The organism is Burkholderia sp. BCC1988 (genome assembly GCF_905339895.1).
Taxonomy (GTDB): domain Bacteria; phylum Pseudomonadota; class Gammaproteobacteria; order Burkholderiales; family Burkholderiaceae; genus Burkholderia.
This window is the reverse complement of record NZ_CAJPHA010000039.1, coordinates 1-42,391: the sequence shown is the minus strand read 5'-3', so window position 1 is coordinate 42,391 and position 42,391 is coordinate 1. Positions and strand designations below refer to the sequence as shown.

The 42,391-nt window shown below is 67.0% G+C and carries 32 protein-coding genes, 1 pseudogene and 1 riboswitch; of the genes and pseudogenes, 18 read left to right on the top strand and 15 right to left on the bottom strand.

Features of this window, described 5'->3' with window-relative positions; translation table 11 throughout:
• Positions 1 to 61: 61 nt before the first annotated feature.
• The 5 genes from pgi to U4012_RS34435 all read left to right on the top strand — a co-directional run bounded on the left by pgi (position 62) and on the right by U4012_RS34435 (position 6,623).
• Positions 62 to 1,660, top strand: a complete 1,599-nt coding sequence (pgi, locus tag U4012_RS34455; protein WP_321804236.1) for a glucose-6-phosphate isomerase — start codon at positions 62 to 64, stop codon at positions 1,658 to 1,660.
• Between the two features lie 16 nt (positions 1,661 to 1,676).
• Positions 1,677 to 2,609, top strand: coding sequence for a carbohydrate kinase (locus tag U4012_RS34450; RefSeq protein WP_321804234.1), 933 nt, complete (start codon positions 1,677 to 1,679; stop codon positions 2,607 to 2,609).
• Entirely contained in the window at positions 2,606 to 4,078 is a 1,473-nt protein-coding gene (gene zwf, locus U4012_RS34445) for a glucose-6-phosphate dehydrogenase (RefSeq protein ID WP_124571993.1), read from the top strand. The genes U4012_RS34450 and zwf overlap by 4 nt, the downstream gene beginning before the upstream one ends.
• 62 nt (positions 4,079 to 4,140) lie before the next feature.
• A complete protein-coding gene (locus tag U4012_RS34440; protein ID WP_321804231.1) occupies positions 4,141 to 5,172 on the top strand; it encodes a hypothetical protein in 1,032 nt (343 codons plus the stop codon).
• 347 nt (positions 5,173 to 5,519) lie between these two features.
• Positions 5,520 to 6,623 carry a porin gene (locus tag U4012_RS34435; RefSeq protein WP_044848738.1) on the top strand — a complete coding sequence of 368 codons (1,104 nt, stop codon included), beginning with the start codon at positions 5,520 to 5,522 and terminating at the stop codon, positions 6,621 to 6,623.
• A 489-nt stretch (positions 6,624 to 7,112) separates the two neighbouring features.
• On the opposite strand, the gene U4012_RS34430 is transcribed toward U4012_RS34435, so the two are convergent.
• Complete coding sequence (locus tag U4012_RS34430; protein WP_321804230.1) at positions 7,113 to 8,267, bottom strand: PDDEXK nuclease domain-containing protein; 1,155 nt, start codon at positions 8,265 to 8,267, stop codon at positions 7,113 to 7,115.
• Positions 8,264 to 8,542 (bottom strand): HU family DNA-binding protein, encoded by a 279-nt coding sequence (locus tag U4012_RS34425; protein ID WP_321804228.1) that lies wholly within the window; start codon positions 8,540 to 8,542, stop codon positions 8,264 to 8,266. The genes U4012_RS34430 and U4012_RS34425 overlap by 4 nt, the downstream gene beginning before the upstream one ends.
• Before the next feature lie 764 nt (positions 8,543 to 9,306).
• Here U4012_RS34425 and msrB point away from each other — a divergent pair.
• From msrB to U4012_RS34405, 4 genes are all read left to right on the top strand, one after another.
• Positions 9,307 to 9,837 (top strand): peptide-methionine (R)-S-oxide reductase MsrB, encoded by a 531-nt coding sequence (msrB, locus tag U4012_RS34420; RefSeq protein ID WP_124523624.1) that lies wholly within the window; start codon positions 9,307 to 9,309, stop codon positions 9,835 to 9,837.
• 37 nt (positions 9,838 to 9,874) lie between these two features.
• Entirely contained in the window at positions 9,875 to 11,746 is a 1,872-nt protein-coding gene (locus tag U4012_RS34415) for a cytochrome c biogenesis protein DipZ (RefSeq protein WP_321804225.1), read from the top strand.
• A gap of 92 nt (positions 11,747 to 11,838) precedes the next feature.
• Positions 11,839 to 12,582, top strand: a complete 744-nt coding sequence (gene msrA, locus U4012_RS34410) for a peptide-methionine (S)-S-oxide reductase MsrA (protein ID WP_044847214.1) — start codon at positions 11,839 to 11,841, stop codon at positions 12,580 to 12,582.
• Between the two features lie 221 nt (positions 12,583 to 12,803).
• On the top strand, positions 12,804 to 13,925 hold the full coding sequence (locus tag U4012_RS34405; protein WP_321804222.1) for an aromatic ring-hydroxylating dioxygenase subunit alpha: 1,122 nt from the start codon (positions 12,804 to 12,806) through the stop codon (positions 13,923 to 13,925).
• A gap of 76 nt (positions 13,926 to 14,001) precedes the next feature.
• Here U4012_RS34405 and hydA read toward each other — a convergent pair whose 3' ends face one another.
• The 5 genes from hydA to U4012_RS34380 form a co-directional block, all read right to left on the bottom strand.
• On the bottom strand, positions 14,002 to 15,459 hold the full coding sequence (hydA, locus tag U4012_RS34400; protein ID WP_321804220.1) for a dihydropyrimidinase: 1,458 nt from the start codon (positions 15,457 to 15,459) through the stop codon (positions 14,002 to 14,004).
• A gap of 46 nt (positions 15,460 to 15,505) precedes the next feature.
• On the bottom strand, positions 15,506 to 17,014 hold the full coding sequence (locus U4012_RS34395; protein WP_044847211.1) for an NCS1 family nucleobase:cation symporter-1: 1,509 nt from the start codon (positions 17,012 to 17,014) through the stop codon (positions 15,506 to 15,508).
• Between the two features lie 99 nt (positions 17,015 to 17,113).
• Positions 17,114 to 18,421: an NAD-dependent dihydropyrimidine dehydrogenase subunit PreA gene (gene preA / locus U4012_RS34390; RefSeq protein ID WP_321804217.1), complete on the bottom strand. Its 1,308-nt coding sequence runs from the start codon at positions 18,419 to 18,421 to the stop codon at positions 17,114 to 17,116.
• A 73-nt stretch (positions 18,422 to 18,494) separates the two neighbouring features.
• Positions 18,495 to 19,832 (bottom strand): NAD(P)-dependent oxidoreductase, encoded by a 1,338-nt coding sequence (locus U4012_RS34385; RefSeq protein ID WP_321804215.1) that lies wholly within the window; start codon positions 19,830 to 19,832, stop codon positions 18,495 to 18,497.
• 129 nt (positions 19,833 to 19,961) lie between these two features.
• Complete coding sequence (locus U4012_RS34380; protein WP_044847208.1) at positions 19,962 to 21,242, bottom strand: Zn-dependent hydrolase; 1,281 nt, start codon at positions 21,240 to 21,242, stop codon at positions 19,962 to 19,964.
• A 362-nt stretch (positions 21,243 to 21,604) separates the two neighbouring features.
• Between U4012_RS34380 and U4012_RS34375 the strand changes: the two genes are divergently transcribed.
• The gene (locus U4012_RS34375) at positions 21,605 to 22,303 is read left to right on the top strand and encodes a TetR/AcrR family transcriptional regulator (RefSeq protein WP_124488508.1); all 699 of its coding nucleotides are present in this window, start codon (positions 21,605 to 21,607) and stop codon (positions 22,301 to 22,303) included.
• 35 nt (positions 22,304 to 22,338) lie between these two features.
• On the opposite strand, the gene betA is transcribed toward U4012_RS34375, so the two are convergent.
• From betA to U4012_RS34350, 5 genes are all read right to left on the bottom strand, one after another.
• Positions 22,339 to 24,024, bottom strand: coding sequence for a choline dehydrogenase (gene betA / locus U4012_RS34370; RefSeq protein ID WP_321804213.1), 1,686 nt, complete (start codon positions 24,022 to 24,024; stop codon positions 22,339 to 22,341).
• A gap of 40 nt (positions 24,025 to 24,064) precedes the next feature.
• Positions 24,065 to 25,570: a purine-cytosine permease family protein gene (locus U4012_RS34365; RefSeq protein ID WP_221622576.1), complete on the bottom strand. Its 1,506-nt coding sequence runs from the start codon at positions 25,568 to 25,570 to the stop codon at positions 24,065 to 24,067.
• Positions 25,571 to 25,728: 158 nt separating this feature from the next.
• On the bottom strand, positions 25,729 to 27,237 hold the full coding sequence (locus tag U4012_RS34360; RefSeq protein WP_321804211.1) for an aldehyde dehydrogenase family protein: 1,509 nt from the start codon (positions 27,235 to 27,237) through the stop codon (positions 25,729 to 25,731).
• Positions 27,238 to 27,350: 113 nt separating this feature from the next.
• Positions 27,351 to 28,328: an agmatinase gene (gene speB / locus U4012_RS34355; protein ID WP_321804209.1), complete on the bottom strand. Its 978-nt coding sequence runs from the start codon at positions 28,326 to 28,328 to the stop codon at positions 27,351 to 27,353.
• Positions 28,309 to 28,437 carry a hypothetical protein gene (locus U4012_RS34350; protein ID WP_260427325.1) on the bottom strand — a complete coding sequence of 43 codons (129 nt, stop codon included), beginning with the start codon at positions 28,435 to 28,437 and terminating at the stop codon, positions 28,309 to 28,311. The genes speB and U4012_RS34350 overlap by 20 nt, the downstream gene beginning before the upstream one ends.
• A 50-nt stretch (positions 28,438 to 28,487) precedes the next feature.
• Between U4012_RS34350 and U4012_RS34345 the strand changes: the two genes are divergently transcribed.
• The 6 genes and pseudogenes from U4012_RS34345 to lipA all read left to right on the top strand — a co-directional run bounded on the left by U4012_RS34345 (position 28,488) and on the right by lipA (position 36,778).
• The gene (locus U4012_RS34345; RefSeq protein ID WP_059534474.1) at positions 28,488 to 29,411 is read left to right on the top strand and encodes a LysR family transcriptional regulator; all 924 of its coding nucleotides are present in this window, start codon (positions 28,488 to 28,490) and stop codon (positions 29,409 to 29,411) included.
• 192 nt (positions 29,412 to 29,603) lie between these two features.
• Positions 29,604 to 29,690, top strand: a riboswitch (glycine riboswitch).
• Positions 29,691 to 29,811: 121 nt separating this feature from the next.
• Positions 29,812 to 30,294, top strand: coding sequence for a glycine cleavage system protein GcvH (gene gcvH, locus U4012_RS34340; protein ID WP_321804205.1), 483 nt, complete (start codon positions 29,812 to 29,814; stop codon positions 30,292 to 30,294).
• An 11-nt stretch (positions 30,295 to 30,305) separates the two neighbouring features.
• Positions 30,306 to 33,170, top strand: a complete 2,865-nt coding sequence (gcvP, locus tag U4012_RS34335) for an aminomethyl-transferring glycine dehydrogenase (protein ID WP_321804203.1) — start codon at positions 30,306 to 30,308, stop codon at positions 33,168 to 33,170.
• Between the two features lie 93 nt (positions 33,171 to 33,263).
• A pseudogene (glyA, locus tag U4012_RS34330) lies at positions 33,264 to 34,519 on the top strand (serine hydroxymethyltransferase).
• A 162-nt stretch (positions 34,520 to 34,681) separates the two neighbouring features.
• Positions 34,682 to 35,800, top strand: coding sequence for a glycine cleavage system aminomethyltransferase GcvT (gcvT, locus tag U4012_RS34325; RefSeq protein ID WP_321804201.1), 1,119 nt, complete (start codon positions 34,682 to 34,684; stop codon positions 35,798 to 35,800).
• Between the two features lie 3 nt (positions 35,801 to 35,803).
• Entirely contained in the window at positions 35,804 to 36,778 is a 975-nt protein-coding gene (gene lipA / locus U4012_RS34320) for a lipoyl synthase (protein ID WP_415750427.1), read from the top strand.
• 88 nt (positions 36,779 to 36,866) lie between these two features.
• Here the strand turns inward: lipA and U4012_RS34315 are convergent, their stop codons facing one another.
• Genes U4012_RS34315 through U4012_RS34305 form a run of 3 tightly spaced genes read right to left on the bottom strand, consistent with a single transcriptional unit; the run spans position 36,867 to position 40,547 of the window.
• Complete coding sequence (locus U4012_RS34315) at positions 36,867 to 38,057, bottom strand: acetyl-CoA C-acetyltransferase (protein ID WP_124523171.1); 1,191 nt, start codon at positions 38,055 to 38,057, stop codon at positions 36,867 to 36,869.
• Between the two features lie 18 nt (positions 38,058 to 38,075).
• Positions 38,076 to 38,843: a 3-hydroxyacyl-CoA dehydrogenase gene (locus tag U4012_RS34310; RefSeq protein WP_124894117.1), complete on the bottom strand. Its 768-nt coding sequence runs from the start codon at positions 38,841 to 38,843 to the stop codon at positions 38,076 to 38,078.
• A 27-nt stretch (positions 38,844 to 38,870) separates the two neighbouring features.
• Positions 38,871 to 40,547, bottom strand: a complete 1,677-nt coding sequence (locus U4012_RS34305) for an acyl-CoA synthetase (RefSeq protein ID WP_321804199.1) — start codon at positions 40,545 to 40,547, stop codon at positions 38,871 to 38,873.
• A 136-nt stretch (positions 40,548 to 40,683) separates the two neighbouring features.
• On the opposite strand from U4012_RS34305, the gene U4012_RS34300 reads away from it, so the two are divergent.
• Together U4012_RS34300 and U4012_RS34295 are read left to right on the top strand one after the other, a co-directional pair.
• Positions 40,684 to 41,688 (top strand): AraC family transcriptional regulator, encoded by a 1,005-nt coding sequence (locus U4012_RS34300; protein WP_321804197.1) that lies wholly within the window; start codon positions 40,684 to 40,686, stop codon positions 41,686 to 41,688.
• 230 nt (positions 41,689 to 41,918) lie between these two features.
• Positions 41,919 to 42,290 (top strand): nuclear transport factor 2 family protein, encoded by a 372-nt coding sequence (locus U4012_RS34295; protein WP_321804195.1) that lies wholly within the window; start codon positions 41,919 to 41,921, stop codon positions 42,288 to 42,290.
• Positions 42,291 to 42,391: the final 101 nt, after the last annotated feature.

Here is a 42,391-nt window from a genome sequence, read left to right as displayed (position 1 = left end):
AGCTTACAAAGGCTGGAGCTCGCACTGACCCGTCCCAACGCATCCCAGGCCTGACACGACCATGACCTCACTGACCCAAACGCGCGCGTGGCGCGCGCTCGCCAGCCATCGGGACGCGTTGTCCGGCGTCTCGATTCGCGCACGATTCGACCGCGACCCGGCACGCGCATCGCGCTTCAGCCTCGAGGCGGCCGGGCTTTTCGTCGATTACTCGAAGAACCCCATCGACGACGAAACCATCGCCCTGCTGGTCGCCCTCGCCCAGGAGGCGGGCGTCGATGCGTATCGCAACGCGATGTTCGCCGGCGAGCGCATCAACCGCACGGAGAACCGCGCGGTGCTGCACGTCGCGCTGCGCGACCGTTCGGGTACGCCGCGTATCGTCGACGACGTCGACGTGTCGCGGCAGGTCAGCGACGTGCTGGCCCGGATGCGGCGCTTCTCCCACGCGGTTCGCTCGGGTGAATGGCGCGGCCACACGGGCCGCGAGATCACCGACGTCGTCAACATCGGCATCGGCGGCTCGGACCTGGGACCGAAGATGGTGTGCGAGGCGCTCAAGCCTTACGCGCACGAACGGTTGACGATGCATTTCGTGTCGAACGTGGACGCAGCCGACATCGCCGAAGTGCTCAAGCGCGTGAACCCGGAGACGACGCTGTTCATCGTGTCGTCGAAAACGTTCACGACCCGCGAAACGCTCCTGAACGCCCATACCGCCCGCGCCTGGCTGCTCGACAGCGGCGCGCCGGACGCGGCGATCGCCCGCCACTTCGTCGCCGTTTCCACGAATGCCACGGCCGTTGCGGAATTCGGCATCGATACCGACAACATGTTCGCGTTCTGGGACTGGGTGGGCGGACGCTACTCGTTGTGGTCCGCCATCGGGTTGCCGATCGCGATCATGGCCGGCATGGACGCGTTCGAGCAGCTGCTCGACGGCGCGCACGCGATGGACCGTCACTTCGCGCAAGCACCGCTGGCCTGCAACCTGCCCGTCCTGCTCGCCCTGATCGGCATCTGGCATCAGAACTTCCTCGGTACGACGAGCCAGTTGATCGCGCCATACGACAACTATCTGCACCGGTTGCCCGCGTACCTGCAGCAGCTCGACATGGAAAGCAACGGCAAATCGGTGACGCTCGGCGGCGAGCGCGTCGATTACGCGACCGGCCCGGTCATCTGGGGCGAGCCCGGTACGAACGGACAACACGCGTTCTTCCAGCTCCTGCACCAGGGTACCGCGATCATTCCGACCGACTTCATCGTGTGCATGCGGCCGCATCACGCGTTCGATCATCACCATGCCGTCCTCGTCGCGAACTGTTTCGCGCAGTCGGAGGCCTTGATGAACGGATCGCACTCGACGACCGAACCGCATCGCAATTTCGAAGGCGACCGGCCCACGAACACGATCTGCCTGGACACGCTCGATCCGGCATCCCTCGGCGCGCTGATCGCGCTGTACGAACACAAGGTATTCGTGCAAGGCGTGGTATGGCGGATCAATTCGTTCGATCAATGGGGCGTCGAACTCGGCAAAAAGCTCGCGGTTGCGATCGAAGGCGAGTTACTCACCCCCGCGCAGATTCACTCGCACGACGGCTCGACCAACCAACTGATCAACCGCTTCAAGACGCGGCGCCACGCTGCGGCCTGATCTCCCGAATCCCATGATGAAGCTACCGCGACTGGTCATCTTCGGCGAAGCCCTGACCGATTTCATTCGAGACGACACGAACCGCTGGCACAGCGTTGCCGGCGGCGCATGCTGGAACGTCGCGCGCGTCGGCGCGCGCCTCGGCACGCCGACCGGCTTTGCCGGTGCCGTGAGCGCCGACATATTCGGCGACGAGCTCATGCGAAAGAGCGCCGAAGCCGGCCTCGACATGCGCTTCACGCAGCAGGTCGACCGCCCGCCGCTGCTTGCGATGGTGGTCGAGACGCGGCCGCCGAAATATTTCTTCATCGGCGAGAATAGCGCCGACCTCGCGTTCGATCCCGCCGCGTTGCCTTCGGACTGGCTCGACGCCGCCGACATCATTCATTTCGGCTGTCTCGGCCTGGTGCGCGAGCCCCTCGCCTCGCGTCTGATCGACATTGCGCTCGCGGCGCGCGCCGCCGGCAAGCGGATTTCGTTCGATCCCAACTTTCGCGCGCCGATGGCCGCCCCGTCGTACCGCGACACCTTGCGCACGATGATCGGTCTCTCGGACTACATCAAGGTGTCCGACGAGGATCTCGCCGGTCTGTTCCCGGAATTCGACGAGGCAGCCGCACTCGCGCAAATCCGTGCGTGGGCGCCGCAGGCTGCGGTGCTCGTCACGCGCGGCGCGGCCGGCATGGAACTCTTCGCCGGTGATGAAACGCTGGTTCAGGCGGGCTTCAAGGTCACGGTCGCCGACACGGTCGGCTGCGGCGACGCGTGCGTCGGCAGCTGGATGGCGAGCCTGCTGACGCGCCCGGACGCCCCCGCGACGGAACATCTTCGGTTCGCCGCCGCCTGTGCGGCGCTCGTCGCGTCGCACGCCGGCGCCTATGCGCCGACGGCGGCCGAAGTACATGCGCTGATCGAATCGGCCAACGCAGCCACGAGCGAAACTCCATGAATGCGCACCTCCCGTTCTCCGATACCCAGGCTCCGTTCGAATTCGTGCTGTTCGGCGGCACCGGCGATCTCGCGATGCGCAAGATCCTGCCGGCGCTCTACTCCGCTCATCGCGATGGCCTGCTCGCCCCCGCGGGACGCATCATCGCGGTTGCGCAAAACGAACTCGATACGGCCGGCTACCTCGACTGGGTCGACGTGTCGGTGCGACCGCATCTGACGCAGGCCCGGTTCGACGAAAGCGCGTGGCGCGGCTTCCGCGAGCGGCTCTCGTACGTGGCGCTCGACGCAAGCCAGGCCGGCACGTTCTCGCGTCTGGCCGACGCGCTCTCGCCGGCGTCGTCGCGCCAGATCTTCTATCTGGCGACCGGGCCATCGCTGTTCGTGCCGATTTGCCGCGCGCTCGCGCAGGCAGGGCTCGCCCCGCCGACCTCGCGAATCGTGCTCGAAAAACCGTTGGGCTACGATCTCGCGTCGTCGACGGCGATCAACGATGCGGTCGGCCAGATTTTTTCCGAAGAGCAGATCTACCGGATCGATCATTACCTCGGCAAGGAAGCCGTGCAGAACCTGTTCGCGCTGCGGTTCGCCAACGTGATGTTCGAGCCTCTGTGGCGCCGTGAATGGATCGACAACATTCAGATCACGGTTGCCGAGGAACTCGGCGTCGGCGGGCGCGGCGGGTTTTACGACCAGACCGGCGCGCTGCGCGACATGGTGCAGAACCATCTGCTGCAGTTGCTTGCGATCGTCGCCATGGAACCGCCTCAGTCGATGGAAGCCGACGCCGTGCGCGACGAGAAGCTGCGCGTGCTGCGCGCGCTCAAGCCGCTCACCGAGGAAGCCTTGCATCAGAGCGTCGTGCGCGGACAGTATCGCGCGGGGGTGGTCCGCGGAGAGTCGGTACCGGGTTACCTCGACGAATCCGGGATCCGGGCCGACAGTCCGACCGAGACGTTCGTCGCGCTCAAGGCCGAGGTCGAAAACTGGCGCTGGGCCGGCGTGCCGTTCTTTCTGCGCACCGGCAAGCGGCTGGCGCGACGCGTGGCTGAAATCGTCGTCACGTTCAAGCGCCCGCCGCATTCGACGCTTGGTCCGACGGCGCTGCTGGCAGGCTCGAACCGGTTGACGATCCAGCTGCAACCGGACGAATCGATTCGCCTGAGCACGCTCGCGAAGCGGCCGGGGCTCGGCATGACCTTGCAAGGCGTCTACCTCGATCTCGCGTTCGACCGCTTCTTTCGGCAAGACCGGATGGAGGCGTATCAGCGCCTGTTGCTCGACGTGATCGCCGGCCGGCTCGCGCTGTTCGTGCGTCGCGACGAGCAGGAAGCCGCATGGCGCTGGGTCGCGCCGATTCTCGACCTGAAAGCGGCGCCCAAACCCTATTCGGCCGGAAACTGGGGGCCTGCGCAGGCCAGCGCGTTGCTGGCGAGATACGGCACCTGCTGGAGCGAGGAAGAGAACTGATCCGCTCCGGCATGCCTCTTCCTATCGTGGAAGCGTTTTCTCCGACTACACCTGACGAAGCAATGGATACAGTCTGGCATCTCAAATGGGCGCACGGCGCGTTCGATCTCCATGCAGCAGGAGGTATGCTCGGCGGCGTTGCATTACAGCAAGGCGGCCGCACGATCCGTCCGTTTTACGAAGCGCCGTGGCTCGGCCAGGCCGAGCCGCAACCCGCGGGGCTGCTGGGCGTCATGCGAAGCGAATTCCCGTGCGTGCCATTCGGTGTTCCCTACTCTCCCGACCTACTGCCCCCCGGCTGGCGGAAGGCCGCCGCAACGCCGATCGTCCCGGATGACGTCGCACTCGACACCAGCGACGACCTTCAGCATGGCTACGGCTGTACCGGCGTGTGGTCACTCGTGAGGCAAACCGCGCACGAGATCGAAATTGAGATCGAATACCCCGAGACCTCGTCGATCGCACGACTGACTCGCATCGTGCGCGCCGATCCGGCTTGCGCTGCCTTCGACATCGTTCTCCGTATCGAAGCACGCAAGTCGGCTCGCTGCCCCATCGGTCTGCATCCGAATCTCGCGCTGCCGACGCTCACCGGCGCATTCCGAATCGAGCCCGGCACGTACCGTTTCGGCATGGTGCACCCGGCAGGTCCGGAACCGCGCGTATCGAGCGCGCTGGCCGGCGCGACGTTCGAATCACTCGAGCGCGTACCGCTCGGCGAGGGCGGCTTCGGTGCATTCGACCAGCTGCCGCTCGCGCAGCCCACGGAAGAAATCCTGCAGCTCTGCGGAATCGACGGTTCCGTCACGATGACCGACGCCGTCGCCGGCGCACGCTATCGCCTGACCTGGGATGCCGATGCGCTGCCGTCGCTGCTGTTGTGGATCAGCAACCGCGGACGTGCGTATGCGCCGTGGAACGGCCGCAACCTCTGCGTCGGCATCGAGCCGGTCGCGAGCGCATTCGAGCTTGGCCGTGCGGCATCGCTCGCGCCCAATCCGATCAATTCCCGCGGGGTCCGGACGGCACTTGCATTGAATCCTGACACGCCAACTGAAATCGCCTACCGATTCGAGGTGCTCGCTGCACGTTAGGCGTGCATCGTGGATCGGACCGATCGCGCTGCGGATCGTCGGCAAGGAGCGCCGGGCAAGCCCGGCTTCATGAGCGTCAGACCGTCCGGCATTTCATATATGAATAGTTGTACTACGTGACTCGCCCGTAGTTTCGTCCCACATCTATACCGACCAAGGAGACCTTTTCGTCCAGTTTGCCTGGCTGGACATGCCGCAAGCGAAGAACATTTCACTTTCCCTGTTGATACGCGATCCGTTTTTCACGACAGATAATTTCGCTTTCCTTAATTTATTCAATAAAAGAACTGACCGGGTCTGTTGTGCCGCAGTCACACGTTTTCTTTCTGACAGGTTTGGAGCCAATTATGAAAAAAGCAATACTCGCCGCCACGTTGATGTCCGCAGGCATCGTCGCCCACGCACAAAGCAGTGTCACGCTCTACGGCCGCCTCGACGCGGGCATCGAGTACCTGAGCGGCATTGCCAACGGCAACGGCGGCACGACGAGCCGCTGGCGTGCCGAAAGCGGCGACTGGGGCACCAGCCTGTGGGGCTTGAAGGGCTCCGAGGATCTCGGCGGTGGAAACAAGGCGGTCTTCCACCTCGAAGGCTCGTTCAATGCGATGAACGGCAGCCTCGGCGGCACCGGGTCCATCTGGGATCGCTGGGCAACGGTCGGTTTTTCCAACGACGCTTACGGCACGCTGCTGCTCGGCCGCGAGCTCTCGATTTCGAACGGATTGTGGGACTTCGATCCGCTCGGCCAGACGTCCTGGTCGTCCGGTTCGCTCGTGCGCGGGCGCAACTGGAACAAGACGAGCAACAACATTTCGTACCAGTCGCCGAGCTTCTACGGTTTCGACGTGTACGGCCAGTATTCGCTGTCGAACGCCACCAGCTGGAATGGTAACGGCACGACCGCACAAGGTCGTGCCGACGGCCTGCAACTGACCTACACGAATCCGTACTTCCAGGTGCGCGGCATCTACGACGAGGCGCGCGACGTCAACGGCAAGTTCTCGGACGTGTTCAACTATTCCCGGGAGTACTTCGCGGGCGTGAACGTATTCCTCGGCCAGTTCAAGCTGCAGGCGGCCTATCAGGCCTCGCACGCGAACGGCGCGCCGACCGCCAACAACGGGATTACGTCGACGCAGCAAGTCTGGGGCGGCGTCACGTGGCAGGCGACGCCGGCTGCGGCCTTGACCGGTGCCGTCTATCACGTCAACGCGAACCATGGCGGCGGCAACGCCAACATCTATACGGTTGGCGGCACGTACAACATCTCGAAGCGCACGCTCTTCGACATGCAGATTGCTACCGTTCGCAACAGCAAGAACGCGAACTTCGGTCTGGAGTCGAACGCGGCGGGTGCCGGCGGCCCGATCGCCGGCGGCGGCTACAACGACAATCCGACACCCGGGCATAGCCAGACGGGCGTCTATGCGGGCATCCAGCATTTGTTCTGATTCGATCTCGCTCACGGGTTGGAAGCGCCATGCCATGCCGCTTCTGGCGCCGCGTCCGGGTGCGATGCGCCGTCAGGCCATCGCACCGCACGCATCGACAGAATGCCGGGCCTGGAATCGATCCGAATGCGCGCCGGGCCAGCCGCCCGGACGCATGACGCCCCCCGCCGTGGTGACGCGGAATTCAGCCAGGCAAGCGAAACGGAATTCACGGGCAGGCCGGGAATGGCATGACGAGGGAAAGCACGTTCATGACGACGTGGCCGACAGATCGCCCGGCTTGCCGCACACGCCGCTCAGCGAGCACAAATGGCCGAGCCAGAGCACGAGCGAGTAGTTGCGGCTTCATCAGCGGCCGTCGGTGCACAGAGTGTTTCCGCATAGATCGATTGCCCGCGCCAGCGACATCAAATTTTACCGAACGGCCGCCCTTCATCGGATTCGCTCAATCGACGCATGCCCCAGCATCTCGGAACTTCGGACGGAAAGTCACGTCTTGCGGCCCCGGCGCTCCAGTTCGATCCTGGTACGTTCCAATTCTCGCGCGAACGTGGCCTCATCCGGGAGGACCGTCTGATACTCCGCCGCGAGTATCTTGTTCGGTAAGTTGTCGAGTGCATAATGCGCCTCGGCCGCGCCTTTTTCAGCACAAAGAATCAAGCCAACCGGGGGGTTTTCGCCGGGCTTCATCCAATGTTCACGCGCGTAGTTGAGGTAGAGATGCATCTGCCCCGCGTCCGCATAGCTGAAGCGCCCGACCTTCAAATCGATAATGAGCAGGCATCGCAAGCGCCGGTGAAAAAACACGAGATCGACTCGAAACCAGGTGTCATCGATCCGTAGACGCCGCTGCCGACCTATGAACGCAAAGTCATCGCCGAGCTCGAGGAGGAAATCCGCCAAGTGCTGGATCAAGGCCGCTTCGAGATCCGACTCCGAATATTCGTCCTTCATGTCAAGAAATTCGAGGACAAACGGATCGCGGATCGCTTCCTCAGGCGACAGAAGATCACCGGGTTGCGCTACAGCCGCCTTTCCTAGCAAGGACGCCTTGTTGCGTGACAGCACCAGCCGCTCATAGAGCTGACTGCTGATCTGACGGTCAAGCTGCCGCACAGACCAGCCCTCACGCAGCGCTTCAGCCTCGTAAAAGTCGCGAGCAGCTTGCGCCTTCACCGCGAGGAGGCGAACGTAGGCGGACCAGGGCAACGGAAAAGCCTGAGCGATAGAATTTAGCTCAAACGCCACGCCCGGCGGCGCCTTCACCGCCGCCTTGGTTGATTTTGCAGACGCTGTCGGGACAATCCGGTCGGCCGTGGATTGTGCAGACAGTGTCTGCACAATCCGATCCGCAGGCCACGTCAAGTAAAAGGCGCGCATCTGTGCGAGATTGCGCCATCCGAAGCCGCGACCGAATCGCTCTGACAGATCGGCGCCCAAACGGCGGATCACCGCCTCGCCATAAGCGGCCCGTCCCTCCCCGCCCTGCTCGAACTCAACGATTCGTCGCCCGATCTCCCAATATGTCGCCGTCATCAGGGCGTTCACCGTGCGAGCCGTCGCTTCGCGCGCCGACGCGACTACATCAGCAATTTCACGGTGCAGTCCGGCATATGCGGCCTGCCCGACCTTGCCCTGCGTCACAGTGCGTTCACCGCGTCCTTGAACGCCTTGCCGGCCGTGAATTTCACGGTATTTGCGGCCGGGATGGCAATCTCCGCGCCCGTCGTCGGATTACGTCCCGTGCGGGCGGCTCGCCGCCCCTGCGAAAACGCGCCGAAACCGATCAGCTGTACCGATTCGCTGCGACTCACCGCGTCCGTGATCGCGTCCAGGACCGCCTGGACGGTTTTGCTCGCGTCGGTTTTGCTAACGCCCGCGCCCGCTGCGACCGCGTCAATGAGTTCCTGCTTGTTCATGAACAGCCTCGGCAACAAAGTCAAAGCTGCACCCTACCTCATCCCGCCGCACACACGCAAATCGCTGGCGATCAGTGCAGCAATACCCTCCAACTCACTGGCATCCGTCCCCACCACTGCCTGCGGCGGGCAACCCACCAATGAACTCCGGCTTACACCTGTCGCAACCACGCTCGCCAAGAGCAATCGCGAACGTTTTCCGCCCGGCCAGCACTCACACAACTAGCGGGCCGGTGCGAGTGTCATCACTCGCGCAGACTACGTAGTCCGGCTTCCGATGTCACACAACCTGACTGGCGGAGCGCACCGTGCCCCCTTTCACTGCACTACCGCGCACGTCCTAACTCGCCCCCTGAAGTTTCTACGTGAAAACTATCAAGCTTCCGCGTCCACACACGCCGGTCGCGCCAGCTTGCAAACTCGTCCGTCGATCAAGCACATCAGACGTTCGGTGTGATTCGCGACCGCAGTCAAACAACGCTCGTTTCCCAGTCCGATTTGATCGGCAAGCCAAAGCCCGGATTCGCCACGCCACTCGACGAACACTAAAAAACACTAAAAATCGTGGCGCGAACCGGTGCTCGGTAAATATCGGCGGCTCACTCGTTCGAAGGCTTTTGCCAGTTGGAGCATCGACGGATTCCACCGCCCCCCAATGGAACACCCCAGATATCACGATTCATTTAACTTTCCGTGAGGACTTCGACACCGCCCGCCACCTACTCTGTGCGCATGTTTTCAGGACCTGCTTCCAGGAGCCCATCATGCCCACCCGCAGACATCTGCTGTTCGCCGGCGCGACCGGCCTTGCGGCACTCGCGGCGCTGTCGTCGACGGGCCGTCGTGCGCTGGTCGGCCGCGCGTTCGCCGCGCCGCCCGCCGCCGGACCGACGGCCGCCCCGTTCGAGATCACCCGCAGCGACGCCGAATGGCACCGCCGCCTCACGCCCGCCCAATACACGGTGCTGCGCGACGCCGGCACCGAGCCGCCGTACAGCAGCCCGCTGAACGGCGAGCACCGCCACGGCACGTTCGCGTGCGCCGGCTGCGACCTCGCGCTGTTCTCGTCGGACACCAAGTTCGACAGCCACACCGGCTGGCCGAGCTTCTGGAAGCCGCTCGACCACGCGGTCGCGACCGCGCTCGATCCGTCGTACGGGATGTCGCGCACCGAAGTGCACTGCCGCCGCTGCGGCGGCCATCTCGGCCACGTGTTCGACGACGGCCCGCCGCCTACCGGCCTGCGCTACTGCATGAACGGGCTCGCGCTCGCCTTCCACCCGGCCGCCGCCTGACGGGCCGCCGCCTTCCTGAACGACCGGAGACCGCTCCATGCTGCTCATCGTCCTCGCCTATCTCGGCGGCGTGCTCACGATCCTGAGCCCGTGCATCCTGCCCGTGCTGCCATTCGTGTTCGCGCGCGCCGACCAGCCGTTCGTGCGTACCGGCCTGCCGCTGCTGATCGGCATGGCGCTCACGTTCGCCGTCGTCGCGACGCTCGCCGCCGTCGGCGGCGGCTGGGTCGCGCAGGCCAACCAGGCCGGCCGCTGGCTCGCCATCGTGCTGCTCGCGGTGTTCGGCCTGACGCTGCTGCTGCCGCGCTTCGCCGAGCACCTGACGCGCCCGCTCGTCGCGGCCGGCAACCGCCTCACCGGGTTCGCACAGCGCGACGGCCGCCCGGCCGGCCCCGCGTCGTCGCTGCTGCTCGGCGTCGCGACCGGCCTGCTGTGGGCGCCGTGCGCGGGTCCGATCCTCGGGCTCGTGCTGACCGGCGCCGCGCTGCGCGGCGCGAGCGTCGGCACGACGCTGCTGCTGGTTGCGTATGCGGCCGGCGCGGCGACGTCGCTCGGCGTCGCGCTCGTGATCGGCGGCAAGGTGTTCGCCGCGATGAAGCGCTCGCTCGGCGCCGGCGAATGGATCAAGCGCGGGATCGGCGCGGCGCTGCTGGCCGGCGTCGGCGCGATCGCGCTCGGCCTCGACACGGGGGCGCTCGCGCAGTTGTCGACCGTCACGACGGGCGGCCTCGAGACGAAGCTCGTCGACCGGCTCGGCGCTCGCCCGCATGGCGCGCCGGCGGCGACGTCCGCGACCAGCGATACCGCCGGCGGCAACGGTGCCGCGCCCGCCAGCGCCATGATGGCCGCGACGTCCGGTGATGCACCGGCGGCCGGCGCCGCGATGATGCGCACCGCCGGCACGACGCCGGCGCCGCAGGCACCGGCCGCGCTGCCCGTCGAAGGCACGCTGCCGTCGCTCGACGGCGCCGTGCAGTGGCTGAACTCGCCGCCGCTGAGCGCGGCCGGCCTGCGCGGCAAGGTCGTGCTCGTCGATTTCTGGACGTATTCGTGCATCAACTGCCTGCGCACGCTGCCGTACACGACCGCCTGGGCACGCAAGTACGCGCCGTACGGCCTCGTCGTGATCGGCGTGCACGCACCGGAGTTCGCGTTCGAGCGCGACATCGGCAACGTGAAGAAGGCCGTGCACGACCTGGGCATCGACTACCCGGTCGCGATCGACAACGGCTATGCGATCTGGCGCGCGTTCGGCAACGAATACTGGCCCGCGCACTACTTCGTCGACGCGCAAGGGCGGATCCGCCACCACCACTTCGGCGAAGGCGAATACGCGCAGTCGGAACGCGCGATCCAGTCGCTGCTCGCCGAAGCCGGCCACCCGGAAGCGCTGAACGTGCCGCTCGGGCTCGCCGGCGCCCCCGCGAAGGGCGCGCTCGCGGCGGCCGACAGCGCGGACGTCCGCTCACCCGAAACCTACGTCGGCTATGCGCGCGCGGACGACTTCACGTCGCCGGGCGGTGTCGTGCGCGACGCGGCACACCGTTACGACGCGCCCGCGCACCCCGACCTGAACGACTGGGGCCTCGCCGGCACCTGGCAGGTCGGCGCCGAGCGCGCGACGCTCGCCGCGCCGGCCGGCCGGATCGTCTACCGCTTCCATGCGCGCGACCTGCACCTCGTGCTCGGCCCGGGCGCGAACGGCAGGCCGGTGCGCTTTCGCGTGACGCTCGACGGCGCGGCGCCCGGCGCGGCACACGGCACGGACGTCGATGCGCGGGGCTACGGCACCGTCACCGGCCAGCGCCTGTACCAGCTCGTCCGGCAACCGGGCGCGATCGCCGACCGCACGTTCTCGATCGAGTTTCTCGATCCCGGCGTCGATGCCTATGCGTTTACGTTCGGCTGAACGCGCACGCAGTGGCGGACGCCGTCACGCGCGCCGCCTCCCGTCCACCTCGCGTCCACCTTATTCCGTCCCGCATTTCGAAGGAGCAACTCATGATCCCGACATCCACTCGCGATTCCGCACCGCGGCGGCGGGCGGCCATGCTGCGCCGCATCGGCGCGATCGCCATCGCGGCCGCCGCCGTGTTCGGCTACCAGCGCGTCGTCAGTTCCGCGGAACCGATGCGCACCGTGCCCGCACCGACGCTCGACGAAACCCCGGGCGCCTCCCATGAGGAAACGGCCGTGCTCGCCGGCGGCTGCTTCTGGGGCGTGCAGGGCGTGTTCGAGCACGTGAAGGGCGTGAAGCAGGTCACGGCCGGCTACGCGGGCGGCGCCTCCGAAACCGCGCACTACGCGCTGGTCGGCAGCGGGCTGACGGGCCATGCGGAATCGGTGCGCATCGTCTACGACCCGACGCAGGTCACCTACGGCCGGTTGCTGCAGGTGTTCTTCTCGGTCGCGCACGACCCGACCGAACTCAACCGTCAGGGGCCCGACGAAGGGCCGCAATACCGCTCCGCGATCTTCCCGACCACCGCGCAGCAGCGCGCGGTCGCGACCGCCTACATCGCGCAGCTGGGCACCGCGCACACGTTCCCGGCGCCCGTCGTCACGCGCGTCGAGCCGTACAAGGGCTTCTATCCGGCGGAGGCGTATCACCAGAACTACCTCGAGCTGCATCCCGACGCGCCGTACATCGCGTTCAACGACCTGCCGAAGGTCGCCGGGCTGAAGCAGCGCTTTCCGGCGCTGTACCGCGCCGACGCGGTGCTGTGGCGCGACGCCGGCCTGTGAGGGACCGCCGGCGCCGCGGCGGCCGGTGTGCGCGCTGACCCGGCCGGCCCGCGCCGCCGGCCGCGTTTGCGCTGCATCAACGAAACGCACGCTGTCCGGGCCGGGCAAACCCGCATCGGGTCAGCTTCGCGGGCAAACTTCGCGTAGACTTCTCCAGATCAGTCCCCCGCCGCGCACCGCGCGGCGCTCGGAACTCTCCAGCCAGCCAGGAGGCGTCACGCATGCGCGCAGTGCCTTTGTCTGACAGCAGTGCTCTCGAAGAACCGTCCAGTGGCTCGGTCGTGCGCGACCTGCGCCGCGTGCCCATCCATCCCGATCACTGGTATCCGCTCGCGTGGTCGCGCGAACTCAAGCGCGGCAAGACGCTCGGCGTGCGCTTCGCCGGCGATCCGATCGTGCTCGTGCGCACCGAATCCGGCGCCGTCTACGCGCTCGAAGATCGTTGCGCGCACCGCCAGGTGCCGCTGCATGCGGGCGTCGTGAGCGGCGAAACGCTGCGCTGCTGCTACCACGGCTGGACCTACGCGTGCGACAGCGGCCGCTGTGTCGACGTGCCCTACCTCGGCCGCGAGCGCCTGCCGAACGGCGTGCGCGCGTATCCGTGCCGCGAGGCGCACGGGCTGATCTTCGTGTTCCCCGGCGACGCGACGCTCGCGGACGAACGCCCGTTCCCCGCGCTCGAATCGGCGGACGATCCCGCGTACAAGACGCGCCGCTTCGGTCGCGAGGTCAAGTGCCACTACTCGTTCATGCACGAGAACCTGATGGACATGAACCATCAGTTCCTGCATCGCAAGCAGATGGGACAGATGCGCGCACGCAGCGTCGGCCGCCGGCGCGGCGACGACTGGGTCGAGGTCGACTACACGTTCGCACGCATGGAAGGCAAGCAGCCGGTCGGCGAGGCGCTCGTGTTCGGCGCCAGCAAGAAACCGACCGACCAGGCCGACAAGAGCGTGATGACGGTGCGCACGGGCTACCCGTACCAGACGCTGCAGATCCGCTCGAGCGAAGGCACGCTCGTGATGGACCTGTGGATCGTCTACGTGCCGCTCGACGCGCAACAGCGCACCAACCGCACGTTCGGACTGCTGTCGATCCACAAGCCGGGCATCCCGTTCGCGCTCGATCTCGCGTGGCCGCTGCTGGTCTGGTTCACCGAGCGGATCTTCCGCGAGGATCGCTGGATCGTCGAGCGCGAGCAGGAAGCGCACGACCGGCAAGGCGCCGACTGGAACCACGAGGTGTTTCCGGTCATCAACGAACTGCGCGACCTGCTGCGCCAGTGCGGCGCGCGCACCGTGATTCCGATCCGCGAGGCAAACACCGGCGACGCGCGCTGACTGCGCAGCGCGCGTGCCCGTTTCGAGCCCGTTTCGAGCCCGTTGCGAACCGGCCTCGAGCCGGTTTCGTGCGCGTTCAGCCGGCGCGCTCGACCGGATGCGGCTCGCGCAGCCGGTTCGCGATGCGCGCGGCCTCGTAGTAGCCGGCCGCGGGCGGCCGCTTCAGGTAACGCCCCGCACCGCGCACGGCACGCAGCTCGCCGTCGGCCCACGCGAGCGCGCCGCGCGTGAGCGTGTGGGTCGCGACGCCCTGCACCGTCATCCCTTCGAACACGTTGAAGTCGACCTGCTGGTGATGGGTCTTCACCGAGATCGTCTTCGTCGCGGCCGGGTCCCATACGACCAGGTCGGCATCGGCGCCGACCTGCACCGCCCCCTTGCGCGGATACAGGTTGAAGATCTGCGCGGCGTTCGTCGACGTGATCCGCACGAACTCGTTCGGCGTGATGCGGCCTTGATTCACGCCGTGATGCCACAGCACCGACATGCGGTCCTCGACGCCGCCGCAGCCGTTCGGGATCTTCGTGAAGTCCGCGCGGCCCATCGCCTTCTGCGACGCGCAGAACACGCAGTGATCGGTCGCCGTCGTCTGCAGCTGCCCGGCCTGCAGCCCGCGCCACAGCGCCTCGCGATGCGCGGCCGAGCGGAACGGCGGGCTCATCACGTGCGCGGCCGCACGCGTCCAGTCCGGGTCACGATACACGGCCTCGTCGATCACCAGATGGCCCGGCAGCACCTCGCCGAACACGCGCAGCCCCTCGCTGCGCGCGCGCGTGATCGCATCGACCGCGTCCTTCGACGACACGTGCACGATATACACCGGCACGCCGAGCACCTGCGCGATGCGGATCGCACGGTTCGCGGCCTCGCCTTCGACCTCCGGCGGGCGCGACAGCGGATGCGCCTCCGGCCCCGTCATCCCGCGCGCGAGCAGCGCCTTCTGCAACTGGAACACGAGCTCGCCATTCTCCGCGTGCACGGTCGGCAGCGCGCCGAGTTCGAGCGAACGCGAGAAGCTGTTCACGAGCACCTCGTCGTCGGCCATGATCGCGTTCTTGTACGCCATGAAGTGCTTGAAGCTCGACACGCCGTGCTCGCGCACGAGCGTGCCCATGTCGCGGTGCACCGATTCGTCCCACCACGTGACGGCCACGTGGAAGCCGTAGTCGGCGGCCGCCTTCTCGGCCCAGCCGCGCCATTCGTGAAACGCGTCCATCAGCGGCTGCTTCGGGCTCGGAATCACGAAGTCGATGATGCTCGTCGTGCCTCCCGACAGCCCCGCGGCCGTACCCGAATAGAAATCGTCGCTCGCCGTCGTGCCCATGAACGGCAGTTCCATGTGCGTATGCGGATCGATGCCGCCCGGCATCACGTACTGGTCGTGCGCGTCGACCACCGTCGCGCCGGCCGGCGCGTCGATCGTCTCGGCGATCTGCAGGATCGTGCCGCCGTCCTGCGGGTCGGCACACAGTACGTCCGCGCGATAAGTGCGGTCCGCATCGACCACGGTGCCGCCGCGAATCAGGATTGCCATGTCGTTGCCTCCTCGTTGACTGTCGGGTGCCGCATGCGTTCGCGCATCACGCGTTCGCGATCTGCGCGCGCTGCGCCGCACGCCACTTCATCCAGGTGCCGTACACGCCGGACGCCAGCACGAGGCCGACGAACCATGCATATGTGTAAAGCGTGTTGAAGAACGCCGGCACGTTCGGAAACGACGCCGGGAATGCGGTGTGCAGGAAGCCGGGCAGGTTCGGCAGCACGCCGATGGCGAGCGCCGCCAGTGCGGCCGGGTTCCAGCCGCGCGCATAGCTGAAGTCGCCGCGCTCGTCGAACAGCGCGCGCGTGTCGAGCCGCGTGCCGCGAATCAGGAAGTAGTCGACCATCAGGATGCCCGCGACCGGCCCGAGCAGCGCCGAATAGCCGACGAGCCAGGTGAAGATGTAGCCGTCCGTCGTTGCGAGGATCTTCCACGGCATCATCACGATCGCGATCGTTGCGGTGATCATGCCGCCGGCGCGATACGAGATCGCCTTCGGCCACAGGCTCGAGAAATCGTATGCGGGGCCGACGAGGTTCGCCGCGAGGTTGCAGCACATCGTGTCGAGCGTGAGGATCACGAGCGCGATGCCCACGCCGATGCCGGTCATCCGGCTCGTCAGGTCGATCGGATCCCAGATCGCGTTGCCGTAGATCACGACGGTGGCCGACGTCACGACGACCGACACCACCGACAGCAGCGCCATCGGCAGCGGCAACCCGATCGACTGCCCGATCATCTGGTCGCGCTGCGAATGCGCGAAGCGCGTGAAGTCGGGAATGTTCAACGCGAGCGTCGCCCAGAAGCCGACCATCGCGGTCAGGCCCGGCCAGAACGTCGCCCAGAACAGCCCGGCCTTCTTGCCGCCCGCGACGAACTGCGACGGCGCCGACAGCATCGAGCCGACGCCGCCCGCCTGCGACGTCGCCCACCACACGAGCGCGACGCACATCACGACCTTGATCGGCGCGGACCAGCTTTCGAGCCAGCGGATCGAATCGGTGCCGTGCAGGATGAAGTACAGCTGCAGCGCCCAGAACACGAGGAAGCACGCGAGCTGCCCGAGCGAGATGCCGACGAGCGGCAGCGCGGCGCCGTGCAGCGCGTTGCCGGTCAGGATGTTCAGCAGCGTGTAGATCGCGCTGCCGCCGAGCCAGGTCTGGATGCCGTACCAGCCGCACGCGACGATCGCGCGCAACAGCGCGGGCAGCTTCGCGCCCTGCGTGCCGAACGACGCCCGCACGAGCACCGCGTACGGAATCCCGTGCTTCGCGCCCGCATGACCGATCAACAGCATCGGCACGAGCACGATCAGGTTGCCGAGCAGCACCGTCAGCACCGCCTGCCACGGCGACATGCCTTCCTGGATCAGCCCGGCCGCGAGCATGTACGACGCGATGTTCATCACCATCCCGACCCACAGCGCCGCGAAGTGATACCAGCGCCACGTGCGCTGCGCCGCCGTCGTCGGCGCGAGGTCGTCGTTGTACAGGCTGCCGGCCGGCGCCGCGGCGCTGTCGGGTTCGGCGGGAATCGCTGCTGGTTTCATCGAATGCGCTCCACGTAAACGTCGACGCCGGCATCGTGAGATGCCGGCAGAACAGGATACAAGCGGCAGCGCGGGCGATACCGCGCCGCCGGACGTCGGTCAGGCCGCCTTCGCGTGCTTCGCGGGTTCCGCCGGGCTCGCACCCGCATCAGCCCGCGCCGGGTTGTTCGGATGCGTGGTCCAGTTCGCGTAGTCGCCCGCGTCGACCCGCTCCATCGTGATGCATTGCTCGACCGGACACACATGCATGCAAAGATTGCACCCGACGCACGCCGCGTCCACCACTTCGAAATGCCGCACGCCGTCCTTCACGGCGGTGATCGCCTGGTGCGACGTGTCCTCGCATGCGATATGGCACAGCCCGCACTGGATGCAGCGGTCCTGGTCGATGCGCGCCTTGATGTCGTACTTCAGGTTCAGGTATTTCCAGTCGGTGACGTTCGGTACCGCGCGGCCGCGTATGTCGTCGAGCGTCGCGTAGCCCTTCTCGTCCATCCAGTTCGACAGCCCGTCGACGAGATCCGACACGATCCGGAATCCGTAATGCATCGCGGCGGTGCACACCTGCACGCTGCCGGCGCCGAGCACCATGAACTCGGCCGCGTCGCGCCACGACGAAATCCCGCCGATGCCGGAGATCGGCAGGTTCGGCGTCTCCGGGTCGCGCGCGATCTCGGCGACCATGTTCAGCGCGATCGGCTTGACCGCCGGGCCGCAATAACCGCCGTGCGTGCCCTTGCCGTCGACGGTCGGCATCGGCGCCATCTGGTCGAGGTCCACCGCGACGATCGAGTTGATCGTGTTGATCAGCGACACGCCGTCCGCGCCGCCCTTGTACGCGGCGCGCGAGCCCATCCGGATGTCGCTGATGTTCGGCGTGAGTTTCACGAGACACGGCAGCTTCGTGCCTTCCTTGACCCAGCGCGTGACCATCTCGACGTATTCCGGCACCTGGCCGACCGCCGCGCCCATCCCGCGCTCGCTCATCCCGTGCGGGCAGCCGAAGTTCAGCTCGACCGCATCGGCGCCCGTATCCTCGACGAGCGGCAGGATCCATTTCCAGTCGCGCTCGTTGCACGGCACCATCAGCGACACGATCAGCGCGCGGTCGGGCCAGTCGCGCTTCACCTGCGCGATCTCCTTCAGGTTCACGTCGAGCGGCCGGTCGGTGATCAGCTCGATGTTGTTCAGCCCCGCGATCCGCTGGCCGTTCCACTGCACCGCGCCGTAGCGCGAGCTGACGTTGACGACGTGCGGATCGAGCCCGAGCGTCTTCCACACGACGCCGCCCCAGCCCGCCTCGAATGCGCGGTTGACGTTGTATGCCTTGTCGGTCGGCGGCGCGGAGGCCAGCCAGAACGGATTCGGCGAAGTGATGCCTGCGATGGTGCAGCGAAGGTTGGCCATGTTCGGCTCCGTGTCGGTGAGAGCGTTTATCGTGGTGCGCGCGAGGTCCGCGGTGCAGGTGCGTATCGCGCGCTCACGCGGCCCGGGCGTCGCGCTGCGCGAGCGCCGCGTCGATCGCGGCCGCCGCGCGCTTGCCGTCCTGCACGGCCTGCACCGTCAGGTCGATGCCGCCCGTCGCCGCGCAATCGCCGCCGGCCCACACGTCGGGCAAGGCCGTACGCCCGTCCGCGTCGACCGCGATGCGCGACCCGTCCTCGGTCAGCAGCGTGGCCGCGACACCGTCCGGCACCAGCGTCTGGCCGATCGCCTTCAGCACCATGTCCGCGTCGACGGTGAAGCGCTCACCCGACGCGGCCTCGAATTCGACGCCCGTCACGTGCCCGTTCGCGCCCGCGATGCGCACCGGTTTTGCGTGCGTGACGAGCGTGACGCCGCACTTCTGCGCGAACTCACGTTCGGCCCAGGTCGCGCTCATCGCGTCCACGCCGCGCCGGTACACCATCGTCACGCGCTGCGCGCCGAGCTTGCGGCTCTGCACGGACGCGTCGATCGCCGTGTTGCCGCCGCCGATCACGACCACGCGCCGCCCGACCGGCACGTTCTCCAGCGCGTCGGCCTGCCGCACTTGCTCGATGAAGTCGACCGCATTCATCACGCCGGTCAATTGCTCGCCGTCGATCGCGAGCGTGCGCACGCCGCCGAGGCCCATCGCGAGAAACACCGCGTCGTGCCGCTCGCGCAGCGCGTCGAGCGTCACGTCGCGGCCGAGCGCGACGCCCGTCTCCAGCGCGATGCCGCCGACCGACAGCAACCACTCGACTTCGCGCTGCGCGAAATCGTCGACGGTCTTGTACGCGGCGATCCCGTATTCGTTCAGGCCGCCCGCCTTCGGTCGCGCATCGAACAGCGTGACGCGATGCCCGGCGAGCGCGAGCCGGTGCGCGCACGCGAGCCCGGCCGGCCCCGCGCCGACCACCGCGACGTGCCGCCCCGTATCGGGCGCACGCGTGAAGCGCACCGCGCCGCTCGCCATCGCCCAGTCGGTCGCGTGGCGCTGCAGCGCGCCGATCGCGACCGGCTGCGCATCCTGGTGATTGCGCACGCACGCGCCTTCGCACAGGATCTCGGTCGGGCACACGCGTGCGCACATCCCGCCGAGCGGATTCGCGGACAGGATGTCGGTCGCGGCGCCCTTCAGGTTGCCGTTGCCGATCTTGCGGATGAAGCCCGGGATGTCGATCTGCGTCGGGCAGGCCTGCACGCACGGCGCGTCGTAGCAGTAGTGGCAGCGGCTGGCGGCGGCCGCGGCGGCTGTCGGATCGAGCAGCGGCGCGATATCGGCGAATTCACACGAGAGTTGCGTGGACGACAGGCGATGCGCGGCGATATCGCCGGTTGACTGGGTGGTCATACGCGTTCCTTCGACTGGGTGGAGACAAAGCCGTCCCCGCCGGCTGCGAATGCACAGTCGGGGCGGTCATGCTTTGGAATGCCAATGTCACGCAGTGCGCAGCCTGCCGGCCGCGCCATATCCCGTCCGTCATGAAGCCGGCTCGCAGGCACGCGACAGCATCGCGTGCAGCAGCACGTTCGCGCCGGCCTCGATCCACGCAGGCGTCGCGTCCTCGATCTCGTTGTGGCTGATGCCGTCGACGCAGGGTACGAACACCATCGACGTCGGCGCCACCTGCGCCAGGTAGCACGCGTCGTGCCCCGCACCCGACACGATGTCGCGATGCGAGTAGCCGAAGCGCTCGGCCGCGTCGCGCACGGCCGCCACGCAGGCCGGATCGAACGCGACCGGCTCGTAGTAGAAAATCTGCTCGAGCTCGGTTTCGAGCCCGATCTCGCCCGCGATGCGCGCGACGCCGTCGCGCAGCGCGGCGTCCATCTTCGCGAGCACGGCGTCGTCCGGATGACGGAAATCGACGGTGAAGAACACGCGGCCCGGAATCACGTTGCGCGAGTTCGGGTGAACCTGCATCATCCCGACCGTCGCGCAGCCGAACGGCGCGTGATCGAGGCCGATCCGGTTGACGAGATCCACCACGCGCGACGCCCCGAGCAGCGCGTCGCGGCGGCGCGGCATCGGCGTCGGCCCCGCGTGCGCTTCCTGGCCGGTGAACGTGATCTCGTACCAGCGCTGCCCCTGCGCGTCCGTCACGACGCCGATCGTCTTGCACTCGGCCTCGAGAATCGGCCCCTGCTCGATATGCAGCTCGAACGCCGCGTGCAGCTTGCGGCCGCCGCACGGCACGTCGCCCGCGTAGCCGATGCGCGCGAGTTCCTCGCCGATCGTCTTGCCGTCGACGTCCTTGCGCGACAGCCCGTACTCGAGCGTAAACACGCCGGCGAACACGCCCGACGCGACCATCGCCGGCGCGAAGCGCGAGCCTTCCTCGTTGGTCCAGATCACGACCTCGACCGGGTGTTCGGTCTCGATGCCGCGATCGTTCAGCGTGCGAATCACTTCGAGACCGCCGAGCACGCCGTAGATGCCGTCGAAGCGGCCGCCTGTCGGCTGCGAGTCCGCGTGCGACCCGGTGACGACCGGCGCCGCGTCGGCCACGCGGCCCGCGCGGCGCATGAACACGTTGCCCATCGTATCGACCGTCACCGCGCAGCCGGCGGCTTTCGCCCAGCCGACGATCAGGTCGCGGCCAGCCTTGTCGAGATCGGTCAGCGCGAGGCGGCAGACGCCGCCTTTCGGCGTCGCGCCGATCTTCGCGACCTCCATCAGGCTGTCCCACAACCGCCTGCCGTCGACCTTGATCGACGTGTCGAATCCTGCCCGCTTCACTGTTTCCGATACCGTGTCCATTCGTATCGCTCCTGTGGGGTCGGTCATGCCGTCATCCCGGCCGATGCCGGTGCGCGCATGCAGCCGTCGGGGCAAACCCGCACCTGCGAGGTGCAGATGCGCATCGTTCGCGCGATTCGTCCGATCAAACGGCGTCAGGGTTGGCACTACGTTCCGCCGCTCGTCGAATCCTGTCCGATTGGACAGGTTTTAGACGATCAAAATGCGCAGCGCAATGTCTTTCTTGCGTGAATCGATCGAGCGAGAAACGTGCCACCGCATCGCAGCACCGCGCGCGCACCGATGTGTTCGCGCGTGCGTTCGATGCGAACCAGCGGCTAGAATGAAGCCCAACGCGGCATGCATGCCGCGCGAGGGCAACGATGAGACATGACCAGGCGGCCGCCGACACCATCGGCGACGACGAAACGGGCACGCCTTTGCGGCGACGCAAGGCACACATTCGCGAGTCCAACGAAGCGCATCTGCTGGCCTGCGCGGAAGCCGTGTTCGCGGAGCGCGGGCTCGACGGCGCGAGCACCGCGATGATCGCGGAGCGCGCGGGCCTGCCGAAGGCGAACCTGCATTACTACTTCCCGACGAAGCTTGCGCTGTACCGCCGTGTGCTCGACGACCTGTTCGAAGACTGGCACCGCGCGGCCGGATCGTTCGAGACCGGCGACGATCCGGTCGAAGCGATCGCCAGCTACGTGCGCGCGAAGATGGATCTGTCGCGACGGCGCCCGCTCGGCTCGAAGGTCTGGGCCAACGAGATCATCCACGGCGCCGCGCACATGCAGGACATCCTGTCGGAGCGCGTGAAGCCGTGGTTCGACACGCGCGTGAAGGTGATCGAAGGCTGGATCGCGCGCGGCCTGCTCGCGCCGATCGATCCGCACGCGTTGATGTACCTGATCTGGGCGACCACCCAGCACTATGCGGATTTCGATGCGCAGATCCGCGCGCTGAGCGGCAAGCGTGCGCTCACGCAGAAGGCTTTCGCCGAGACGACCGAAGAGGTCGTGCAGCTCGTGATCCGCGCGTGTGGCGCGGTGTCGCCGGAGGCGGCGCGCGATCGGTGACGTGACCGCCGAACGCGCGCCGCCGTGCGCCGCGCTTAAGCGGCCACCTTGCGCTTGGGAACGCCCGTGCGCTGCTGCGCTTCCCAGTTCTCGACGAAGCCGACCGACGCATCGGACGGCGCGAGCGTCTTCCGCCCGCGCACCAGATCGGCCGCCCGCTCGGCCAGCATGATGGTCGGCGCGTTCAGGTTCCCGTTCGGCTCGGTCGGAAACACCGACGAATCGATGACGCGCAGGCCCTGAACGCCGCGCACGCGCAATTCCGAATCCACCACGGCCATCGCGTCCTCGCCCATCCGGCACGAGCCGCACGGATGCATCGTGCTTTCCATGTTGGCACGCACGAACGCATCGATCTCGTCGTCCGTCGTCACGTCCGGGCCGGGTGCCAGCTCCACGCCGCGGAAGCGATCCATGGCCGGCTGCCCGACGATCTCGCGCGTGAGGCGCACGCAGCGACGGAACCCCTCGCGATCTTCCTCGCGGTCGAGATAGTTGAACCGGATCTCCGGATGCTCGTACGGATCGGCGGAGCGAACCCGAACGTGCCCGCGGCTCTTGGGCTTGTTCGGCCCCGTGAGCACCATGAAGCCGTGCCCCTTGTACGGCTTGTCGCCGTCGTAACGCATCGCCGCCGGCAGGAAGTGGAACTGGATGTCGGGCCAGCGCAGCCCTGCTTCGGAACGGATGAACCCGCCTGCCTCGAAATGGTTGCTGGCACCCAACCCGTCCTTGAACAGCAGCCAGCGCAGGCCGATCATCGCCTTGCCGAGCAGCCCCATCTTGCCGTTGAGCGACACCGGCTCCTTGCACTCGTATTGAATGTAGATTTCCGAGTGATCCTGAAGATTCTCGCCGACGCCCGGCAGGTCGTGCACGACCTCGATCCCTGCCTTGTTCAACACGTCGGCCGGCCCGATCCCCGAGCGCTGCAGCAGATGCGGCGAGCCGATCGGCCCCGACGACACCAGCACTTCGCGCGTGCAGCGTACCGTGTGCTGGACGCCGCCCTGCTCGTAGACCACGCCGACCGCGCGCTTGCCTTCCATCACGATCCGGCGCGTCATCGCATGGGTGAGAACGGTCAGGTTGGGTCGCTGCATCGCCGGGCGCAGGTACGCGTTCGCGGTCGACCACCGAACGCCGTTCTTGACCGTCATGTGCATCGCGCCGAACCCTTCCTGCATGTAGCCGTTGCAGTCGTCGGTCTTGATGTAGCCGGCCTCGGCCCCCGCTTCCACCCATGCGCCGTACAGCGGGTTCTGCATGTTGTTGCCGTTGTTGGTGCTCAGCGGGCCGTCCGCGCCGCGATATTCGTCACCGCCGAACTTGTAGCTCTCGGCCTTGCGGAAATACGGCAGGCAGTTGCGGTATCCCCAGTCGCGCGCGCCGAGCGATTCCCATTCGTCGAAATCGCACGCATGCCCGCGAATGTAGACCAGGCCGTTGATCGACGACGAGCCGCCGAGCACCTTGCCGCGCGGGCAATGCAGGCGGCGTCCGTCCAGGTTCCGTTCCGGCGCCGTCTCGTAGTGCCAGTTGAACCGCTTCGTGTTCATCGGCATCGAGAACGCGCTCGGCATCTGGATGATCACGCTGCGATCGCTTCCGCCGTACTCCAGAACCAGCACGCTGACGTTCGAATCCTCGGTCAGGCGGTTCGCCAGCACGCATCCCGCCGACCCGGCGCCCACAATGATGTAGTCGTAGTATTTAGTCATCTTGATTATCCTGCTCGATGAATGATCCTGGCGTGGCGGGTCAGCCGCGCTTTTTCTCGCCGGTGGTGAACTCCGGCATGTGCGCTTCGATGTGCGCGATTTCCGCTTCCTCGCGCCGCAGGTCGAGCGACCGGCACAGCACGTAGTACGCGAGCGCCGAGACGATCAGCCCCACCAGCCAGGCCAGGTCGACACTGCCCATCGCCTTCGCGAGCGGGCCGACATAGACCTCGCGGTCGCCGTCGAAGATGCAGAAGAACGGCACCATCGACACGAACCCGATCAGGTACGAAAGCAGGCCGCGTCCGCCCCAGTTCCCGTACAGGCTGTCGCGCGGGCGAAAGAAATGCGGCACCGCGTAACGCCCCTTGCGCACGAAGAAGTAGTCGGTCAGGTTGACTGCCGTCCACGGCACCAGGAAATACAGCATCACCACCAGATAGATGTTGAGCACCGACAGGCCGGAACCGGACGCGTAGATGCGCATCGCCACGCCGAACTGCAGCAGCACGACGAAGACGATCGCCGCGATCCGTGCCTTCGCGGTCGGCTCCACCTTCCGGAACGAGTCCACGCTGGTGATGGCCGTCAGCTTCGCGCTGTAGATGTTCATCGCGATCACCGGCAGGAACGCGACGATCGTGATGGCCACGACCGCCGTGCCCAGCTGCGGCGCGATTCCGGCACCCACGCCGTGGAGCGCGACGAGCACATCGGTCGCATGCAGGTGCGCACCGAGCCATCCGCCCACCGCGATCATCCACGCGCCGGACAGCGATGCCCCGACGAACACCGCGGCGATCAGCCTGCCGCTCGGCGTGTTCTTCGGCAGGTAGCGCGAATAGTCCGACACGTACGGCGCATACGCGATGTTGTAGCTGGCCGCCGCCGCGAACTGCGCGATGAAGCCGGTCCAGTTGAAGCCCAGCTTCGCGACCGGCGCACCGGCCGCCGCCGGCGCGTCATGGATCCAGCCGGCCAGCACCGCCAGCGTCACGAGGCCGTAAAGCGGCAGCGAAAGATACAACGACCATTTGAACGTCCGGTGCATCCAGTCGTGTCCGAGGATCGCGAGGATCGTGGCCGGCACCGTCACGACCAGCGCGACCTGCAGCGGATCCCAATGGAACAGCGTCCTGAGGCCCTGCATCATCAATACCAGGTTGACGATGTTGAAGCCCGCGAAGACGAACAACGTCGCGAGCAGCACGAGCACGACGCCGCGATAACCGAACTGCGCGCGCGACTGGATCATCTGCGGCAAGCCGAGATGCGGTCCCTGCGAGCCGTGGAACGCCATGAACAGCGTGCCGAACATGATGCCGAGCGTGCCCGAGACGGTGGTCCAGAACGAATCGAGACCGACGCTCGGCCCGACGAAGCCGATCGTCATCGTGAAGAACGTGAAGTTCCCGACGAACCAGAACGGCCCCTGGCTGGCCAGCCGGTCGGTACGCTCGCTTTCCGGGACGAAGTCGATCGAGTGCGCCTCGATGGCACCGTGGTCGCCGCGCGGCGCCTTCAATACGTTTGTTTCTGCCTGCATGTCGTACCCCATGATCGCAAAGGGCTAAGCAGAGCGAATTCCCCGGACCGGTCCGGACGAACGGGTCGAGAAGATTTCGCATCGGAATCAGGCCGCCTTCGGCCGGCTGCAGGCTTGCCGTGCATGCCGGCCGAAGGCGGCACATCACGTGCAACCGGTCAGGGAAGCGTGATGCAGACTGACTTGGTCTCCATCAGATAGTCGAGCTGTTCCGGCCCGAGATCCTTGCCGAACCCGGACGTCTTGAACCCGCCGAACGGCAGCGCCGGATCGATGGTGCTGTGCGCATTCACATAGACCGTGCCCGCCTGCAACCGCGGAATCAGGCCGTGCACGCGGCCCAGGTCGTTCGAGTAGATCGCGGCGGCCAGGCCGAACGACGAATCGTTCGCGAGCGCCACGGCCTCGTCGAGCGTGTCGAACGGCGCGGTCACGAGCACCGGGCCGAAGATTTCCTCGCGGACGATCCGCATGTCGGGACGGCAATGCGCGAAGATCGTCGGTTCGACGAAGTGCCCCGGGCCCGCATGGGCGCGGCCGCCGTAGTAGCATTCGGCGCCTTCCCGGATGCCGGATTCGATGTACGACAGGACCGTGTCCTTTTGCCTGGCGGACACGAGCGGGCTGATGAAGCAATCGCGATCCAGCCCGGGGGCGATCTTCAACGTCGCCGTGTAGTCGGCGAGCGCCGCGAGGAAGCGGTCATGGATGTCGCGGTGGATGTAGGCCCGCGTGCCCGCGTCGCACACCTGGCCGGAGTTGAAGAACACGCCGTTGGCCACGGCCTGCGCGGCGGCGTCAATATCGGCGTCATCCAGCACGATGACCGGGGACTTCCCGCCGAGTTCGAGCGTCACGCGCTTGATGTGCCGCACCGCGTTCTGCCCGACGTCGCGCCCGACCGGCGTCGAACCCGTGAAGGTCAGCTTGTCGATGCCCGGGTGGCTCGCCATCGCGGCGCCGATCACGCTGCCGCGACCGGTCACGATGTTGACCACCCCGTCCGGAATGCCGGCTTCCTGCACCAGTTCGGCAAAGCGCAGCGTCGACAGCGACGTGAGTTCGGCCGGCTTCACGACCGTCGTGCAGCCGACCGCCAGCGCGGCCGCCAGCTTCCAGGCCATGGTCTGCAGCGGATAGTTCCACGGCACGATCGCGCCCACGACACCGATCGGCTCCTTGCGCGTATAAGCCAGATAGTTGCCCGGCAGCGACGGCTCGACCGTGCGGCCGTGCAGCTTGGATGCCCAGCCGGCGAAATAGCGGAACGTGTCGACCGTGCCCTGGATGTCGATCGCGCGGGCCTGCGCGACGGACTTGCCCATGTCGATCGACTCGATCTCCGCGAGTTCGTCCGCGTGCGCCTCGATCAGGTCGGCCAGCCGGTGCAGCAGCCGCTCGCGCTCCAGCGGCTTGAGGCGGCGCCATTCGCCGTGATCGAACTGGTGGCGGGCGGCGGCGACGGCACGGTCGAGATCGGCCGGCGTCGCGAACGGAATCTGCGTGATGACGCCCTCGGTCGACGGCTCGGTGACGGCGCTGAACTGGCCGTCGCTGCCGTCCACCCACGCGCCGCCGATGAACATCTTCATCGGCTTGGCGAGAAAGTTGCGGGTCGCCTGGGAAACATCGTGACGATCGAGATATTGCGCGACTACGGCATCCATGTTGATCTTCCTTGATAGCCTGCCCGGCGCCTCTCGGCGAGGTCCCCCGGGCCGTACGGTAGTGACTTCGGGCGTCCCGCGAGACGTCGCGCCCGATTCCTGATATGAATGTCTCAGCGGGCGCGGGCCAGGCTGCGCGCGTGGAAAATGAAACCGATGCTGTTCATCAGCAGTTGCGCGGCCAGGATCGACGTCGTGCCGGTCGGATCGTAAGCCGGCGCCACTTCCACCAGGTCCATGCCGACGATGCTTCCGTGGCTGCGCTTCGCGAGCGCCTGGATGATCTCGAGCACTTCGTAGTACTGGAAACCGCCGTGGCTCGGCGTGCCGGTTCCCGGCGCGATCGACGGATCGAAGCCGTCGATGTCGATCGTGATGTAGTAGGCGCCGCGCTGCGGAATCTGCTCGAGCACGCCGTCGGTGCCGAGGCGCCGGACATCGCGCACGGACAGGATGTTGGAACCCGCGGCACGGGCCGCGTCATAGTCGCTGCGGTTGGATGACGAGACGTTGCGGATGCCGAGCTGCGTCATGCCGACGATATGGTCCATCTCGGAGGCCCGGCGCAGCGGGTTGCCGTGTCCGTATCGCACGCCGTGGCGTTCGTCGACGAAGTCGAGGTGCGCATCGAAATGCACGATGTGAATCAGCCCGCGGCCTTCGAACGCCTTGATCACCGGCGCATGCACCGAATGATCGCCGCCGAGCACTACCGGCATCGCCCCGCCGGCGAGAATCTTGCGCACGGCCAGTTCGATGTTCGCGTTGCTCGTGGCCATGTCGGTGTGCACGATGTCCGCATCGCCGACGTCCACCATGCGAACCTGGTCCTCGGTCAGGTAGAGCACGTCGTCTTCGTGATCGTACGCGCCCGCGTGCCCGAACGAAAACAGCGTCGACGCCTCGCGAATGCCGCGCGGGCCGAAGCGCGCGCCCGAGCGCCACTGGGTGCCCATGTCGTTGGGCGCACCCAGGATCGCGACGTCCGCGTCGATGTTCTCCCAGTCGAGACACACCGGCGCCTTCGCAAAGGTGCAGTGACCGACGAACGGCAGGTTGAGCCTGCCCTTTTCATAGCTGTTGTTCTGCATTGTCTCCGTCTCCATCCGTATGCGGATTCGTCTTCGGCGCACGGCCATCCATGCGCTTGCCTTTGCGGTCACTATGGGCAAAAATTTTTTCCGGAAAAATAGCAGGCATCAGATGTCCATATCGGATATTCCGATGTGACGGACGGAGGAGAACGGAACGTGAAACAGCTGCAGGACATCGACCTGAAACTGCTCAGGATTTTCATGACCATCGTGAAATGCGGCGGTTTCTCCGCCGCGCAGGCCGCGCTGAACGTGAGCCAGTCGACCATCAGCGAGCAGATGACGAGCCTCGAAACGCGCCTCGGCGTCAAATTGTGCGAACGCGGCCGCAGCGGCTTTCGTCTGACGGAACACGGCGTCGCAACCTACGAATCCGCGCAGCGCCTCGCGCTCGCGGTGGAAGCGTTCTGCATGGACACACATGCGCTCAAGCAGCGCATCTCGGGCCGGCTTCATCTCGGCATCATCGACAACACGGTCACCGACACCGACAGCATCCTGCCGCTCGCGCTGCGCCGGTTCGTCTCGCGCGGTCACGACGTCCAGCTCGACATCTACATCGGCACGCCGGCCGAGCTCGAGGAGCGCGTGCTCGACGGGCGGCTGCACCTCGCGATCGGCCATTTCCCGCTCACCGTCGCCGGCCTGTCCTACACGCAGCTGTACGAGGAGCCCGACGGCCTCTACTGCAGCCGCTACCATCCGCTGTTCTCGACCGACGCCACCGGCGACGCGCTGATCGAGCGCGTCCGGCAAAGCCAGGTGGTCGCGCGCGCGTTCCTGCAGCAGCGCGACCTGCAATTGCTCGAGAGCGGCAGCGCGGCCGCGACCGTCGACAATGTCGAGGCACAGGCGATCCTGATCCTGACGGGCGCTTACATCGGCTTTCTGCCGCGGCACTACGCGAGACAGTGGGTCGACGCCGGCCAGATGCGCCAGCTCGCCGCGGAACAGCTCACGTCCGCGTGGCCGTTCTCGTCGATCACGCGCCGCGGCGCCGCGCAGCCGACCGTGCTTCGCGCGTTCCTCGACGACCTGATGGCCCAGTCGGGCAACCGCCCCCCGCCGGCGGACAGATAGTCGATATCGGATATTCATTTCGGTCTCCACCGAAGTATCGACCGGCCGCGATCGCGGCGCGGCCTTGCTCCGCCATGCCGCGCGCCGTTTTCGGCGCGCCTGCGCCGTGCCGCGGCATCTGCCTCGCCGCATGGGCGGTCGAACGAGGTGTTGACACCGCCGCGGGCGTGCGACTAGATTGTCGCCAGCTATCGGGATGTGTCAGGAGAGACCGCCGTCCGGCGGCGCCGAAGGGGAATCGCCCCAGAAACTCTCAGGCAAAAGGACTGACGCATCGATTAGCGCTCTGGAGAGTAGGCCTCTGGTCGTCGACCAAGCCTCGCCGAAGGAGAAGCGCCCCGCCGGGGCGCGCAATCTCTCAGGCAAACGGACAGAGGGGGCATCAGGCACGCAGCCTGGAATGCCCCGGTCTCGTCCGGATGCCGACTCGTCGATCATCCTCCCGCCCGTGCACTTCCGGCTTGCGTGTGCCGCATCACTCAACGCAACCCTGTCAGGAAGAGAGCATATGAGCGAGGTCCGATACACCGAATCCCATGAATGGCTGCGCGTCGAAGACGACGGCAGCGCCACCGTCGGCATTACCGACCACGCGCAATCGCAGCTGGGCGATCTGGTTTATGTCGCACTGCCAAACGAAGGCGACGCCTTTGCCCAGTACGACGAGGCCGCCACCGTCGAATCGGTCAAGGCCGCCGGCGAGGTCAAGATGCCGGTGTCCGGCACCGTGCTGGAAGCGAACGCCGCCCTGGGCGACACGCCGAGCCTCGTCAACGATTCGGCGGAATGCGACGGCTGGTTCTTCAGGATGCGCATCGACAGCCCGGAGCAGCTGACCGGGTTGATGGACGCCGCCGCGTATCGCGCCTATATCGGCGAATGATGGAGACGGCCATGAACGCATTCGATTCCGTCGCGCAGCGCGAGTCGTTCGTCCGCCGCCACATCGGCCCCGATGCCGACGAACAGGCCGCGATGCTGGCCGTGCTCGGCGTGGACTCCGTCGACGAGCTGGTGAAGCAGGTCGTCCCCGCGGCGATCCGCAGCGATGCGCCGCTCGCCCTGCCTCCCGGCTGCACCGAAGCCGATGCGCTGGACCGGCTGGCTGCACTGGCAGGCCGCAACCAGGTGTTCCGCTCGTTCATCGGCATGGGATACCACGACACCCACACGCCGCCGGTCATTCAGCGCAACGTGCTGGAAAACCCGGCCTGGTACACGGCCTACACGCCGTACCAGCCGGAAATCTCGCAAGGCCGCCTGGAGGCGCTGCTCAACTTCCAGACCATGATCGCCGACCTGACCGGCCTCGAGATCGCCAACGCGTCGATGCTCGACGAAGGCACCGCGGCCGCCGAGGCGATGACGTTCTGCCGGCGCCTCGCCCGGTCGGACAGCCGGATCTTCTTCGTCGCACATGATTGCCATCCGCAGACGATCGAGATCGTTCGCACGCGCGCGGAGCCGCTCGGCATCGAGATCGTCGTCGGAGATCCGCGCCGCGATCTGTCCGCCACCGGCTGTTTCGCCGCGCTGCTGCAATATCCGGGCACCTTCGGCGACATCCACGATTACCGCGACGTGGTCGGCACCCTGCATGCGAACGGCGCGCTGGCCGTGGTCGCCGCCGACCTGCTCGCGCTGACCCTGCTCGCGCCGCCGGGCGAATTCGGCGCCGACGTGGCGGTCGGCACCACGCAGCGCTTCGGCGTGCCGCTGGGTTACGGCGGCCCGCACGCCGGTTATTTCGCGACGCGCGACACGTTCAAGCGCACGATGCCGGGACGACTGGTCGGCATGTCGATCGACGCGCACGGCCGCCCGGCGCTGCGCCTCGCGATGCAGACGCGCGAACAGCACATCCGGCGCGAGAAGGCCACCAGCAACATCTGCACCGCGCAAGTACTGCTCGCCAATATCGCCGGCTTCTACGCGGCCTATCACGGCCCGCACGGACTGACCGCGATCGCGCGCCGCATCCACCGCCTCACCGCGATCCTGGCCGCGGGCCTGCGCCGGCTCGGCCATGCCGTGCCAACCGAATACTGCTTCGACACCATCGCCGTCGACAGCGGCATTCGCACCGATGCCGTGCACGCGGCGGCACGGGCCCGCCGGGTCAACCTGCGCGCCATCGACGCGCGCCGGATCGGCATCTCGCTCGACGAGACGACCACGTCCGACGATATCGTCATGCTCTGGTCGATCTTCTCCGAAGGGCGCGCCGTTCCCGACTTCGCGGCCGTCGACGCCGCCACCGCCGATGCGTTGCCTGCCCCGCTGCTGCGCCGGAGCGCCTTCCTCGCGCACCCGGCGTTCAACAGCCACCATTCGGAAACGCAAATGCTGCGCTACCTGCGCCGGCTCGCCGACCAGGATCTCGCGCTCGACCGCACGATGATTCCGCTCGGCAGCTGCACGATGAAGCTGAACGCCACCGTGGAAATGATGCCGATCACGTGGCCGGCGTTCGCCCGGCTGCATCCGTTCGCACCGGCCGAACAGGCCGACGGCTATCGCGTGCTGGCGCGGGAACTCGAGGCGATGCTGTGCACGATCACCGGATACGACGCGGTGTCGCTGCAGCCGAATGCGGGCTCGCAAGGCGAATACGCGGGCCTGCTCGCGATCCGCGCGTATCACGCGAGCCGCGGCGAGGCACAGCGCGACATCTGCCTGATTCCGTCGTCGGCGCACGGCACGAACCCGGCATCCGCACAGATGGCCGGCATGCAGGTCGTCGTCGTCGATTGCGACGACGACGGCAACGTCGACATCGAGGACCTCGCCGCCAAGGCCGCCCGGTACGACAGCCGGCTGGCCGCGATCATGATCACCTATCCGTCGACCCACGGCGTGTTCGAGGCCCGCGTACGCGACGCCTGCGACATCGTCCATGCGCACGGCGGCCAGGTCTACATCGACGGCGCCAACATGAACGCGCTGGTCGGCCTCGCCCAGCCGGGCGCGTTCGGCGGCGACGTGTCCCACCTGAACCTGCACAAGACCTTCTGCATCCCGCACGGCGGCGGCGGCCCCGGCGTCGGCCCGATCGGCGTCAAGGCGCATCTCGCGCCGTTCCTGCCCGGGCATCGGGAAGGCAGCGTGCCGGGGATCGGTGCGGTGTCCGCGGCGCCGCTCGGCAGCGCGAGCATCCTGCCGATCACGTGGACCTACATCACGTTGATGGGGTCGCGCGGGTTGCAGCGTGCAACCGAGGTGGCGATCCTCAACGCCAACTACATCGCCGCGCGCCTCTCGCCACACTACCCGATTCTCTATACGGGGCCGAACGGCCGCGTCGCGCACGAATGCATCATCGACCTGCGGCCGTTGAAGGACAGCAGCGGCATCAGCGTCGACGACGTCGCCAAGCGCCTGATCGATTTCGGCTTCCACGCGCCGACGATGAGCTTCCCGGTCGCCGGCACGCTGATGATCGAGCCGACCGAATCGGAATCGAAGGCCGAACTCGACCGGTTCATCGACGCGATGATCGCGATCCGCGCCGAAATCGCAGCCGTGGAAGCGGGCACGCTGGATGCCGAAGACAATCCGCTCAAGCACGCGCCGCACACGGCGGCCGAACTCGTGGGCGACTGGCCTCACGCGTATTCGCGCGAACAGGCCGTCTATCCGCTCGGCGTCGCGGCGACGGCAGGCGGCAAGTACTGGCCGCCGGTTTCGCGGGTCGACAACGTCTACGGCGACCGCAACCTCGTGTGTTCGTGTCCGCCGATGGAAGCGTATCGATCGTGATGCGCCGGCCGACCCACTCGTAACGACACTCAACCCTGCTTGAGCGGCCGCGCACCCGACGTGCGCGCCGCACCGATACCAGGAGAAGGAAAAATGTTCAGCAAAGACATGCGGATCGAAGGCTTCGATGACGAACTGTGGACGGCGATGGAACGCGAGCGCATTCGCCAGGAAGACCATATCGAGCTCATCGCTTCGGAAAACTACACGAGCCCGCGCGTGCTGCAGGCGCAAGGCTCGGTGCTGACCAACAAGTATGCCGAGGGCTATCCGGGCAAGCGCTACTACGGCGGCTGTGAATTCGTCGACGTTGTCGAACAGCTGGCGATCGATCGCGCAAAGGCGCTGTTCGGTGCCGACTACGCGAACGTGCAGCCTCATTCCGGCAGCCAGGCCAATGCCGCCGTCTACATGGCACTGCTCGAGCCGCACGACACGATACTCGGCATGAGCCTCGCGCACGGCGGTCACCTGACGCATGGCGCGCATGTGAATTTCTCGGGCAAGCTCTACCGTGCGGTGCAGTACGGCCTGAACGCGAAAACCGGCGAGATCGATTACGACCAGTCGAGGCGCTGGCGACCGCGCACCGGCCGAAACTGATCACGGCCGGCTTCTCCGCCTATTCCCGCGTGGTGGACTGGGCACGCTTCCGGCAGATCGCCGACGCCATCGGCGCATACCTGTTCGTCGACATGGCTCACGTCGCGGGCCTGGTGGCGGCCGGCGCGTACCCGAATCCGCTGCCGCACGCGGACGTCGTCACCACGACGACCCACAAGACGTTGCGCGGCCCGCGCGGGGGCCTGATTCTCGCCCGGACGAACCCGGAGATCGAGAAGAAGCTCAATTCCGTCGTGTTCCCCGGCATCCAGGGCGGCCCGCTGATGCATGTCATCGCCGCCAAGGCCGTTGCGTTCAAGGAAGCGCTGTCGCCCGGGTTCCGGATCCATCAGCAGCAGGTGGTCGCGAACGCCCGGGCCATGGCCGATACGTTCGTCACACGCGGCTTCGACATCGTCTCCGGCGGAACGGACAATCACCTGTTCCTCGTCAGCCTTATCCGCCAGGGGCTGACCGGCAAGGCGGCCGATGCGGCGCTGGGCCGCGCGCACATCACCGTGAACAAGAACGCGGTGCCCGACGACCCGCAGAGCCCGTTCGTCACCAGCGGCATTCGCATCGGCACGCCTGCCGTGACGAGCCGCGGTTTCAGGGAAGCGGAAGCGCGCGCGGTGGCCGGCTGGATCTGCGACATCCTGGCCGATATCGAGAACCCGTCGGTCATCGACCGCGTTCGGCGACACGTCGCCGAACTGTGCGGCGCATTCCCGGTATACGGCAAGTAACGGCCGCTCGGGCCATTGCCCGACCGTTCTTCGGGAGCGACTTCGACGTCGCTCCGGAGAACGGGACACGCCTCCGGATACGGGATCGTTCCAGTCGTTCATTCCGTACTCCGAAGCTGTGCCGCGCGCGATCTCCTAAAATCCTGTTGATCCGGAACAACGATGACGAACCCACTTTCCCGTACTCCACTTCACGACCTTCACGTCGAGCTCGGCGCGAAGATGGTTCCGTTCGCCGGGTACGAAATGCCCGTCCAGTACCCGCTCGGCATCCTCAAAGAGCATCTTCACACGCGCGAGCAGGCCGGGCTGTTCGATGTCTCGCACATGGGACAGGTGCTGCTGTCGGGCCCGGATGCCGCCGCCGCGCTCGAAACGCTGGTGCCGGTCGACGTGATCGACCTCCCGCTGGGCATGCAGCGCTACGCGTTGTTCACGAACGAGCAAGGCGGCATTCTCGACGACCTGATGATCACCCGCCTCGGCGACGCCGAGCTGATCGCGGTCGTCAACGCCGCGTGCAAGGACCGCGACCTCCGCCATCTGAGGGAACGGATCGGCCACCGCTGTAACGTCGTCGAGCTGGCCGACCGCGCGCTGCTCGCCCTGCAAGGGCCGGCCGCCGCGTCGATTCTGGCGCGCCTGGCGCCCCGCCTGGCCGAACTGGTCTTCATGCAAAGCACGCGTGTCGAGCTGGCCGGCGCGGCGTGCATGGTCAGCCGCTCCGGCTACACCGGCGAGGACGGCTACGAGATCTCCGTGCCGGCCGATCGGGCGGAAGCGCTCGCACGCCTGCTGCTGGCCGACCCTGCCGTCGAGCCGATCGGTCTCGGCGCGCGCGATTCGCTGCGTCTCGAAGCCGGCCTGTGCCTGTACGGCCACGACATCGACACCGGCACCACGCCGATCGAAGGCGGGCTGCTGTGGGCCCTCTCGAAAGTGCGACGCCCTGGCGGTGCACGCGCCGGCGGCTATCCCGGCGCGGATGTCGTCGCGCGGCAGATCGCCGAGGGCGTGAAAAGAAGACGCGTCGGCTTCGTCGTGAAAGACAGGGTGCCGGTGCGCGAGGGCGCCGACATCGTCGACGCCGACGGGCGCTCGATCGGCACGGTGACGAGCGGCGGCTTCGGTCCGACGTACGGCGGCCCGGTGGCCATCGGCCATGTCGCGGCCGAATTCGCGACACCGGGCACGGCACTGCATGCGATCGTCCGCGGCAAACCGGTTCCGATGGAAGTCGCGAGAACCCCGTTCGTCGCGCAACGCTACTACCGCGGGTAAGCCATGGCGAACACGAATACCCGCAACACGCCGATGGCCGCCGGAACCCGGCTCTCCGCCGCCGAAAAAATGGCACGCATCCCCGTGAGGATCGTCGCGACCGAACCGGCCGACATGCCGCGCAAGCCTGAATGGATTCGTGCCGCCTTTCCCGGCTCGCGCGAGGTGATGGCGCTCAAGAAAATCCTGCGCGAGCAGAAGCTGCATACGGTATGCGAGGAAGCCGGTTGCCCGAATCTCGGCGAGTGCTTCGCTCACGGCACGGCGACCTTCATGATCATGGGCGACATCTGTACACGGCGTTGTCCGTTCTGCGATGTCGGACACGGCCGCCCGCTTCCGCTCGATCCGGACGAGCCGGCACGACTCGCCGAAACAATCGCCGCGATGAGGCTCAAGTACGTGGTGATCACGTCGGTCGATCGCGACGACCTGCGCGACGGCGGCGCCGCACACTTCGCGGCCTGCATCGGCGCCGCACGCGGGATCGACCCGGCACTCCGGATCGAGGCGCTGACGCCGGATTTTCGCGGCAGGCACGAGGTCGCGCTGAACCTGCTCGCGGCATCCCCGCCGGACGTGTTCAACCATAATCTGGAAACCGTGCCGCGCTTGTATCGCGAGGCGCGGCCGGGCGCCGACTACCGGCACTCGCTGGGCCTGCTGCAGGCATTCAGGTCCGCGGCGCCGAACGTGCCGACCAAATCGGGCCTGATGCTGGGCCTCGGCGAAGAGATCGACGAGGTCGAACAGGTGATGCGCGACTTGCGCGCGCATGGTGTCGACATGCTGACCCTCGGCCAGTATCTGCAGCCGACCCGCCACCACCTGCCGGTGAAGCGCTTCGTTCCACCCGCGGAATTCGCGCAGTTGCGGCAGCGCGCGCTTGCGCTCGGGTTCAGCCAGGTCGCATCGGGGCCGATGGTGCGCTCGTCCTATCACGCCGACCTGCAGGCGAAAGGCGAAACGGTCGAATGACGGCAGGTTCGGCGAAGCGCGCGTGACGCGCTTCGCCGATGCGGCGGTATGGCCCCGAACCAGACCGCCTGCGTCCTCCCGGCGCGCGTTACGCGACGCGCTCGATCGCGATCGCCGTCGCCTCGCCGCCGCCGATGCACAGCGACGCGACGCCGCGCTTGAGCCCATACGCTTCGAGCGCGGCCAGCAGCGTCACCATCACGCGTGCGCCCGATGCGCCGATCGGATGGCCGAGCGCGCACGCGCCGCCGTGCACGTTCACCTTGTCGTGCGACAGGTCGAGATCGCGCATCGCGGCCATCGCAACCACCGCGAACGCTTCGTTGATCTCGAACAGGTCGACGTCGCGCAGGTTCCAGCCGGTTTTCTCCGACAGCTTGCGGATCGCGCCGATCGGCGCCGTCGCGAACAGGCCCGGCTTGTTCGCGTAGGTCGAATGCCCGACGATCACCGCCTTCGGCGCGAGGCCGAGCCGGTCTGCTTCCGAGCGGCGCATCATCACGAGCGCGGCCGCACCGTCGGAAATCGACGACGAATTGGCGGCCGTCACCGTGCCGCCTTCGCGGAACGCCGGCTTGAGCGTCGGAATCTTGTCGAGCTTCGCTTTGCCCGGCTGCTCGTCGATCGACACGACGGCTTCCGTCTTGCCGGCCTTCACCGTCACCGGCGCGATCTCCGACACGAAGCGCCCTTCCGCGATCGCGCGTTGCGCGCGCGTCAGCGACGCGATCGCGAACGCGTCCTGCTCCTCGCGCGTGAACTGGTAAGCCTGCGCGCAATCCTCCGCGAACGTGCCCATCAGCCGGCCCTTGTCGTACGCATCCTCGAGCCCGTCGAGGAACATGTGGTCGAGCACCTGGCCGTGCCCCATGCGCATTCCCGCGCGCGCCTTCGGCAGCAGGTACGGCGCATTCGTCATGCTCTCCATCCCGCCCGCGACCGCCACGTCCGCCGATCCGGCCAGCAGCAGGTCGTGCGCGAACATCGCGGCCTTCATCCCGGAGCCGCACATCTTGTTGACCGTGGTCGCGCCCGTACCCAGCGGCAAGCCGGCCTTCAGCGCGGCCTGCCGCGCCGGCGCCTGACCCTGGCCGGCCGGCAGCACGCAGCCGAACACGATTTCATCGATGCGCTCCGCGGGCACGTTCGCGCGCTCGAGCGCCGCGCGGATCGCCACCGCGCCGAGCTCGCTCGCGCTGGCCGCGGCCAGGTCGCCCTGAAAACCACCCATCGGCGTGCGTGCCGCGCCGACGATTACGATCGGATCCTGTGTCGTCATGATTGCATTCCTCCAGTGTCAGCGCGGTGCCATGCGCAGCGCGCCATCGAGACGGATGACTTCGCCGTTCAGCATCGTATTCTCGGCGACGTGGCGCACCAGCGCCGCGAATTCGTCGGGGCGGCCGAGCCGCGGCGGGAAGGGCACGCTCTTGCCGAGCGCGTCCTGCACGTCCTGCGGCATGCCGGCCATCATCGGCGTCGCGAAGATGCCCGGCGCGATCGTCACCACGCGAATGCCGAACCGCGCGAGTTCGCGCGCGATCGGCAGCGTCATGCCCACCACGCCGCTCTTCGATGCCGCATACGCGGCCTGCCCGATCTGTCCGTCGAACGCCGCGACCGACGCGGTGTTGACGATCACGCCACGCTCGCCTTCCGCGTCGGCGTCCTGTTTCGACATCGCATCCGCCGCCAGCCGGATCATATTGAACGTGCCGACCAGGTTGATCGATACCGCACGCGCGAAGCGATCGAGCGAATGCGGGCCTTCGCGGCCGACCACCTTCTCGCCGGGTGCGACGCCCGCGCAATTCACGAGCGCATCGATGCGGCCGAACGCGGCGCGCGCGGCGGCAACGGCGGCCTGCCCGTCGGCTTCGCTCGTCACGTCGGTCTTCACGAAGCGTGCGGATGTGCCGAGTTCGTGCGCGAGGCTCGCGCCGGCGTCTTCGTTGACGTCCAGCAGCACGGCGTTGCCGCCTTCGGCGACCACCATGCGCGCCACCGCGGCACCGAGGCCCGAACCGGCGCCCGTAATCAGAAAAACGCGATCCTTGATGTTCATTCGCAGTCCGTAGTCAGTATTCGATAGTCAGGATTGAGCGACCCTCTCGGCTTCCATCTTGCGCAGCACGAAGCGCTGGATCTTGCCGCTCGGGGTTTTCGGCAGCGCGTCGACGAACTCGATCGCGCGCGGATAGGCGTGGGCCGACAGCCGTCGCTTCACGTGCTGGCTGAGTTCGTCGGCCAGCGCCGGCGTGCCGTCGAAGCCCTTCGACAGCACGACGAACGCCTTGACGATCTCCGTGCGCTCCGGGTCCGGCACGCCGATCACCGCGGCCTCGCTGACGGCCGGATGCTCGATCAACGCGCTTTCCACGTCGAACGGTCCGATCCGGTAGCCGGACGACGTGATCACGTCGTCCGCGCGGCCGATGAAGCTCACGGTGCCGTCCGGCTCGAGCTCGACGTTGTCGCCGGTCCGGTAGTAGCCGCCCGCGATCGCCGGCGTGTCCTGCTGCCAGTAGCCGGAGAACCACAGCAGCGGCGAGCGCGCGATGTCGATCGCGAGGTTGCCGGGCTCGCCGGGGCCGAGTTCGCGACCGGTGTCGTCGAGCACCGCGACGCGATAGCCGGGCATCGCGAGGCCGGCCGAACCGGCATGGACGACGTGCGCGAGCCCGTGATGATTGTTCACGACCATGCCGAGCTCGGTCTGGCCGTAGTGATCGTAGATCGGCGCACCGAGCGCCGCGTGGAACCACCGCACGACTTCCGGATTCAGCGGTTCGCCCGCGCTGCTGACGACCCGCAGCTGCCCTTTCAGGCGCGATGCCGCTTCCGTGCCGGCCGCCATCAGCATCCGGTACGCGGTCGGCGAACCGGCGAGGCTCGTGATGCCGAGCCGTTCGATCACGTCGTAGGTGCTGTCGACCGTGAAGCCGCCCTCGTACAGCGTCGTGGCGTGGCCGAGCAGCAGCGGGCCCGTGATCGCGTAGTAGAGGCCGTATGCCCAGCCCGGATCGGCGATGTTCCAGAAACGATCGCCGGCGCGCAGGTCCACCGCGTCGCGCATGTATGCGCCGAACGCGAGCAGCGCGCGCAGCGGCACCGGCACCCCCTTCGGCAGGCCCGTCGTACCCGATGTCGACATCATCATGAACAGGTCGGTGCCCTTGCGCGGCACCGGTTCGAATAGCGCGGACTGCGCGTCGAGCGCCGCACGGAAATCGATGTCGCGCGCCGGCAGCGCGTCGCCCGCCTCGCGCACCGTCGCGACCCGCGGGCAATCCACGATCTCGTCGAGCTTCGCGCGATTCGCGATGTTGGTGACGACCAGACGCGCATCGCTCATGCGCAGCCGGTGCTCGATCGCCTTCGGTCCGAACGCGGTGAAGAGCGGCTGATAGACGGCGCCTGCGCGCCACGTGCCGAGAATCGTCGCGACGAGTTCCGGCGTGCGCGGCAACAGGCCGGCGACCACGTCGCCCGGCTTCACGCCCTCCTCGACCAGCAGGTTCGCGACCCGCGCCGACAGCGCCTGCATCTGCGCGAACGTGAAGCTGCGGTGCCGGCCGCCGCCGACGTCGATCCAGTCGAGCGCGATCGCATCCGGATCCGCCGCCGCATGCCGGTCGCAGCATTCGACGCAGGCGTTCAGGCCCTGCTCCAGGTCGCCGTGCAGATGTGCGGCGGCGGTCTCGATACGGAAGCCGGCCACGGCGTCGGCGTAGGCCGGCACCACCCGGGCGGTTGCTCCATCACGCATGCGTGTCTCCTGTTCGTTATGACCGCCGGCGAACCGGGGGTATATCGATGATGGTAGACAGCCGTCACATTGCAATCAATGACAAACAGAATCTAGAATCGTGATCGCTTTTGCCATGTCTGGAGGACTTGAAAAAATGGGGCCGCAGATGATCTCGCCGGGTTTCGTCGAGGATGCGCTCGAGAGCCTGCGCCGGCGGCAGATGCCGACCGAGGCCGTGCTGCGTGCCGCCGGCCTGCCGGCCGCCGTGCGCGAGCCCGTCACACCGCAGCAATACGGCCGGTTGTGGCTGGCGATCGCCAGCGCGATCGATGACGAATTCTTCGGGCTCGCGGCCCGCCCGATGCGGCGCGGCAGCTTCACGCTGCTGTGCCATGCCGTGCTGCACGCGGGCACGCTCGAGAAGGCGCTGCGGCGTGCGCTGCAGTTCCTGCGTGTCGTGCTCGACGAACCGCACGGCGAGCTCGTGGTCGCCGACGGCCAGGCGCAGATCGTCCTCACGCAGGCAGGCGCACCGTATTCGGCGTTCGCTTACCGGACGTTCTGGCTGATCCTGCTCGGCGTCGCCTGTTGGCTGATCGGCCGGCGCATTCCGCTGCAGCGCATCGATTTCGCGTGCCCGAGCCCCGACCAGCGCGGTGACTACCACCAGTTCTTCGGTGTGCCCGTGCATTTCGACCGCCCCGACAGCCGGCTCGCGTTCAACGCCGCGTACCTCGCGCTGCCGACGATCCGCTCCGGGCAGGCGCTGAAGACCTTCCTGCGCGGCGCGCCCGGCAACCTGCTCGTGCGCTATCGGCACGACACCGGCTGGGTGGCGAAGACGCGCGCACGCCTGAAGGCGCTGCCGGCCAGCGAGTGGCCGGACTTCGACACACTGGCCGTGCGCCTCGGCACGACGCCCGCGACGCTGCGGCGACGCTTGCGCAGCGAGGGGCAAAGCTTCGCGTCGATCAAGGACGAACTGCGCGGCGCGCTGGCCCAGTCGCTGCTGCGCGGACACACGCTCAGCGTCGCGGAAATCGCGGCGGAACTCGGTTTTACCGAGCCCAGCGCGTTTCATCGTGCGTTCCGGAAATGGACGGGGACGAGCCCGGGGGCGTTTCGGCGGGAGGTCAATGGGGCGCAGGCGAAGCATTGAATTGGGGCGCAGGCGCCACGCTCGATGCGAGCGCGCTGACGGGTAAGGCCGACGTGCAAGGTATGGAAGAACCGTGTTCCTCTGCTTGAGGAGGCGATTGTTGCTCGTTCGACGGCCATGCAGTCGATTGGGCTGCGAACCCGCAACCACCGTACTGTTTGTCGGCACCGCGGCACGCCCGCCGACCATGCTTGGAATCCTGATCCTTCGAGCTGATGCGAGGCCCCGATATGGATACCGTTCGTGCAGTCATCGAACCCTATGAAACCGCACTTCGAGCGGCAATGCTCGCCAACGACGTCGACGCACTGGACACGTTGCTGGATGACGAGCTGGTCTTCACCGTTCGGAGTGGACAGGTCATCTCGAAGCACGACGATCTGACCGCCCATCGCGCGAAACTGCTGCGTCTCGACACACTCGATATTCGGGAAACGCAGGCAAAAGCGATCGGCGAGATGATCCTCACCACGACGAAGGCCATGCTTGCCGGTTGTTTCGACGGCACCGCATTCAACGGCACGTTCGCCTACACGCGCCTGTGGCGCCGATCGGGCAGCGGCTGGCGTGTCGTCGCAGGACATGGATCGCAGATCGGTTGAACTGCGACATGCCTGCAAATCGACAAACTGCAGGACTCCGGGATTGCGATCTGATCGTTCGGCCGTCCTGACATTCACTGAGATCGCGCATTCCTGCGCTG

Bases quoted from the DNA above. Each gene is read 5' to 3' on its own strand.
- pgi (WP_321804236.1), top strand. From the start codon at position 62: ATGACCTCACTGACCCAAACGCGCGCGTGGCGCGCGCTCGCCAGCCAT.
- U4012_RS34450 (WP_321804234.1), top strand. From the start codon at position 1,677: ATGAAGCTACCGCGACTGGTCATCTTCGGCGAAGCCCTGACCGATTTC.
- zwf (WP_124571993.1), top strand. From the start codon at position 2,606: ATGAATGCGCACCTCCCGTTCTCCGATACCCAGGCTCCGTTCGAATTC.
- U4012_RS34440 (WP_321804231.1), top strand. From the start codon at position 4,141: ATGGATACAGTCTGGCATCTCAAATGGGCGCACGGCGCGTTCGATCTC.
- U4012_RS34435 (WP_044848738.1), top strand. From the start codon at position 5,520: ATGAAAAAAGCAATACTCGCCGCCACGTTGATGTCCGCAGGCATCGTC.
- U4012_RS34425 (WP_321804228.1), bottom strand. From the start codon at position 8,542: ATGAACAAGCAGGAACTCATTGACGCGGTCGCAGCGGGCGCGGGCGTT.
- msrB (WP_124523624.1), top strand. From the start codon at position 9,307: ATGCCCACCCGCAGACATCTGCTGTTCGCCGGCGCGACCGGCCTTGCG.
- U4012_RS34415 (WP_321804225.1), top strand. From the start codon at position 9,875: ATGCTGCTCATCGTCCTCGCCTATCTCGGCGGCGTGCTCACGATCCTG.
- msrA (WP_044847214.1), top strand. From the start codon at position 11,839: ATGATCCCGACATCCACTCGCGATTCCGCACCGCGGCGGCGGGCGGCC.
- U4012_RS34405 (WP_321804222.1), top strand. From the start codon at position 12,804: ATGCGCGCAGTGCCTTTGTCTGACAGCAGTGCTCTCGAAGAACCGTCC.
- hydA (WP_321804220.1), bottom strand. From the start codon at position 15,459: ATGGCAATCCTGATTCGCGGCGGCACCGTGGTCGATGCGGACCGCACT.
- U4012_RS34395 (WP_044847211.1), bottom strand. From the start codon at position 17,014: ATGAAACCAGCAGCGATTCCCGCCGAACCCGACAGCGCCGCGGCGCCG.
- preA (WP_321804217.1), bottom strand. From the start codon at position 18,421: ATGGCCAACCTTCGCTGCACCATCGCAGGCATCACTTCGCCGAATCCG.
- U4012_RS34385 (WP_321804215.1), bottom strand. From the start codon at position 19,832: ATGACCACCCAGTCAACCGGCGATATCGCCGCGCATCGCCTGTCGTCC.
- U4012_RS34380 (WP_044847208.1), bottom strand. From the start codon at position 21,242: ATGGACACGGTATCGGAAACAGTGAAGCGGGCAGGATTCGACACGTCG.
- U4012_RS34375 (WP_124488508.1), top strand. From the start codon at position 21,605: ATGAGACATGACCAGGCGGCCGCCGACACCATCGGCGACGACGAAACG.
- betA (WP_321804213.1), bottom strand. From the start codon at position 24,024: ATGACTAAATACTACGACTACATCATTGTGGGCGCCGGGTCGGCGGGA.
- U4012_RS34365 (WP_221622576.1), bottom strand. From the start codon at position 25,570: ATGCAGGCAGAAACAAACGTATTGAAGGCGCCGCGCGGCGACCACGGT.
- U4012_RS34360 (WP_321804211.1), bottom strand. From the start codon at position 27,237: ATGGATGCCGTAGTCGCGCAATATCTCGATCGTCACGATGTTTCCCAG.
- speB (WP_321804209.1), bottom strand. From the start codon at position 28,328: ATGCAGAACAACAGCTATGAAAAGGGCAGGCTCAACCTGCCGTTCGTC.
- U4012_RS34350 (WP_260427325.1), bottom strand. From the start codon at position 28,437: ATGCCTGCTATTTTTCCGGAAAAAATTTTTGCCCATAGTGACCGCAAA.
- gcvH (WP_321804205.1), top strand. From the start codon at position 29,812: ATGCCCCGGTCTCGTCCGGATGCCGACTCGTCGATCATCCTCCCGCCC.
- gcvP (WP_321804203.1), top strand. From the start codon at position 30,306: ATGAACGCATTCGATTCCGTCGCGCAGCGCGAGTCGTTCGTCCGCCGC.
- gcvT (WP_321804201.1), top strand. From the start codon at position 34,682: ATGACGAACCCACTTTCCCGTACTCCACTTCACGACCTTCACGTCGAG.
- lipA (WP_415750427.1), top strand. From the start codon at position 35,804: ATGGCGAACACGAATACCCGCAACACGCCGATGGCCGCCGGAACCCGG.
- U4012_RS34315 (WP_124523171.1), bottom strand. From the start codon at position 38,057: ATGACGACACAGGATCCGATCGTAATCGTCGGCGCGGCACGCACGCCG.
- U4012_RS34310 (WP_124894117.1), bottom strand. From the start codon at position 38,843: ATGAACATCAAGGATCGCGTTTTTCTGATTACGGGCGCCGGTTCGGGC.
- U4012_RS34305 (WP_321804199.1), bottom strand. From the start codon at position 40,547: ATGCGTGATGGAGCAACCGCCCGGGTGGTGCCGGCCTACGCCGACGCC.
- U4012_RS34300 (WP_321804197.1), top strand. From the start codon at position 40,684: ATGGGGCCGCAGATGATCTCGCCGGGTTTCGTCGAGGATGCGCTCGAG.
- U4012_RS34295 (WP_321804195.1), top strand. From the start codon at position 41,919: ATGGATACCGTTCGTGCAGTCATCGAACCCTATGAAACCGCACTTCGA.